The sequence below is a fragment of the Pantoea sp. GD03673 genome, assembly GCF_029844725.1.
Lineage (GTDB): Bacteria > Pseudomonadota > Gammaproteobacteria > Enterobacterales > Enterobacteriaceae > Pantoea.
This window is the reverse complement of record NZ_JAOCKJ010000003.1, coordinates 343,034-400,704: the sequence shown is the minus strand read 5'-3', so window position 1 is coordinate 400,704 and position 57,671 is coordinate 343,034. Positions and strand designations below refer to the sequence as shown.

Annotated in this window: 46 protein-coding genes and 1 pseudogene (2 of these 47 running past the window's edge); 25 read left to right on the top strand and 22 right to left on the bottom strand. The window is 55.4% G+C overall.

The features are described 5' to 3' along the window. The 4 genes from fabF to N5J69_RS07730 all read right to left on the bottom strand — a co-directional run. Window positions 1-850 carry the 5' portion of a beta-ketoacyl-ACP synthase II gene (gene fabF, locus N5J69_RS07745; protein ID WP_279769305.1) on the bottom strand. Its footprint begins 437 nt before the window's first position, so 850 of the gene's 1,287 nt are visible here — the first part of the coding sequence; it begins with the start codon at window positions 848-850; its stop codon lies off the left edge, out of view. Window positions 851-951: 101 nt separating this feature from the next. Further along, complete coding sequence (locus N5J69_RS07740; RefSeq protein ID WP_279769304.1) at window positions 952-4,023, bottom strand: efflux RND transporter permease subunit; 3,072 nt, start codon at window positions 4,021-4,023, stop codon at window positions 952-954. Then, a complete protein-coding gene (locus N5J69_RS07735) occupies window positions 4,016-5,131 on the bottom strand; it encodes an efflux RND transporter periplasmic adaptor subunit (protein ID WP_279769302.1) in 1,116 nt (371 codons plus the stop codon). The genes N5J69_RS07740 and N5J69_RS07735 overlap by 8 nt, the downstream gene beginning before the upstream one ends. A gap of 75 nt (window positions 5,132-5,206) precedes the next feature. Next, entirely contained in the window at window positions 5,207-5,821 is a 615-nt protein-coding gene (locus tag N5J69_RS07730; RefSeq protein WP_279769300.1) for a TetR/AcrR family transcriptional regulator, read from the bottom strand. A 90-nt stretch (window positions 5,822-5,911) separates the two neighbouring features. Between N5J69_RS07730 and N5J69_RS07725 the strand changes: the two genes are divergently transcribed. The 6 genes from N5J69_RS07725 (at window position 5,912) to N5J69_RS07700 (ending at window position 16,173) form a co-directional block, all read left to right on the top strand. Next, complete coding sequence (locus tag N5J69_RS07725; protein ID WP_279769299.1) at window positions 5,912-7,369, top strand: efflux transporter outer membrane subunit; 1,458 nt, start codon at window positions 5,912-5,914, stop codon at window positions 7,367-7,369. A gap of 90 nt (window positions 7,370-7,459) precedes the next feature. After that, window positions 7,460-7,963: an NADP oxidoreductase gene (locus N5J69_RS07720; protein ID WP_279769298.1), complete on the top strand. Its 504-nt coding sequence runs from the start codon at window positions 7,460-7,462 to the stop codon at window positions 7,961-7,963. A 104-nt stretch (window positions 7,964-8,067) separates the two neighbouring features. After that, window positions 8,068-8,853, top strand: coding sequence for an SDR family oxidoreductase (locus tag N5J69_RS07715; RefSeq protein WP_279769297.1), 786 nt, complete (start codon window positions 8,068-8,070; stop codon window positions 8,851-8,853). A 303-nt stretch (window positions 8,854-9,156) separates the two neighbouring features. After that, a complete protein-coding gene (locus tag N5J69_RS07710; RefSeq protein WP_279769296.1) occupies window positions 9,157-10,350 on the top strand; it encodes an MFS transporter in 1,194 nt (397 codons plus the stop codon). 105 nt (window positions 10,351-10,455) lie between these two features. Continuing rightward, window positions 10,456-14,979: an ATP-dependent helicase gene (locus tag N5J69_RS07705; protein ID WP_279769295.1), complete on the top strand. Its 4,524-nt coding sequence runs from the start codon at window positions 10,456-10,458 to the stop codon at window positions 14,977-14,979. Between the two features lie 339 nt (window positions 14,980-15,318). Continuing rightward, window positions 15,319-16,173, top strand: a complete 855-nt coding sequence (locus tag N5J69_RS07700) for an aldo/keto reductase family oxidoreductase (RefSeq protein WP_279769294.1) — start codon at window positions 15,319-15,321, stop codon at window positions 16,171-16,173. Between the two features lie 39 nt (window positions 16,174-16,212). Here N5J69_RS07700 and N5J69_RS07695 read toward each other — a convergent pair whose 3' ends face one another. From N5J69_RS07695 to N5J69_RS07680, 4 genes are all read right to left on the bottom strand, one after another. After that, a complete protein-coding gene (locus N5J69_RS07695) occupies window positions 16,213-17,712 on the bottom strand; it encodes an alpha/beta hydrolase (RefSeq protein ID WP_279769293.1) in 1,500 nt (499 codons plus the stop codon). An 18-nt stretch (window positions 17,713-17,730) separates the two neighbouring features. Then, window positions 17,731-18,291, bottom strand: a complete 561-nt coding sequence (gene pagP, locus N5J69_RS07690) for a lipid IV(A) palmitoyltransferase PagP (protein ID WP_279769291.1) — start codon at window positions 18,289-18,291, stop codon at window positions 17,731-17,733. Between the two features lie 302 nt (window positions 18,292-18,593). After that, window positions 18,594-20,045 (bottom strand): sugar porter family MFS transporter, encoded by a 1,452-nt coding sequence (locus N5J69_RS07685; protein WP_279769289.1) that lies wholly within the window; start codon window positions 20,043-20,045, stop codon window positions 18,594-18,596. A 199-nt stretch (window positions 20,046-20,244) separates the two neighbouring features. Beyond that, window positions 20,245-20,367, bottom strand: coding sequence for a hypothetical protein (locus N5J69_RS07680; protein ID WP_279769288.1), 123 nt, complete (start codon window positions 20,365-20,367; stop codon window positions 20,245-20,247). 206 nt (window positions 20,368-20,573) lie between these two features. Between N5J69_RS07680 and N5J69_RS07675 the strand changes: the two are divergent. Both N5J69_RS07675 and N5J69_RS07670 read left to right on the top strand, forming a co-directional pair. Further along, window positions 20,574-21,307 (top strand): annotated as a pseudogene (locus N5J69_RS07675) (SDR family oxidoreductase). Between the two features lie 149 nt (window positions 21,308-21,456). Continuing rightward, window positions 21,457-21,600 (top strand): hypothetical protein, encoded by a 144-nt coding sequence (locus N5J69_RS07670; RefSeq protein WP_279769287.1) that lies wholly within the window; start codon window positions 21,457-21,459, stop codon window positions 21,598-21,600. Between the two features lie 985 nt (window positions 21,601-22,585). On the opposite strand, the gene N5J69_RS07665 is transcribed toward N5J69_RS07670, so the two are convergent. From N5J69_RS07665 to N5J69_RS07655, 3 genes are all read right to left on the bottom strand, one after another. Further along, window positions 22,586-23,557, bottom strand: a complete 972-nt coding sequence (locus N5J69_RS07665) for a ParB family protein (RefSeq protein ID WP_279769286.1) — start codon at window positions 23,555-23,557, stop codon at window positions 22,586-22,588. Window positions 23,558-23,564: 7 nt separating this feature from the next. Then, the gene (locus N5J69_RS07660) at window positions 23,565-24,764 is read right to left on the bottom strand and encodes an AAA family ATPase (protein ID WP_279769284.1); all 1,200 of its coding nucleotides are present in this window, start codon (window positions 24,762-24,764) and stop codon (window positions 23,565-23,567) included. 1,549 nt (window positions 24,765-26,313) lie between these two features. Next, window positions 26,314-27,243: a RepB family plasmid replication initiator protein gene (locus tag N5J69_RS07655; protein ID WP_279769282.1), complete on the bottom strand. Its 930-nt coding sequence runs from the start codon at window positions 27,241-27,243 to the stop codon at window positions 26,314-26,316. A gap of 464 nt (window positions 27,244-27,707) precedes the next feature. Here N5J69_RS07655 and N5J69_RS07650 point away from each other — a divergent pair, with 464 nt between their 5' ends. Next, window positions 27,708-29,078: an aldehyde dehydrogenase family protein gene (locus N5J69_RS07650; RefSeq protein ID WP_279769280.1), complete on the top strand. Its 1,371-nt coding sequence runs from the start codon at window positions 27,708-27,710 to the stop codon at window positions 29,076-29,078. Window positions 29,079-29,081: 3 nt separating this feature from the next. Here the strand turns inward: N5J69_RS07650 and N5J69_RS07645 are convergent, their stop codons facing one another. Then, complete coding sequence (locus N5J69_RS07645; RefSeq protein WP_279769278.1) at window positions 29,082-30,260, bottom strand: FAD-binding oxidoreductase; 1,179 nt, start codon at window positions 30,258-30,260, stop codon at window positions 29,082-29,084. A 91-nt stretch (window positions 30,261-30,351) separates the two neighbouring features. Continuing rightward, window positions 30,352-31,581 (bottom strand): zinc metallochaperone GTPase ZigA, encoded by a 1,230-nt coding sequence (zigA, locus tag N5J69_RS07640; RefSeq protein ID WP_279769276.1) that lies wholly within the window; start codon window positions 31,579-31,581, stop codon window positions 30,352-30,354. A 120-nt stretch (window positions 31,582-31,701) separates the two neighbouring features. Here zigA and N5J69_RS07635 point away from each other — a divergent pair, with 120 nt between their 5' ends. After that, window positions 31,702-32,040 (top strand): ASCH domain-containing protein, encoded by a 339-nt coding sequence (locus N5J69_RS07635; RefSeq protein WP_279769274.1) that lies wholly within the window; start codon window positions 31,702-31,704, stop codon window positions 32,038-32,040. On the opposite strand, the gene N5J69_RS07630 is transcribed toward N5J69_RS07635, so the two are convergent. Further along, entirely contained in the window at window positions 32,041-32,589 is a 549-nt protein-coding gene (locus tag N5J69_RS07630) for an XRE family transcriptional regulator (RefSeq protein ID WP_279769272.1), read from the bottom strand. It lies immediately after the preceding gene. Window positions 32,590-32,699: 110 nt separating this feature from the next. Here N5J69_RS07630 and N5J69_RS07625 point away from each other — a divergent pair, with 110 nt between their 5' ends. From N5J69_RS07625 to N5J69_RS07615, 3 genes are all read left to right on the top strand, one after another. After that, on the top strand, window positions 32,700-33,368 hold the full coding sequence (locus N5J69_RS07625; protein ID WP_279769271.1) for an AzlC family ABC transporter permease: 669 nt from the start codon (window positions 32,700-32,702) through the stop codon (window positions 33,366-33,368). Then, window positions 33,365-33,688, top strand: coding sequence for an AzlD domain-containing protein (locus N5J69_RS07620; protein WP_279769442.1), 324 nt, complete (start codon window positions 33,365-33,367; stop codon window positions 33,686-33,688). The genes N5J69_RS07625 and N5J69_RS07620 overlap by 4 nt, the downstream gene beginning before the upstream one ends. 140 nt (window positions 33,689-33,828) lie before the next feature. Then, window positions 33,829-34,557 carry a DJ-1/PfpI family protein gene (locus tag N5J69_RS07615; protein WP_279769270.1) on the top strand — a complete coding sequence of 243 codons (729 nt, stop codon included), beginning with the start codon at window positions 33,829-33,831 and terminating at the stop codon, window positions 34,555-34,557. On the opposite strand, the gene N5J69_RS07610 is transcribed toward N5J69_RS07615, so the two are convergent. The 3 genes from N5J69_RS07610 to N5J69_RS07600 are packed head-to-tail and all read right to left on the bottom strand — an operon-like array spanning window position 34,507 to window position 39,615. Beyond that, complete coding sequence (locus tag N5J69_RS07610) at window positions 34,507-35,472, bottom strand: acyltransferase family protein (protein ID WP_279769269.1); 966 nt, start codon at window positions 35,470-35,472, stop codon at window positions 34,507-34,509. The two genes, N5J69_RS07615 and N5J69_RS07610, sit on opposite strands and share 51 nt — an antisense overlap. After that, a complete protein-coding gene (locus N5J69_RS07605; RefSeq protein ID WP_279769268.1) occupies window positions 35,465-38,527 on the bottom strand; it encodes an efflux RND transporter permease subunit in 3,063 nt (1,020 codons plus the stop codon). Before N5J69_RS07605 ends, N5J69_RS07610 begins: the two co-directional genes overlap by 8 nt. Further along, window positions 38,527-39,615 (bottom strand): efflux RND transporter periplasmic adaptor subunit, encoded by a 1,089-nt coding sequence (locus N5J69_RS07600; RefSeq protein ID WP_279769266.1) that lies wholly within the window; start codon window positions 39,613-39,615, stop codon window positions 38,527-38,529. Before N5J69_RS07600 ends, N5J69_RS07605 begins: the two co-directional genes overlap by 1 nt. Before the next feature lie 511 nt (window positions 39,616-40,126). Between N5J69_RS07600 and N5J69_RS07595 the strand changes: the two genes are divergently transcribed. Next, window positions 40,127-42,856 (top strand): cation-transporting P-type ATPase, encoded by a 2,730-nt coding sequence (locus tag N5J69_RS07595; protein ID WP_279769264.1) that lies wholly within the window; start codon window positions 40,127-40,129, stop codon window positions 42,854-42,856. Here the strand turns inward: N5J69_RS07595 and N5J69_RS07590 are convergent. After that, entirely contained in the window at window positions 42,845-43,876 is a 1,032-nt protein-coding gene (locus N5J69_RS07590; RefSeq protein WP_279769263.1) for an AI-2E family transporter, read from the bottom strand. The genes N5J69_RS07595 and N5J69_RS07590 overlap by 12 nt on opposite strands. A gap of 189 nt (window positions 43,877-44,065) precedes the next feature. Between N5J69_RS07590 and N5J69_RS07585 the strand changes: the two genes are divergently transcribed. The 10 genes from N5J69_RS07585 to N5J69_RS07540 all read left to right on the top strand — a co-directional run bounded on the left by N5J69_RS07585 (window position 44,066) and on the right by N5J69_RS07540 (window position 52,333). After that, window positions 44,066-44,680 carry a TetR/AcrR family transcriptional regulator gene (locus N5J69_RS07585; RefSeq protein ID WP_279769262.1) on the top strand — a complete coding sequence of 205 codons (615 nt, stop codon included), beginning with the start codon at window positions 44,066-44,068 and terminating at the stop codon, window positions 44,678-44,680. Between the two features lie 50 nt (window positions 44,681-44,730). Beyond that, window positions 44,731-45,597 (top strand): alpha/beta hydrolase, encoded by an 867-nt coding sequence (locus N5J69_RS07580; protein ID WP_279769260.1) that lies wholly within the window; start codon window positions 44,731-44,733, stop codon window positions 45,595-45,597. Between the two features lie 273 nt (window positions 45,598-45,870). Beyond that, a complete protein-coding gene (locus tag N5J69_RS07575; protein ID WP_279769259.1) occupies window positions 45,871-47,058 on the top strand; it encodes a M20 family metallopeptidase in 1,188 nt (395 codons plus the stop codon). A 21-nt stretch (window positions 47,059-47,079) separates the two neighbouring features. Continuing rightward, window positions 47,080-47,928: a transporter substrate-binding domain-containing protein gene (locus N5J69_RS07570; protein ID WP_279769257.1), complete on the top strand. Its 849-nt coding sequence runs from the start codon at window positions 47,080-47,082 to the stop codon at window positions 47,926-47,928. A gap of 6 nt (window positions 47,929-47,934) precedes the next feature. Continuing rightward, window positions 47,935-48,660 carry an ABC transporter permease subunit gene (locus N5J69_RS07565; RefSeq protein ID WP_279769255.1) on the top strand — a complete coding sequence of 242 codons (726 nt, stop codon included), beginning with the start codon at window positions 47,935-47,937 and terminating at the stop codon, window positions 48,658-48,660. Window positions 48,661-48,669: 9 nt separating this feature from the next. Beyond that, window positions 48,670-49,356 carry an ABC transporter permease subunit gene (locus N5J69_RS07560; protein ID WP_279769254.1) on the top strand — a complete coding sequence of 229 codons (687 nt, stop codon included), beginning with the start codon at window positions 48,670-48,672 and terminating at the stop codon, window positions 49,354-49,356. Continuing rightward, a complete protein-coding gene (locus tag N5J69_RS07555) occupies window positions 49,353-50,132 on the top strand; it encodes an ATP-binding cassette domain-containing protein (protein WP_279769252.1) in 780 nt (259 codons plus the stop codon). The genes N5J69_RS07560 and N5J69_RS07555 overlap by 4 nt, the downstream gene beginning before the upstream one ends. Window positions 50,133-50,488: 356 nt before the next feature. Beyond that, window positions 50,489-51,049, top strand: coding sequence for a fasciclin domain-containing protein (locus N5J69_RS07550; RefSeq protein ID WP_279769251.1), 561 nt, complete (start codon window positions 50,489-50,491; stop codon window positions 51,047-51,049). 61 nt (window positions 51,050-51,110) lie between these two features. Further along, on the top strand, window positions 51,111-51,659 hold the full coding sequence (locus tag N5J69_RS07545) for a sigma-70 family RNA polymerase sigma factor (protein ID WP_279769250.1): 549 nt from the start codon (window positions 51,111-51,113) through the stop codon (window positions 51,657-51,659). Then, window positions 51,656-52,333 carry an anti-sigma factor gene (locus N5J69_RS07540; RefSeq protein ID WP_279769249.1) on the top strand — a complete coding sequence of 226 codons (678 nt, stop codon included), beginning with the start codon at window positions 51,656-51,658 and terminating at the stop codon, window positions 52,331-52,333. The genes N5J69_RS07545 and N5J69_RS07540 overlap by 4 nt, the downstream gene beginning before the upstream one ends. Window positions 52,334-52,376: 43 nt before the next feature. Here the strand turns inward: N5J69_RS07540 and N5J69_RS07535 are convergent, their stop codons facing one another. The 3 genes from N5J69_RS07535 to N5J69_RS07525 are packed head-to-tail and all read right to left on the bottom strand — an operon-like array spanning window position 52,377 to window position 56,049. Next, a complete protein-coding gene (locus N5J69_RS07535; RefSeq protein ID WP_279769248.1) occupies window positions 52,377-53,633 on the bottom strand; it encodes a glycerate kinase in 1,257 nt (418 codons plus the stop codon). Between the two features lie 2 nt (window positions 53,634-53,635). Next, window positions 53,636-54,724, bottom strand: coding sequence for a tartrate dehydrogenase (locus tag N5J69_RS07530; protein ID WP_279769247.1), 1,089 nt, complete (start codon window positions 54,722-54,724; stop codon window positions 53,636-53,638). A gap of 14 nt (window positions 54,725-54,738) precedes the next feature. Beyond that, window positions 54,739-56,049, bottom strand: coding sequence for an MFS transporter (locus tag N5J69_RS07525; RefSeq protein ID WP_279769246.1), 1,311 nt, complete (start codon window positions 56,047-56,049; stop codon window positions 54,739-54,741). A 128-nt stretch (window positions 56,050-56,177) separates the two neighbouring features. On the opposite strand from N5J69_RS07525, the gene N5J69_RS07520 reads away from it, so the two are divergent. After that, on the top strand, window positions 56,178-57,086 hold the full coding sequence (locus N5J69_RS07520; protein WP_279769244.1) for a LysR family transcriptional regulator: 909 nt from the start codon (window positions 56,178-56,180) through the stop codon (window positions 57,084-57,086). 168 nt (window positions 57,087-57,254) lie between these two features. Here N5J69_RS07520 and N5J69_RS07515 read toward each other — a convergent pair whose 3' ends face one another. Continuing rightward, a protein-coding gene (locus N5J69_RS07515) for an FAD-binding oxidoreductase (RefSeq protein WP_279769242.1) crosses the window boundary here: on the bottom strand, window positions 57,255-57,671 show its end. It continues 897 nt past the right edge of the window; only the last 417 of its 1,314 coding nucleotides appear in the window; its start codon lies off the right edge, out of view; its stop codon occupies window positions 57,255-57,257.

Genomic DNA, 57,671 nt, shown 5'->3' with positions numbered 1-57,671 from the left:
TGAGATGCCATGCATCAGCGCTGGTGCCATATCCCACCAGTTCAGCCAGAGGCGTTGCGCCCCGGTTCAGAGCATGCTCTAAAGACTCGATGACCAGTATGCCGGCACCTTCTGCCATTACAAACCCGTCCCGATCGATGTCAAAGGGTTTTGAGGCTTCGCCTGGCTTATCTCCGTTATTTGTGGACAGCGCGCGTGCCGCTGCAAAACACCCAAGCGTAACGCGATCTATTGCGGCTTCTGTGCCCCCGCAAACCGCAATATCGGCTTCGCCGGTTTTAATTAACCTCGCCGCATCCCCGATAGCCTGAACACCTGCAGCGCATGCCGTTATTGGTGCGCCGACAGGCCCTCGGAAGCCGTGCTGAATAGAGACATGCCCCGCAGCCATGTTGGCAAGAAAAGAGGGCGCAGTGAAAGGTGACAACCGGCGTGGCCCGCGTGTATCGGTCGTTCTAACGGCGTCCGCAATGGCACCGAATCCCCCTACACCTGAGGCAATAATGGTTGCAGTCCGTTCACGCGCGCGTTCGTTATTTGGCTGCCAGCCCGCCTGAGTCAGGGCTTCCTGAGCCGCAACAAGGGCAAACTCAATGAAGCGATCCATTTTTTTGCGCTCTTTAGGGTTTATATACCGCTCCGGCTCGTAACCTGCGTCAGGGTCCTCTGCAAGTGATGGCACCCGTCCGGCAACGGAAACGCCGGTGCCTTCGCTGACTTCAGGGGGAAGTACCGTTATTCCCGAACGGCCCTCAATAAGCCGGCGCCAGACCGTCTCCGTACCGCATCCCAAAGGGCTGACAATACCGCAGCCGGTGATGACAATGCGTCCAGAATTATTTTTATTCATGATAAAAACCTCATGCTCTTGTTTGCATAGCGTAACGAGATAAGCCGCCGTTAAGGGGGATTGTATCCCCCGCGATTAATGCTTAGTCGGCAGCTTTGATCTCAGCGTACTTTTTTATTTTCAGGGCGTATTCTGAACCAGATGGCATACATTGCAGGCAGGAAAACCAGGGTAACGATGGTGCCGGCAAATGTTCCGCCTATCAGCGTATAAGCCAGTGTTCCCCAGAAAACAGAATGCGTAAGCGGTATAAAGGCCAGAATGGCGGCCATTGCTGTCAGTAATACGGGGCGGGCACGCTGAATTGTTGCTTCAACGACGGACTCAAAGGGTGTCAGCCCTTCATGCTCATTGTGATGGATCTGCCCTATCAGGATTAATGTGTTGCGCATCAGAATCCCAGACAGTGCGATGAGTCCGACAAGCGCATTTATCCCGAACGGCTGATTGAACAGCAGCAGCGTCGGTACAACGCCAATCAGCCCCAGTGGCGCAGTCAGAAACACCATCACCATCGCTGACATTGACCGAACCTGCAGAATGATGATCAGAAGCGTGATGGCAATCATGATCGGGAACAGCGGAACCATTGCTTTAGTGGCTTTACCCGACTCCTCAATCGGCCCCCCCTGCTCAATGCGGTATCCGGCCGGAAGCTTAGCGATAACAGGCTGTAACTGTTTCAGGATTGCCGTGGAAACATCGGGCGGCTGCATGGTGTCTGAAATATCGCCACGTACGGTAATCGTCGGGGTACGGTCGCGGCGTCGCAGCACGGGATCTTCCATTCTGACTTCAACATCGCCAATCTGTGACAGTGGAATGCGCTGGCCTGACGACCCCACCAGTGTAAATCCGGCTATTCTTGCAGGATCGAGTCTGATATCGCCTGCTGCACGACCCATTACCTGTACGGAGCGGATGTCTTCACGAACGGACGTAATAGGTACGCCAGAGAGCAGGAACTGGAGTTGCTGCGCAACGGCATTAGAAGTCAGACCTACTGCCTGAAGACGATCCTGATTCAGCGAGAAGTGCAGCGTAGGCACGCGCTGTCCCCAGTCCGTGTTCACGGTCCTCATGTCTGGACTGGCCAGCATGACCGCCTCAACTTCGCCTGCAATCTCACGTAGTTTATCCGGATCAGGTCCCATTACCCGGTAAGCCACCGGATAAGGAGAATAAGGACCGAAGACCAGTTGCGTTGCGCGGACACGTGCTTCAGGAGCGAGTCCGCTGGCTGTGGCTTCACGTAGCCGTTCCTTGAGAATATCGCGGGCATCCTGGCTGTCGGTCAGAACCACAATCTTCGCAAATGACGGGTCGGGAAGCTCCGGTGCCATCGCCAGATAGAAGCGGGGTGAGCCCTGTCCGATGTAAGAAGTGACAATTTTTGCCTCTTTCTGCTTTTTCAGCCAGTCTTCGATTTTCGCTGTGGTCGCGCTGGTCTGCTCAATTGAGGTGCCGTAAGGCAACTGAACCTCAATTAACACTTCCGGACGATCTGATGTCGGGAAGAACTGTTTCTTAACCAGCCCCATGCCGAGAATGGCCACCGTAAAGACGATGATAACCGTCCCGGCGACTATCCATTTTCGTGCGATAACGCGGGCCAGTAACCGGCGAAAACGGTTGTAGCGCGGGGTATCGTAGATTGCGGCGTGTCCGCCGGGCACCGTTTTGATCTCCGGCAGCATTTTCACCCCCAGATAGGGTGTGAACACCACTGCTACAACCCATGAGGCTATCAGGGCTATACCCACAATCCAGAACATGTTACTGGTGTATTCACCTGCGGTAGACTGCGCAAAGCCATTAGGCATAAAGCCTACTGCGGTCACCAGTGTACCTGCCAGCATCGGGGCAGCAGTATGGCTCCACGCATAGGCTGAGGCTTTAATACGGTCGTAGCCCTCCTCCATTTTTACAACCATCATCTCAATTGCAATGATGGCATCATCCACAAGAAGTCCCAGTGCGAGAATCAGTGACCCCAGGGTTATGCGATCGAAATTTTTACCTGATGCCTCCATGATGATGAAAACGACCGCCAGCGTCAGAGGCACGGCAGCGGCCACCACCACGCCCACACGCCAGCCCATACTGACAAAGCAGACCACCATGACCACAAGCAGCGCAACGAAGAATTTGATCATAAATTCATCGACAGCAGAGCTTATGTTGACGGACTGATCGGTGACTTTCGTCAGTGTCATGCCGAGCGGCATGGATGCGTTGATACTGGCCGCTTCCGCATCCAGTGATTTGCCCAGTTCAAGGCCATTCCACCCCTCCCGCATGATAATGCCCAGCAGAAGAGCCGGTTCGCCCTGATTGCGTATCAGAAACGTGGCAGGATCCTCATATCCGCGTTCAACAGTGGCAATGTCCGACAACAGCAGCGTTCTGCCATTAACAACGACGGGCGTTTTACGTATCTGCTCCAGTTTGTTAAAAGCACCGTCAAGACGAATAAATACCTGGGGTCCCTGGGTATCAATTGAGCCCGCGGGCGTGAGGACATTCTGGCTATTCAGAGCTGAAAATATGTCCTGAGGCGAAACCCCCAGCGTGGCCAGCCTGTCATGGGAAAAAGAGACAAAGATGCGTTCAGTCTGCTCACCGATAATGTTGACCTTTTTTACGCCCGGCACATGAAGAAGCCTCTGGCGCAGTGATTCTGCATCGCGTACCAGTAAACGCTGAGGCTCTCCTTTGGCCTTCAGAGCAAAGAGGGAAAATGTGACATCCGAAAACTCGTCATTCACCATCGGTCCGATGACGCCTGCAGGCAGATTTTTTGCCTCATCTCCCAGCTTTTTACGGGCCTGATAGAACTCTTCCTGTACCTGTGAAGGTGGCGTACTGTCCAGCAGAGACAGCATGGTGAACGCCATCCCGGGGCGGGTATACGTTTCACTACGGTCGTACCATTTAAGCTCCTGCATACGCTTTTCAAATGGTTCAGCAACCTGATCCTGCATTTCCTGTGCCGTCGCACCGGGCCATGCAGTGATGATTGTCATCTGTTTGACGGTAAACGGCGGATCTTCTGCCCGGCCCAGCTCAAAAAAAGACAGGATGCCTGCAACCGTTATCAGAATGATCAGGAATAAAGTAATGGAGCGTTCACGAACCGCGAGCGCAGAGAGATTGAATCGGGAGTTACTCATGTGGCTGGCCCCCGGCAATGCTGCCATCACCCTGACGGGCAACGCGTATAGTTTCGCCGTCATGCAGCAGGTGAGCGCCAAGCGCAACCACTTCTTCACCGCCACTGATCCCACTTGAGACTTTTGCCATATCGTCACTCAGGCCCTCTACACGCACCGCCCGCCAGGAAACCCGGGTTGGCTGACCGGTAATAACCCAGACTCCCGGACCTTTTCCCTGGTCAGAGAGTGCGGCTATGGGTATCTGCATTACCTTACGTGAGGCCTTTCCATCCGCAATATGCAGAGTGACTGTGGCGCCCAGCGGTGCGTTAGCCAGCGCTCCCTCAAGCACATATCGGGCTTCAAAAGTGCGAGTCAGAGGATCGGCTGCATCGGAAAGCACGCGAAGTCGCGCACTGACGGACTGTTTTTTATCGCCGTACAACGTCGCTTCAGCCTGGCTTTCAGGTGCCGGCCTGAGCGTTTCAGGAAGCTGGACCATGGCTTCACGCTGGCCGGCCCTGGCTAACCTGATCACCGGCTGACCTGCGCTGACCACCTGACCCGGTTCAGCAAGCGTATCCATAACGACGCCATCAGCATCAGCCAGCAATACGGCATAACTTTTTGAATTCAGTGCAACGTCAGCCTGCGCCTGCGCAGCGATGAGGTCGGCTTTTGCCGTGTCTGCAGCGGCCTTTATCTGATCATAGGCTGATGCTGAAACGGCGCCTGCTGCAACAAGGCCGCGGTAACGCGCTTCATCCTGAGAAGCTTGTCTGGCGCGTGCGCGTGCGGCCATAACTGCCTGCTGCTGCGCCTGTGCCTGAAGGCTGAGATCAACAGGATCAAGTCGCATCAGCGGCTGTCCACGTTTAACCGTCTGACCCGCATCAACGAGGCGTTCAAGAATTTTACCCTGCACCCTGAAGCCAAGGTCGCTCTGTGTGCGGGCGACAACAACGCCGGTAAATGAACGGGAAACAGCGTTTGCCGTCCCCACGCTAAAAACTCTTACGAGGGGAGGCTGAGTACGTGGATCATCGGTGGCAGAATTGTCACCGCAGGCCACCAGGGCCAACGGTAAAAGGCATACAGCCAGGGCGGCAGGTTTGATCCTGAACATGGGTTACCTGAATAAAGTAAAAGGAAAGTAACCGCATTCTTATGCTAGTGACTAAAGATGTCAATAGTCACAAATTCAGGGAGCCAGGCTTCGTAAGATGAGTGAGGAAAGAAGGGCAGCAGCAGATGCAGCCGTATCAAGGTTGTACTGCAGCTGAACGGGGCTGATGTAGGGTCTCATAACGAGAAAAATAGCCTGTGTTGCTTCGTCAAGAGGCGTTTTTCGCTCAAACTCTCCCGAGCTTCGCCCTTCAATAATAATATTTTCAATGAGTTGTTGAATACGCTTTTCATGTGTCTCTGCTGATGGCCACTTATCGCGAGCAGCAACGGCTGCTATGTCATAGAGCTTGCGGTCGTGAAAGAAAAGATCACTTCCGGACTCCGTCAGCGCTTTCAGTAACTGTCTCATCTTCTCAGATGCCGTCGGCGAATCGGCAATCGCGGAGTTGACAATCTCCATGATCATATCCAGACGGTTAGAGCAGATTTGCTCTCCAATAGCCTGTTTAGAATCGAAAAATTTATAGATGTATGCCTTCGAAAATCCTATGGCTTTTGCCAAATCGGATACGGTGGTTTTTTCATAACCGAAATGCCCGAAGTGTTCTGTCGCAGCTGCAACCACCTGGTCACGGATAGTATGTTCTGAAGGCCCCCTGGAGGGGTGAGCAGTTGTATGTTTATTCATTTTTCCAGCTTAACGTAACAAACGTTGATTGACAACGAGTGACCTTTTGGTAATTTAGTCACAACGTAAATATATCTCAAGGAATATTCCTTGTTTCTCATACGCCCTTTTGCACTGATATTGAGCGCCACTTTACTGGCTGGTTGCGCCGTCGGACCGGATTATCATCGCCCTGATGCACCGCTTGCGAAAATTTACATGAATGAGTCTGCGCTCCTGAACAGAAGTGCATCCTGGCCCGCCAGTTTTGCCGTCTGGTGGGAGGGATTCAATGATCCTCTCCTGAGTAAGCTCGTAACTGACGCCCTGGCGCAGAATCTCGATCTCGCCCAGGCGACCGCCCGGATGACGCAGTCACAAGCCGAACTGGGCGCGGCCACAGCAGCACTTTTGCCATCAGGAAACGTCAGCAGTCAGGCGGCACGCGCATATCAGTCAGCTGAAACACCACTGGGCCAGGTTCTCAGTTCAAGACCGGATTACAATCGTTACGGTAACAGCTATGAAGCCGATCTCAACGCAGGCTGGGAGATTGATCTTTTTGGTGGTCTGCGTCGCGGTCGCGAGGCTGCTCTGGCTGACTATCAGGCCTCAGAAGCGGGAGTAATCGCCACCCGCCTTGCTGTAGCCGCTCAGACGGCTGATATATATATCACCCTGCGTGGATTACAGGCCAGACTGCAAATCGCTGAAAAACAGGTCCGGACGCAGCAGGAACTTCTGGAAAAGGTGAAACTGCTTCAGACTGAAGGGCTGGCTCCCGGGTATCAGGTTCGACAGGCTGAAGGGGCTCTGGCACAGGTTCAGGCAACCGTGCCGGTTCTCCAGACAGCACTCGATGCCGCAATGAATGCGCTGGACGTAATGCTTGGAACGCCTCCGGGATCTCACCGCGGGCAGTTAGCGCTGCCGGCAGCCATTCCGCAAGCTCCACAAATAACCTCTACAGGAACGCCTGCCGACCTGCTACGCCGCCGACCTGACATTATCGTATCAGAGCGTAATCTGGCGGCATCAAATGCGCGTATAGGCGTTGCCGTGGGCGAGTATTATCCAAAGTTTACCCTGAGTGCCTTACTCGGCAGCGCAACGTCCGTGTCGAGCGGTAATCTTTTCTCGGGCGGGGCCAGCCAGGCTGCCGGCGTGCTGGGGCTGCGCTGGCGGCTTTTCGATTTCGGACGTATTAATGCGCAGATAGACCAGGCGAAAGGACGGGAGGCGGAAGCGCTTTCCGCTTATCGCCTGACGGTATTGCGTGCCAGCGAGGAGGTTGAAAATGCTTTCTCGTCTCTGATCAACAGTGAAATGCAAACCACCACACTATCCAGAGGGGTAACCGTACTGTCCGATGCCCACCAGTCGTCTTTCACAGCATGGAAACAGGGTACCGCAAGCCTGATAGACGTTTTACATGATGAAGAAAGTCTTCTTAAGGCTTCGGATGCAAAAGCACAGGCTCAGACCGAAAGCGCGCGTGCAGCGGTAGCAGCTTTTCGGGCACTTGGCGGAGGGTGGCAGCCACCTGAGATGAGTGATAACGCATCCTGATATTAGAAAGGATATTAATTCAGCTCTGCCTCCATTACAGGCAGAACTTTTACCAATAAAAATCGGTGTGGGCTGTGGTCCGGGTGATATATGCGCAGGATAGGATTTATCGGTCTCAATGCATTATCTGAAAGCATTGTCATGGCAATCTTTCGTGCCATGCCTGAAACGCAGGTGTTTCTTTATCCCTCCGACTGCAGTCGCGTTCAGAAACTGGCAACCGCATATCCCTGCTGGACCCTGGACGACAGCCAGTCTGTTTCAGACGAAGCAGAGATAATTATTCTTAGTCCCTGTCGCTATGATTTAAGTCTGATATCGCAGAGCCTGTACCTGCGTTCTGTTCATACTCTTGTTTCGCTAATCCCGGAAATTTCCGTCCAGCAGTTACGTATTTTATTCCGCCATCCAGACTGTGTCAGGATGGCGATGCTGATTCAGGCAGAAAACATCAACCCTGTTGTAGTACTGACTGACCATGCTCACCACCTGGAACATTTGCTCTGGCAGACTGGATTACTGACTGTCACAACCAGCGAAAGTCAGTTTGATTTCATGCTGCGATTGACAGAGCTCTCCCCCCTTAAACTATGAATCAGTCAGGTCATTTAACAAAAATTCAATCAGAAACGCAGTTATCTTGTTTTTAATTCGCAGGTAACTGCTTTAACAATACAATCACTTCCGGAGTTATTGATATGAAAAATATAAGCACAGAATGGGTGCTGATCACCGGGGCTTCCGGAGGGTTCGGCGAAGAATTTGCCCATCAGTTCGCCGCTCAGGGCAGAGCGGCCATTCTGGTAGCACGGAGACTCGATAAACTTCAATCCTTAGCGCAGGAAATCCGTGAGCGTTATGATACTGATGTCATTGTTGAGCAGGTTGACCTTTCTGACATGAACGCAGTCAGGGAGCTTCATCAGCGTTTGAAGACACAGAATATCCGGGTTGAAACGCTGGTAAATAATGCGGGCTTCGGGCTACAGGGGCAGTTTCTCGATCATTCTCTTGATGAGTCACTTAACATGATCAACCTTGACATTGCCAGCCTGGTCGCGGTTACCCGACTATTTGCAGCAGACATGAAACTTGCTGGAAAAGGCCGTGTTCTGATGGTTGCCAGCCTGCTTTCCTATCAGGGCGTGAAGAACTTTGCCGTCTATTCAGCAGCAAAAGCATTTGTTCTGAAGTTTTCGGATGCCCTGCACCGTGAGCTGAAGCAAGACGGTATTACTGTTACAGCACTGTGTCCTGGTATGTCTGACACCGGGTTTGCCGAAGCTGCTCAGCAAAAGCTAACCCCAATGCTTAAACGCGCCATGATGAAGCCAGCTCCCGTTGTCAAAGCCGGTATTCGTGCTCTTAATGCAGGGAAAATGAGCGTTGTACCTGGAATGGGTAATAAAGCTATTACCTTTTTTACCTGGGCTACCCCACGACGACTTCATCAAGCGGTCATGTCACATGTCATGGGCGTATAGCATAAATTAATACTAATCTTTTCATTTTAATGATTTACCGATTCTGCCGGAACTAACGCAAATTCAGCAATAGGTCACATGTGATATGTGAATGTCCGCTCCTCGCTCTTAGCGGACGTTCATCACCTGCAACCACTACACGTCTTTGACCCCCCCTCCTGGTTAACATCAAACACAACAGCTCACCCGCTTTCAGCTCACCCTTCTCCCTGCCGCAGGAAACGTTAAAGCAAAGATATTGCATTAAGGCGTTAATCACCGTATACCTTATTAAAAGCTAATCCTTTGCATTAAGGTGATTTCATGAATCCTGCACTGACGCCTCAGGCTGCTGCCCGCACCACCCTTTTCAGCTTCACCGGTGCGGCACTCATCTCAGCCACCAGCAGCGCACCGACGCCGCTCTATCCGCTTTATCGCAGCCTGTTTCATCTGACGCCAACCCTGCTGACGTTAATCTTTGGTGCTTATGCTTTCGCGTTGCTGGCCGCACTGCTGACGGTGGGTAAAATATCAGATTACACCGGCAGGCGTCCGCTGATGCTGCTGGCACTGGCGATTAACGCGGTCGCGCTGGTGATCTTTATGGAAGCCAGTTCCGCTTCGACCTTAATCGCCGCCCGACTGGTGCAGGGCTTTGCTACCGGTATCGCACTGCCGACCTTTGGTGCCAGCCTGATTGATGCCAGTAAAACCCGTGGCCCCCTGCTGAATTCGTTTACCGCGTTTCTCGGAATGACGCTCGGCACGCTGACAGGCGGCATTCTGGTAAGCTATGCGCCTTTTCCTACGGTCACGATTTACGCGCTGCTGATGGCGCTGATGGCAGGCGCAATTGCGCTTCTACCCTTAGTACCGGAAACAATTACGCCTCAGCCGGGTGTATTAGCCGCGCTGCGCCCGCAGGTCAGCATCCCGCGACGTGCGCTGGGTCCCTTGCTGAAGGTAACGCCCGTGAACATCGCCACCTGGATGCTGGGCGGATTTTATCTTTCACTGATGCCGACGATGGTGGCAAACGCAACTGGCCTGACGTCGCCGTTTATCGGCGGCTCGATTGTCGCCACGCTGATGCTAAGCGCAACGGCAGCCGTATTACTCTTTCGTCTGTTACCTCCGGCGCGGGCATTGGTTATCGGTACGCTGATGCTGATGGCGGGCGTCAGCGTCACCCTGACCGGCCTTTCCCTGCACAGCGTGGCCCTGCTCTATCTGGGCACCGCCATTGCGGGTCAGGGGTTTGGATCGATTTTCTCCAGCGTGCTGAAGATCATCATGCCGCTAGCGGAAAGTCACGAACGCGCCGGGTTGTTCTCCGCCTTTTTGATCAAAAGCTACCTTGCTTTTGCCCTGCCAGCGATTGCAGCCGGTGTTGCGGCACCGCATATCGGCCTGAACCAGACCGCCTGGTTCTATGGCCTGACCATTATCGTGCTGGCGCTGGTGTCACTCCTCGCGGTCAGGGGTCGCGCTCTGGCCGGTGAAGCCCGTTCATAAATGCCCTGACGCGGCCAGATACCGGTCGCGTCATCCACAAACGGCGATTTTCACTTACACTCAACGGATGAATTCCAGACGCAGACACTGCGCGATGCCGTGAGTATGATGTCGAAATCCCAATCCGATACGGTTTTAGCCCTTTTTTCAACCGCCACTCGACGCTGGTTTTCTGCCACCTTTGCTGCCCCGACACCGGTACAGCAGGCAGCATGGCAGGCGATTGCCAGCGGTGAGCATGCGCTGGTGATCGCGCCTACCGGCTCCGGGAAAACGCTGGCGGCCTTTCTTACCGCTATCGACACGCTGTTTCAGGTCAGAACCCGCCAGCCCGCGCCGACACGCGAAACCACCACCCGTATTCTTTATATTTCACCGGTCAAAGCGCTGGCCGCTGACGTGCAGCGCAACCTGAATCTGCCGCTGGCTGGCGTGTACGCCGAACGGGAGCGGCTGGATGAACCCGGGATCACGCTGAATATCGGTATGCGATCCGGCGATACCCCCAGCGCAGAGCGTGCCCGGCTGTTGCGCCGCCCACCCGACATCCTGATTACCACGCCCGAATCGCTGTTTCTGATGCTGACCTCAAAAGCGCGCACCACGTTGCAGGGCGTCACGACGGTTATCGTCGATGAGGTGCATGCGGTAGCGGGATCAAAACGTGGTTCCCAGCTGGCGCTGAGTCTGGAGCGGCTGGATGCACTGCTGCCACAGCCCGCCCAGCGCATCGGGCTTTCTGCAACGGTGCGGCCGGTTGAGCGCGTGGCGGCTTTTCTCGGAGGCTGTCAGCCGGTTCAGGTGGTTAATCCTGCCGCCAGCCGCACGCTGCACCTGACAGTCGAGGTGCCGGTTGAAGATATGACCGACATTGCCAGCGTCGATGAAGTGACCGGTGAAGCGACCTCTGCCAGCGGATCGATCTGGCCGCACATTGAAGCGCGCATTCTGCAGCAGGTCATGGCCCACCGTGCCACGCTGGTGTTTGTGAATTCGCGTGGCCTGGCAGAAAAGCTGACTGCGCGGCTCAATGCGCGTTATCAGGCGCAGCAGCAAGCCGATGACGATCAGCAAACGGCGTGCGCCGGAAACGATGAACTGATAGCCCGTTCACACCACGGTTCCGTCTCAAAAGAGCAGCGAAGCGAGATCGAATCAGCCCTGAAGCAGGGCAGGCTGCGCTGCGTGATAGCAACCTCCAGCCTTGAGCTTGGCATTGATATGGGGCCGGTGGATCTGGTGATTCAGGTAGGCGCACCGCTGTCAGTGGCCAGCGCACTGCAGCGGATCGGGCGTGCCGGACATCAGGTTGGCGGCGTATCAACCGGCATTCTGTTTCCCCGTACCCGACGCGATCTGCTTGACTCGGCCGTGATGCTGCAGTCAATGCGGGCCGGGCAGCTCGATGCGCTGGCTCCGCCCCGAAACCCCCTCGATATTCTGGCGCAGCAGACGCTGGCGGCCGTGGCGATGGACCCCTTGCAGGCCGATGAGTGGTATGCACAGGTCTGCCGCTCCGATCCGTTTCGTACCCTCTCGCGTCGGCTGTTTGATGCCACGCTTGATATGCTGGCGGGTAAATTCCCCTCAGACGCTTTTGCTCAGTTGCGGCCTCAGCTGGTGTGGGATCGCCAGAGCGGTCTGCTGACAGCGCGACCAGGCGCGCAGCATCTGGCCGTCACCAGCGGCGGCACCATTCCCGATCGCGGCATGTTCAGCGTCATCCTGCCGGAAGGCGAAGAACAGGCGGGTTCTCGTCGGGTCGGCGAACTGGATGAAGAGATGGTGTATGAGTCGCGGGTCAATGACATCATTACGCTGGGTGCGACGTCGTGGCGGATTCAGCAAATCACGCACGATCAGGTGCTGGTGATGCCCGCGCCAGGTCGCCCGGCCCGCCTGCCCTTCTGGCGCGGTGAGGGCGTTGGCCGTTCAGCCGATTCAGGTGCCCGCCTCGGAAAATTTCTGCGCCAGCTGAGCTCTCTGCCACCGGCTGAGGCGCAGGCGCAGCTGCACGCGCTGGGACTGGATGCCCGTGCAATTAACAATCTTCTGGCGTTGCTGGCTGAACAGCGTGACGCAACCGGCGTGCTGCCGGACGATCGTACGGTGCTGATTGAACGCTGCCGGGATGAAATCGGCGACTGGCGGGTGATCCTGCACTCGCCGTGGGGAAAGCGGGTCAATTCGCCCTGGGCGCTGGCAATCGCTGCCCGTATCCGGCATCGCATGGGCATTGATGCTTCGGTTGCAGCCAGCGATGACGGCATCGTTGCCCGCTTCCCCGCCCGTGAAGGACATCTGCCCGGTGCTGAGCTGTTTCTGTTCGACGCCGACCAGCTTACTCAGGCAGTCACCGGGAGTGTCGGGCAATCAGCGCTGTTTGCCGCCCGCTTCCGGGAGTGTGCCTCACGCGCACTGCTGCTGCCGGGGCGCAGTCCGGGAAAGCGCTCGCCACTCTGGCAGCAGCGGTTACGCGCGGGTCAGTTGCTGGCGGTCGCCCGAGAGTATGACGATTTCCCCATCCTGATCGAAACGGCGCGCGAATGCCTGCAGGATGTCTACGATCTGCCTGCCCTGCACCAGCTGATGGAACAGCTGGCTCAGGGCAGCGTAAAACTGGTTGAGGTGACGACCGAACAGCCCTCCCCTTTCGCTGCCCCACTTTTGTTCGGTTATGTCGCCGAGTTTATCTATGCCAGTGATGCCCCGCAGGCAGAACGGCGCGCCTCACTGCTGGCGCTCGACAGTCATCTGCTGGGTGAACTGCTCGGCCAGACCGGCAAACGAGATTTGCTGGCACCTGACGTGGTTGAGCAGGTCGAAAAAGAGCTGCAGCGCGTTGACGCCCGCTATCAGGCACAGCACGCGGAAGCCATTATCGATCTGCTGCGCGAGCTCGGTCCGCTCTCCATTGCCGGTATCTCGGCGCGTTTCAGCGGTAGCCGCACGCAAATCACAGAAGCACTCACGCAATTTGCTGCCGCCCGGCGCGTGATTCCGGTAACTCTCGCAGGCGAAGATCGCTGGGCAGTGATCGAAGACGCGTCTCGTCTGCGCGATGCGCTGGCTACTCAGCTGCCTGACAATCTGCCCGAAACCTTTCTGGTGCCACAGGCCGATCCCTTACGCGACCTGATTAACCGCTATGCCCGCACCCATACGCTGTTCACCGCCCGACAGCTGGCGAGCCATTTTGATCTGGGCGTGGCCGTGGTGAAGGAGGTGCTGCTTTCACTGTATCAACAGGGCAGTTTGCTGGATGCAGGTGTCGCACCGGGCACCCCGGAAACGGAGTGGGTCAGCTCAGCCATCTTCAAACGCTTGCGCTTACGTTCACTGCAATCAGCACGCGAGGCCACCCGACCTGTCCCACAGGCAGCCTGGGTCAGCCTGTTGCTGGAGCGTCACGGCCTGCTTGACCATGAGCAACAGGGTGTCAGCGGGCTGTTGCGGGTGATAGAGCAACTTGCGGGCGTACCGTTACCCGCCTCGCTGTGGGAATCACAAATTCTGCGTGCCAGGATAGCCGACTATCAGCCCGCCATGCTCGACGAGCTGTTAGCCGGTGGCGAGGTGATTTGGTGCGGACATAAAGCGCTGGGCCAGAATGATGGTCTGATCTCCCTGCACCTCACAGAATTTGCCGCAGAGACGCTGCCGGAGGCTGACTCTGTGCCGCCGCTGACCCCGATCCAGCAGGCGACGCTCGACGCCCTCAGCCGCGGTGGCGCGTGGTTTGTTCATGAGATTATGGCGCAGATGGATGCGTCAGAGACACACCCCACCGACATTCATGACGCCTTATGGCAACTGGTGTGGCGTGGCTATGTCACTGCGGATAGCTGGATTGCAGTACGTGGGCTGCTGACTACGCCAGGCGTGACACGTTCACGTCCGGCGCGGACCCTGCGCACCCGCTTTGGACAGCGCTTTACGCCAGGCGCACTTCCCGCACGCCGGCCAGCAGTTAACACGCTGGCTGGCCGCTGGTCGCAGATAAACCGGCAGGCGATGCCCCCTGCCCGACTGGCGCTTTCGCTGGCCGAAAATCTGCTCGACCGCTATGGGGTGATCACGCGAGGCTGCGCGATTTCAGAACAGATACCCGGCGGCTTTCCGGCGTTACAGCCGGTGCTTCGCAGCATGGAAGATGCAGGTCGGCTGCTGCGCGGACAGTTTATCGCCGGGTCAGGCGGTGCGCAGTTTGCTGACCACCCGACCATTGAACGGCTGCGGGCGCTGGCCGACGCCACAACCGGGGCCACTGACGCGGTGGCGCTGGCCGCACTTGATCCCGCGAACCCGTTTGGCGCAATGCTGAGCTGGCCGGTTCATGCCAGCGGCCTGCGCCCGACCCGTCGTCAGGGGGCACGGGTCGTGCTCGCAGGCGGTGCGCTGATCCTCTTTATGACGCCAGGCGGCAAAGAATTGATGGCGTTCAGCGATGACCTCGCGCAGCTTGAAGCCGCGGTCGCGGCGCTGGGCGTGGCGCTGAAACGGGAAAAGGCCGGGAGTTTCACGCTGGAGACAGTGGATGGGAAACCGGTATCGCAGTCACCGCTGCTAAACGCGTTACGACACGCCGGATTTTCACGGGTCCCCCAGGGATTCAGCTGGTATAGCTGATGTTTTCGCACAGGGATTCTGCGAACATCGTCCGAAAACCTGAAGCGGGGCCGGAACCCGACGGCGTTGTTTGTAGTAACGCCACGGTGCGGAAAAGGTCAGCCACCCGGGTTGCCGCGGCTGACGGCAGGCCTGAGCCTCTTATCAGACAGAGAAATACCCCGCTTCCGGCAAGGGTGAGCGCGACGGTCCAATCCCCTGCACCGCCAGCGCCCTGGCATTTACTTGTGCGCATCATCGCGTACAGTCCGCCTGATTTTGCCGGATACCGGATGTGACCGGATAGTTGCAAAGCTAAATCACCGTTACACTTAATCTACACTCACGCAGGAGGTTTCCATGTCAGACATCACCATGACTTATCCGTTAGGCGATCGTGACGTTAACCGTCTCGGCTACGGCGCAATGCAGCTGGCCGGTCCAGGCGTATTCGGCCCGGTCAAAGATGAAGCGCGGGCAATGCAGGTGTTACGCGAGGCCCTCGCGGCTGGCGTCAATCATATCGACACCAGCGACTTCTATGGCCCGCATGACACCAACCAGTTAATTAAAAAGACGCTCCATCCCTATCCGCAGGATCTGACGATTGTGACCAAAGTCGGTGCCCGCCGCGATGCTAAAGGCGGCTGGCTGGCGGCGATGGAACCGGAGGCGCTGACACAGGCGGTGGAGGATAACCTGCGCAATCTGGGGCTGGATGTGATTGAGGTGGTGAACCTGCGCAGTATGTTGCATCCGGCTAAGCCCAAAGAGGGCTCTCTGGCACCGCAGCTGGAGGCGCTGCTGGCGTTAAAGTCGCGTGGGCTGATTCGGCATATTGGCCTGAGTAATGTCACCGCCACGCAGATTGCCGAAGCTCAGGCGATGACGCCGATTGTCTGCGTACAGAATATGTATAACCTGGCGCATCGGCAGGATGATGAGCTGATAGATCAGCTGGCGCAGCAGGGCATCGCCTATGTGCCCTTTTTCCCGCTTGGCGGCTTCTCGCCGTTACAGTCTGATCGGCTCAATGACGTTGCGGCCTCCCTGAACGCGACACCGATGCAGGTCGCTCTGGCCTGGCTGCTGCGGCGGTCGCCCAATATTCTGCTGATCCCCGGCACCGCCTCGCCGGAGCACCTTAAAGAGAATCTGGCCAGTAGCCGCCTGCACCTGTCGGATGAGATAATGGAAACGCTGAATGCGATATAACATCAGGCACGCATGATGCAGGCCTGATGCGATGTGGATTCAGAAACTGCTGAGGCAGGCCGCCAGGTGCGGCTTGTCACTGCAACCGATGTGGTGATCGATTCGGCTAATCATGTAAGGGTAAAACGGGTTGGAGGTGGCACGCATAATCGAGTCCAGCCCGACTATCAGTACGGCACTCTCGCCGCGCAGTGACAGCGTACCAAAACTGATCCCAAACTCATTTTTCCGGGCAGGCGCACTGCCGTATAAACCATCTTCAGCCGGGAACGGAATCGCAACGTGCGACAGTGAGTAGAGTCCTGCCGGATAGTCGATTGCCAGAGGGTGAATCCGCTCCTGAATTTCTCCGGCAGGCACGCTTTTTGTCACCATTTCCAGCGACGTGGCGGCAGCATTGGTGATAACCGTAGAGGAATAATGCCGACGGGCAGCGGGCAACAGCTGGCTAACTGCGGTGTAAGAAGAGTGACGGAATAACGGACTGACGCTGACAGCCTGATTAATGTCGAACAGCACCAGCTCACTGCCATTTTCTGGCAGATAATGATAAAGCGAGCGAATAACCGACGGCGTGCTGACGGTGGAGTCCATGACCGACTGAAAGGTCAGTACTGGGGGGAAACCGGACAACTGCTGATGACGTGCGTAGTACTGGATCTCTTTCTGCAGCGCCTGCGTCAGCAGATAGGTCTGTCGGGCGGCGTGCACCGGAAAAGAGTTATATTTAAACGGATTAAACTCCGGCACGATATTCAGCCAGGCTGTTTTCGATAAGGCCGGGAACACAGAGGGCAGCCCGGCAATCCCGGCAAACCGCGCAAAGCGGGTGACGCCGATCATCGGCGATAACAGAATCAGCTGCTGCGGACGACGCAGCGTGGCGTCCCCCAGACTGTCGAGCGCATATTTTACCGCCAGCGCTCCCCCGTTAGAGAATCCCACCAGATGCAGCGGTGTCTGGTTTCCTGCCAGACGGGTGGCTTCGCGCACCGCTAAGCGTGTAGCAGCCATCCAGTCCTTCCAGTCGACATCCGTCAGTCCCGCAGGCACCGTGCCGTGACCCGGTAACCTGATCGCTACGGCCACATAGCCCTGCTGTCGATAGGTTTCGGCTATGTGACGCAGACTGTAAGGACTGTCGGTCAGACCATGTAACAGGACAACCGCCCCACGCGGCGTGCCCACCGGACGCAGGATATAGGAACGGTTCCAGTCCTGGGCAAAATGGCCCGGATAGATCAGGCTGCCCGCGAAGTATCGGTTGAGCGGCGTTTTATCTTCCGCATCGAGTTTGTCAGTGACCTGCTGCTTCATCTCCTCAAACAGATGATTTTCAGCGCTGAGGTAATCGGCGAAACGGGCACTGTCTATCTGTTCAACTGTCAGCTCATGCGGGATCCAGGTGTGCCAGCGATGTAATTCCGGGCCGCGCTCCGCCTCATAAATGCGGATAATCAATAGCAGCAGTAACAGCAAACCGATGACAAGCGTTAAACGCCAGAATCTGCGAGTGGCCGTTTTCAACATCCGGGTCATTGATCTTTTCCTGAAAAATTAAAAGGCATAACGAAACCACGCGAACAGCACGTTGCCATTATTATACGTGCCGGGGATATAGGTGAACTGCACATTCAGCGACTGATAACCCGCAGAGAACAGCGGCAAAATGATGGGCAGCGGAATATAATTGCCAAAGTCTTCACGCGCCGTGATACCCGCTGTTAATCCGGCACCGAGCCGGAAGTTCTGACCCGCGCCCGGATACCAGCCCTTCTCCCAGCCATAACCGATAATGGGCTGCCACTCATTGTGTGAATCTATAAAGGCCATCGCATAGAGCGCACTCCAGTTGCCGCTGTCGCTGTAGCGGGAAACCCCCAGCCCGCCGCCCCAGGGCGTCTCGTTGTAGTTATCGGTTTTTTCTTTGTCATACATAAAGCGGGCGTGCCAGCTGATAAACGGCAGATAGAGGTCGGTGTGCTGAGGCGCATTCCAGGTTTGTGCCACATCGTCAGTGACGTTATTCCACCAGGACGAAACCGGTGCATTTTCAGCCTGCGATGGCGCAGCCATTAGCAGAGCAGCAACAACTGCCACAGAGATTGATATGTTCATGGTGCATCCCGGTCAGCGTGCAGAGCAGATGAAAACTGAGTATAGCGCAGCGCCGGATCCAATCTTTGTTAGCGGTCATGGTTCGCTTAAACGGCTGTTTCTTCCGACAATGGCATCCGATTAGTCAGGCAGCTTTTGGCGATTTCAGCCTGAAATCGCCAAAAAAAAGCGAAATGAGTTTGCAGGATCGTGCTGATTACAGTGAATGACGCCTGCTTTACTGCAGGAAAGAAATGCCGCGCGAGGGAGAGCAGATAAGGGAGAAACCGGATTCAGCCAGTGGGCCGAATCCGGTGGAGGCGTTAGCAGGCTTCAGCCTGCTTCGACTTTTCACCAAACTTCTCTTTCATGTGTGACTCAATCTCTTCCAGACTTTTGCCCCGCGTCTCAGGCACCATCGCCATCACGAAGATCAGCGACCCGACGTTAATCGCGGCAAAGATAAAGAAGGTCGTGCTACCGGCATATTCCATAATCGGTGGGAAGCCGAACGCGACCACCGCGTTAAAAATCCACTGTAGTGAGACAGCGCCACCGGTTAAAACGCCGCGCAACTGCATGGGGAACAGCTCGGACATCATCAGCCAGTAGACCGGCGAGATGCACATCTGCATACAGAACAGGAACAGCAGAATACAGCCCAGGGCGAGATAACTCTGCATCAGGCTTGAGCTCATAAAGGTCATCACGCTGCCCAGCAGAATCTGTGCGGTAATCACCAGACATAAACCGGTAATGAGCATGGTACGGCGCGGGAAGCGGCTAATCGCCCAGATACCGACAAAGGTCGCCAGAACAGAAACCACACCGTTACCGATCGTTGCGGCGATAGAGGCGCTGGTGCCCAGACCGGTCGACTTCAGGATGATTGGCGTGTAATACATAAAGCCGTTAACGCCGGTGAACTGCGCGACGAAGCCGAGCCCGACACCAATAATCATCAGGCGGATAACCCACTTCTCACGAATCAGGGCTTTTGCATCCGGCCCGCGTTCTGCGGCTTTTGCCTGCTTCTTCATCTGGGCCATCTCATGACGCACCTCACGCGGCGTTTCACGCAGATACTTCAGAATCTTTTTCGCCTCTTTCAGACGCCCTTCTGCCACCAGCCAGTGTGGTGAGGCCGGAACGAAGAACGTGCCGACAAACAGTAGGAAACCTGGCACCATCGCAATGGCCAGCATGTAGCGCCACAGGTGCTCATCATGTAGCAGATAGCTCAGCAGCGTACTGGCGACATAAGCAATGAGCTGACCGGTGACAATCATCAGTTCATTACGGCTCACCAGCGGCGCACGCAGACGCGGCCCGGCAATCTCGGCAATAAATACCGGCACGGTAGAAGAACCCCCGCCGACAGCAATGCCCAGCAGGAAGCGCATTGCCACCATCACATTGACGGAAGGCGCAAGTGCCGTACCGAGTGAACCCAGCACAAAAATGACCGCCAAAGTGCGAAGGGTAATACGACGGCCAAAACGGTCGGAGAAGAAACCACTGAGGAAAGAGCCGATGGCGGCACCGAACACCAGCGAAGAGGCAACCAGCCCTTCAGTGAATGCGTTCAGCCCGAGGCCACCCTGATCGGGCGGTGACGTCATGTAAGGTAACGCACCTGAGATAATCCCGGTGTCATAACCGAAAGCCAGCGCGCCCATCGTGGCAACCAGCACCACTAAAAAAATGCGCTGGCGTACCGTATCCGCAGGCGCGTGACCGCCCGCTTCACCAGAGTCTGGTGTATTCGTACTCATAATATTCCTGCCATTAATAAGTTAAACATCCGTTTGATTAAGTTTCATACGGAATAGAAATGGAACATATTTACCGATTGGGTAAGCAAGTGTAGACGGTATTTAAAAGTTAGCGCTGGCAATGCAGCGTTCAGGACGGGAATAATGAACAGAAGAAATAAACCGGCGTCATAGTGACGGAACGGACGTTATTTTAATATCAGAATGACGTGTTAAGCGCCTCCTGAATCCAGCTCAGGAAGTGAGCAACGCGGGTTTGTACGAAGCCTCGCGGAAACACCAGCCGGGCGCTGGCGGGCAGGCTCTCCTGTTCCGACAACACTCTGACCCGTTTCCCGCTTCGCAGATAATCCTGCGCCAGCCTTTCACTTTCGAAAATCAGGCCGTATTAACTGCATCAAACGAACACATTCATTCAGCATCAAAAGAATCTTTCTGCATTCCCAATAATCAGTGCTTTATCAATTCTGATCGAGACCCTGCCGGTATTGATACCGGACCGCGAATGATTATTTTCTGGAGTGGAACATGTTGCCTGAAAACACGGTTGCGATTATTACGGGTGCCGTTTCCCGGCACAGCACTGGACGAGTCACTACCGCCTGCTTTGCTCAGCATGGCGCACGTGTGGTGAGACCTGATTTGGATTTGCTGGCTGTTGGGAAGCGACGGGCATCCCGGCCTGGCAACCGACGTGACCGCCCCCTCTCAGTTAACCTTGCCATCGACAAGGCAATTGATCATTACGGCCGTATTGATCTGCTGGTTAGTAATGCGGGTATCATGCAGCCAGTTAAGCCCCTGTAGATTGGCATTAAAGATGACAATCGCATTCTGGATGTCATCCTGCGCGGCACGCTGCTGATGTCTCAAGGCGGTGAGCCCGACGATGCAGCAGCAATAAAGGCGACAGCATTGTCTGTCTTTCATCAGTATCGGATCAGCGTGGCGGCATCATCTTCGAAGGTCCGCACTTCAGAGCAGCAAAAGCAGTCGTACCGGGCCTGACTAAAGCGATGGCACGGGCGTTCGGCCCGGACCAGAAACGCATTAATGCGCTGCCCCTGGGTCTGATTCAGACTGATATTACCGGTGGCCTGATACAGGACGAACGCCGCCACGCCATTCTCGACGGCATTCCACCTGGCCGCGCCGGAACCGCCAGCGACGTCACTCACGCGACGCTGTTTCTCGCCAGCGATCTCTCAGGTTATCTCATCGGTATCACGCTGGATGCAAACAGCGGCATGCTGATCCCTTAACCCGCGCCAGTCCCTGCCCGCACGTCTGGCGGGTTAACGTCGGGAGTGAACACCCTGATCACACTTAAGTTGTCACGGCAGAGAATCATTCAATCTCAGGCGGGTCAGGTGAGGCTATTGCGACTTCACATGACTTCAGGCAGATTGCCTTGCCGGGCGCATTCCTGGCAGCAGGCGCTTTACCGGTGCTGCATGACCATGGCGTCTCTGCCGATGCGATGGTTACGCAGATCACCGCTGTGAAAAACGGTCTTGCTGTCGCTGCATTCCATTGTCTTGCACAGGTCGCGTAACCTTGCCGTGGTGAAGGCCGACAGCACATCAGCAGAATCTGTGAAGTCCGGCTACCGTTTATTTAAGCCGCTCCTCTGTGTCGTTTATCAGTGAGGATCCCCGATTCACTGTAAACAGTCACAGGCGCAGTTTTGCTCCTTTCAGACCTGACCCGGTATGCGTTTTCCAGTTTTCAGCACACGCTTTTATCCATCTTACTCAATACAGTGAATCTGATTTGAGTCAGCTGACTTCAGGTTTACGGTGCGTTCTTAACCCTGTCGTTCTCATGTTGATCGCGTGAGGAGGAAAATAATTTTAGCCTGATTAAAAAGTTATCCACTTTTTCTGTGGATAAGTGAGGGATATTTTCTGAGTATCTTTTTCCTCTCCGTGATGATGCCTTTACTGTCAGCGGGTTGCGATTCAATTATGATCTCAAAAGTTCATTTCTGAACGGTAAACAGGCGGGCTATCATTAAAATTTATGGCGATTTCAGGCTGAAATTCATTGCCATTCTTCTTTATAAACAGACTGTTAAGCATTAAATTTCACTGGCGGTGTACTTCATTATGTGAGGGCACGCGGAGAATGCTGCATATTGCATCAGACTGATACACAGCAACGCAGGACTGGTGAACATTAATTGGTCACTAATGAACCAGCAGCAGAAAATCTTTACTTGCAATTTGCGACCGCTACCAGGGCCACAGAGTTTGCATCAGGAGAGGAATACGCTTTTTTCATGTCACAGCGCTCCAGGATAAGAGAGCAACCATAATCTCTGGCGGGTGTTTTGTAAGAATGGCGATTTCAGGCAGTTCCGGGAGGCGATCCAATCCTGAAATACATTAAAATTCAATAGCTTAAATAGAAAAAGATTACTGGCGGGCTGGCGATTTCAGGCTGAAATCCGGGCTCCGGTCCCTTTTCCGAGCCAGTTTCAGCTTTACAAGGCAAAAAAAAGCCAGCGTCTGACGCTGGCTGAAGTAAAGGCGGTGAGGTTAACGGTTGAGATATTTTTTCAGGGTCTCAGCAATGACTTTATCCAGCTCTTCCTGCAACTCTTTCGACTGCCGGTTAAATTCATAGCTAAACATCCGGCCGCGTACTTTCTTGCGTGCGAAGCGATCTTTATCAGCAAAAGACCAAAGCGCCGTCGCCTGCGTTTTATCTTTCTCCGGCTCTTTCATCAGGGTCTGGCTGCCCTGTCGAATCAGACGCAGAATGTGATTTTTCAGCTCATCCTCAGCAAGCCCTTCGCGGGCGCAAACCACATCAATTTCTCTTGAGATGGCATTAATCAGTGCTTCGACGCTTTGCCCGGACTCACTTAATTTGTCAGCGGCCTGCAACAGCGCCTTATAATCCGGATAGGTGAGCTCAGCGTGATTAGGGAAAAGTGCGATTAAATCGGCGGGCACGCTGGCTGCCTGCAGAGCACGCGTGACTTTCGCCTGCGATAAGCCCTGATTTTCAGCAATCTCCTTTTGCGATAAGCCGCCATCTTTTAACGCCAGCAGACGCATTCCCACTTCCCGCAGATTATGTTCACGAGCCGTCTGGATATCCTGCGCCAGCCTGCGTGCCTCATCCGGTGTGATAGCGGCATCCGTGATCAGCACATCCAGACCTGTTTTGCAGTAGAGGGCAGCAGCACGCCGACGTGAACCGTCGAGGATCTCAATGCGGTCGTCACGCATCACACCAATGGCCGGGAAAAACTGCTGAAGTTTAATGGTGCGGATAATGTCACGCAGTGAATCTGGTGTCAGCCCCGCCTGATCGCGGCCATTGGTTTCCATTGTCACAAAGGTCTTGCTTTCAACATCGCTGGCGGCAATGCGTTCAAAACGGAACAGGGCGCGTTTGCCTGTAGCCAGAACGAATGTCTGATTGTGCTGGCTGTCCGGTGTCTCATTTTCCAGTGGTGTCTGGCTGAAGGTTCTGCCAATCGTAATTCTTTTTGCGCTCATACAAACCTCAGTTCAGGCGAATAAATTCGATACGGTCAAAGACGGCTTTTGCAAAGTCCTCTGCGGCCGATCTCGCATTCTTCAATGCTTCGCTGCTGCCGACGTAGGTCGAGGGATTCGCGGAGATAACCGTATCAAAGGATTCGCCGCAACGTTCAAAACCATCAAGACGGGGCAGGGCAGCATCAAGCATGTCGCCCCCAAAAATCTCTTTTGCCAGGCTATGACAAAGTTTGTGGTCAGCTTTATTGGAGAGCTTGGACATAAAGCCGATGTTGCCCTGAAGACGACAGGTCGCGCCCGAGTCTTCGATAATCGCGATTAATTCCGGCAGACGCGTCAGATATTTAAGCGTCGAGTGGAAATCAACCTGAGCGGGTGGCACCGGGGTCATCAGCAGGTCAGAGGCCGCAATCGCATTCTTGAGGAAAGCATCTAAATGCGGGCCGCTGTCGATAAAAATGAAGTCATAATCTTTCTTCAGTTTGGCAATGACATTGTCGTACAACACGGCATGAACATTCTGTTGCGGCAGATGCTCGGCACAAAGCTGATCCCAGCTTGAGGCGATAAACGCATCATCAATCGAGGCAGGCAGCACATCCACACCCGGAATAATCGACGGCACAATAAATTCGTTCACCAGCTCATCGCGGCTGACATTCTGCAGCATTGCCTGCGCTGCTGTCGCTTCCACCAGCCCCACAGAACGTTCATGGTTTAAAAACATGGTTGCTGAGGACTGTGGATCGAGGTCGATCACCAGAATTCGTAAATCTTCAAACAGCAGGTGGGGATGGGCACGCAGGGCATGAGCCAGCGAAACGGTAGAAACCGTTTTAGAGACGCCACCCTTCAGATTGCCCACGAAAATCGTGTAAGCGTCACTGTGGCGATCGCGGTATTTCGGTACACCACGATGATGATAAATATCGATGATGTTCTGAATCGACATCGCATATTTAACGGAAGAACCTGCTGCGCGTTTATCAAACTGATAACCGCTCTCTTCCATCTCATTGACCGCGTAATCGACGCTGGCTCGGGTCAGTTTGGGCAACTTTGCTAACGCCGCTTTGGCATAGACCTGGTAATAGGTATTCTCCTGCAATTCCTGCTTTTGCGCCTGAATCTGGTCGGTGAGGCTTAGCAGCATGCGTTCAGAACGCTGCGCAACCTTCATCACCTGCTTGTCATCGTTAGCCATAGTCGCTCCAAACATGTAGGATTTATGACTTTATACATAAATGCTGCACGTAAGGCAATAAATTATCCTTTCAACATAATCTGCGTTTTTATGTAACAGCACCGGTTTTGGTGAGGTTCATCACACTATTACTTTCAAACAGATCGGTTTTACAGGCTGTTTGAAGACAGTGTTCACTGTAATCAGCAGAACATTCACTGTAATCAGCAAACAGCATTTAAAATCGCATTCAGGAAGAGAGCTAGGAAGATGAACCAGGCGAATGGCGCGGATGAGCACGAACATTCACTGTAATCAGTAAAGTGATTCCTGAATCAGGTGATGAGCAGAAGCAGGGAAAGGTGCGGACGCGACTTGTCGCACCCGGACATCCGCCGCATAAAAGAGGCAGAAGCTGGTCGCTGCACGCGCTGAACATTCACTGTAATCAGCAACCTCATTCCGGGTGCCGGGCAAAAGTAACGTTCACTGTAATCAGTAAACTCACTGATCAGATGTCACCGCAGGGGGTGGAATGGCAAAAACGTTCACTGTAATCAGCAGGCATGAGCCAGGAAATTCTGCCTGGTTCGTAAAAGCATCAGAACCTGGTGAGAGAACAGGCATCTTCGGTTCAAGAACCTGGTCGGGTCGGCAGAGCGGCAGATGTTCGTTCACTGTAATCAGTCAGGCATGACACGAACGAACATTCACTGTAGTCAGTAATAGCAGAACCACCCTGTGAACATTCACTGTAATCAGCAAGACGCCTCAGTTCCGTTAAAACGCGTTTGGATCCGCACAGGCTGGCAGCTGTCCCGGCGGACGTTAAGCTGGCTACGCTCATGCCGCCAGACATCAGACAGTACGTCGTTGATACAGATATTCACTGTAAACAGTAGAAGCGGTAAGGCGATGCGTCAAATGCAGGCAAACATTCACTGTATTCAGCAGAACGTTCACTGTAATCAGTAGGCCGCAGCAATGCTGCCACCGCTGACCTGAATCAGGCTCGGGTTACTAACGTTCACTGTAATCAGTAACGGACGGGGCAAGCCGCAGCAGAAAGGGGTATGCCGGGATGGTAACGACGTCATCCGGCAAACATTCACTGTAATCAGTAACAGTGTCACGCTGGCATAACGCGCAGGGCAAAGCGTCTCAGTCCCTACAGCAGGCCAGCGGAGATGGACGGGAATACCGTGCAGCAAGCAGACATTCACTGTAATCAGTAAAGGGCGCTCTCGGAATCAGCACAAAGCCGCGTATCCTGCCTCAGTCAGGACGTTCACTGTAATCAGCAGAAGGGTAATAAGCAGGTGCTGATTTATAAGTGTGTGAGCACATACTTACCATATAAGCCTTCTGATTCAACACATCAGAAAAAAAGGGGAGGTGATGACAATGAATTCACGTGTGCTCTTCACTGATTACAGTGAACGTTCCTGACTACAGTGAACACAGGTGGAGTACTGATTACAGTGAATGGGAAAGGGATAGCGCAATGTCACCCTTGCCGGAGAAAGTGACACTGCCACGCCGTAATACTGATTACAGTGAACGTCAGGCGTTAATCCTCAAACTCAATGTCATCCAGCGAATCGATGCTCTCCAGATTACCGATGCCATCAAGCTTGGGCGTGCGACTGTGAATAATAAAAAAGACTGAGCGACCGCGCTTCACTTCAGAGTAATCCAGATAACCAATCTCTTTCAGTTGCTCCATCGCGCGCCGAACCACATGGTTCTGCGTGGTGGTCTTGGAGCCGAGATTGAGGCGCATCCGCAGGCGTGCCAGCGATATCGGTGCCGGATTGGTAGGCAGACTCTCCAGGAAGGTATAGAGCGCCTGCGCGGACTCTTTACGCTTAAGGCGGGAGATTGCACGAAGCTGAAGCAGCACTTTGTGGTCGAAGTTGTAGAGTTCGAACAGCTTAGGATCGGCCTGAATCCGCACGATATCTTTTTCGCGGTCGTAATAAGCTGACTGCACAAGGTGGGTATGATACGCCTTGCCGTTACCTTCAAAAGAGAGCGTGTTGGTGGCAATGCGGCGTAAAGAGGCATCAAGGCGCTTACGCAGCGCGGCTGACGAGTTGGCAGAGGGGATGCCGCACATCTTCACAAAATCGATAAACGGCAGCGTAACCGTATCGCCTTTGGTCGGATAGCGAGAAAAAGACTGAATAATGCCTGCCCAGGTTTTGAAATCGTTATCCATATCCAGCCGTGCGCCGGTAATGGTAATCTTTTCGTAGCCTTCCGCCTTCACCAGAGTCAGGTTCTTCAGCTCTTTAGTCGCATCCGTTGAAGCCATAGCACCGGATTTTCCGCGTGCGGTGGATTTCAGGGTCGGCACGAACAGTCCAAGACGCATTAACGCCACCGGCTGAACGGTATTATTCTTGTTGGGATGAAGCTGAATAACTTCACCACTGTTTTTGGTCACTGACAGAAAAGGTTCAAGTAACGCTTTGTTTTCGTTGTCTTTATCTGCCATGGCGTAAGATCTTCATTCTGTGGATGAAAGGGATCGTTTTCTGACTACAGTGAACATTAGCACTGTTTACAGTGAACATTCTACCTGGTACAGTGAATAAAGTACTGATTACAGTGAACACTTTACTGATTATAGTGAACGCGATCACCCTTTAAGCCCTTGCGGGGTGCGGCCTGCGACGATCGGGGATCTCTTAGGATCTCTCTATGATCTATTAAGGATCGTTTTTTAGGATCGTGTCACTGTATAAGTGGATAACTGCCACAGAAGCATCATTTCAGGCTCATTTACGATCTGCGTAATGGCATGACTCTCTGCCAGAACATCCCGCGCTTCATTCATACGACCCCAGTAATCCAGCCATTCTTAATTGATAAACAACTTCCTCACTATTATTCATTTTTCATCATCAACTACAGGGCGTATCGTCTATCAATTACTGAACGAATGAGGAAGACAGCACCATGACTGAACATGCCCTATCACGTAACCCCGCAACAGGTGAAATTCTGGCACGCTATCCTCTGCAGAACAGCACCGAACTGGAACAGACGCTGGCAGAAAGCGCCTCTGCTTTTGCAGACTGGAAAAACAGCAGCATGACTGACCGGGTACGCGTACTGCGTCAGCTCGGCGAGCAAATCCGTCTGAGAGAACAGGAGCTTTCGCGCATGATTACGCTGGAGATGGGTAAACCCATCGCCCAGGCCCGCGCTGAAGTCCTGAAATGCGCAAATTTATGTGACTGGTATGCTGAACATGGCCCGGCGATGCTGGCCGATCAGCCCACCCAGATTGCCGATGCGTGGCAGCGATTCCGTCCCATTGGAGTGATCCTGGCGGTCATGCCGTGGAATTTCCCTCTGTGGCAGGTTCTGCGGGGCGCAGTCAGCATGTTACTGTCAGGCAACACCTATCTGCTGAAACACGCGCCTAACGTCATGGGGAGCGCCACACTGATGGCTGAGCTGTGCAGGGCAACCGATCTGCCAGCCGGAGCCTTTAACCTGCTCAACGTGGATAATGACGGTGTCTCGGTAGCCATCAAAGATGACCGGATTGCCGCCGTCGCTGTTACCGGCAGCGTGCGGGCCGGTGCGGCCATCGCGGCGCAGGCGGGTGCCGCACTGAAGAAAACGGTGCTGGAACTGGGCGGATCCGATCCCTTTATCGTGCTGGCGGATGCCGATCTTGATGAAGCGGTGAAATCAGCCGTCATCGGACGTTTTCAGAATACCGGGCAGGTGTGCATGGCGGCCAAACGCTTTATCGTGGAAGCCCCCATCGCCGAAGCGTTTGAAAAGCGCTTCACGGCAGCAGTACAGGCACTGAAAATGGGCGATCCGCTGGACGAAAACACCTTCCTCGGCCCGATGGCACGTGCCGATCTGCGTGACGAGCTGGATGATCAGGTAAAAGCGACGCTGCGTGAAGGGGCGCGTCTGGTGCTGGGAGGCGAAAAAGTGGCAGGTCAGGGTAACTATTATGCGCCAACCATCCTTGCCGACGTTACCAGCAACATGACAGCATTTACGCAGGAGCTGTTTGGTCCGGTCGCGGCCATTGCCGTAGCGCGGGATCCACAACATGCGCTGGCAATCGCCAACGACAGCGAATTTGGCCTCAGTGCTACCGTCTGGAGCGGTAACGAAGAGATTGCCGATCGACTGGCGCTGCAGCTGGAAGTGGGGGCCGTATTTATCAATGGAAACGGCGCGTCAGATCCGCGCGTGACCATTGGTGGGGTGAAGAAAAGCGGCTATGGCCGTGAGCTGTCACACTTTGGTGTTCACGAATTCTGTAACGTGCAGACCGTGTGGAAGAATCGCCGCTGATGTTTACTGCGCAGCCGGAAGATAGGCGGGCGCAGTTTTAGCCACCGCACTGAGCGGACGCAGCAACCGATGGGGTGTAAACCCACTCAGCATCGGTGAGGCTGTGCCGCTCAGCATCTCCTCCGCCACCAGTCGGCCCAGCAACGGGGCAAGGGTCATGCCGCTATGACTGACCATCAGATAAATGCGTGCTGACGCGCTGGTGTAGCCCAGTGCAGGCAAGCCATCTGCCGGGCGCGACCGCTGTCCCGTTTCAATCCGCTCAATTCTTGCGCCGTCAGCGTGGTGAAACAGCCGACGCAACCGACGCAGCATCTCTTTGCCAATCAGCCCATCCGGAGACGCCGGGCGCGACGGATCGGCATGCTGATCGAGATCCAGTGCCTGCAGCATCAGGCGTCCTCCGCCATCCGGCCGGACATTCAGTTCCGGGGTGATAAGATTGCAGTTAAGCGAGACGGGCAGCGGCTGTGTCTGTGCCAGAAAACTGCAGGCAACCGGATCGGCGCGGTTCGAATCGGTCATCGCCAGTTCAAGCCCGCACTGGCTCATCAGCTCAGGCGACCAGCGGCCGGTCGCCAGCACCAGCTGGTCTCCGCGCCACTCATCGCCGCTGGCAAGCGTCAGATGCACATCCCGACCTGATTCCTTAAGCGTCGTCACCTCGTTATTGCAGACCAGCTGACCGCCGCTGGCACGCAGGTCAGCCAGCAGAGAAGCGATATACAGGCTGGGATAAAGCAGACACTCCGAAGGAAAAAACCACGCCTCCTGAACGCGGGGATCGAGCCGCAATGCTGGCAGGGCTCTCAGCAGGGCGGTGCGGTCGTGTTTCTCGCAGGGATAATTCAGCGTGGCAAGTTTCGCTGCACGCTGCGCCAGCTGACGAAACGTTGCTTCGTCGGCCGCCCACTCAAGCGTGCCGGTTTCCAGCAGCCACTGAGGCGAAGCAGGGTGGCTCGTCTGCCAGCGCTTATGCTCCTCTATCGAACGGACGTTGAGTTCATGATAAATATCGGGTTCTTTGCCGTTGGCATTGACCCAGGCGTAGCTGATCTGGCTGGTGCCGCTGCCGGGAAAGCCTTTGTCGAAGACAGTAACCTGTGCGCCCCGGCGGGACAGAGACTGCGCGACGGCTAAACCCAGCACGCCTGCACCGATTACGGCAATACGTTGTGGCATCCGGCTTCTCCTGAACAGAAATCAGCGGGTGACGTCCACCCGCCGGGTCGTTTCACTATTGCGGAGCCGCAGTGTGCCGTCAACCGTTGTGTCAGGCGGTAATCTCATCAAACCAGGCGGGCACCGGATCGGCCAGCGTCATCCAGTGCTCAGGCCCTACCGCCATCTCCTGCGGTGTCAGCAGCGCGTGATCCAGCGCGGCAATAATGCGCTGCTCATCCATATCAATGCCGATTAACACCAGCTCCTGACGCGCATCGCCGGTGCCTTCCTGCCACTGTTCAGCGATGAAGTTCAGTGAATCCGCATCCTGCGGCCAGTCGTTGCGCGGCACGCTGACCCACCAGCGCCCGGCATAACCCTGACGAGCCACCGCGCCTGCCTGCGACCAGATGCCCGCAAATTCTGGCCGGGTGGCCAGCCAGAAGTAACCCTTAGAGCGGATCACGCCGTCAAGCTGGTGGTTCACGACCTGCCAGAAACGCTGAGGATGGAACGGACGGCGGGCGCGATAGACAACGTTGCGAATGCCATACTCCTCCGATTCCGGCTGATGCTCGCCGCGCAGCGTCTGCAGCCAGCCAGGTGCCTGTGCAGCCCGGTCAAAATCAAACCGGCCGGTATCCAGCAGAGACGTCAGAGGAACCTGCCCGAAGGTACTGTTCACCATAAGAGCGTGCGGATTGAGCGCACGCAGCATACCCTGCAGCTGATGCAGTTCCGCCGGGCTGAGCAGATCTGTTTTGTTCAGCACCAGCAAATCACAGAACTCAATCTGATCGACCAGCAGATCAACGACCGATCGCTCATCCTGTGCGCCCAGTGACTCACCGCGAGACTGAAGATCGTCAACAGAACGGTAATCGCGCAGAAAGTTAAAGCCATCGACCACGGTAATCATGCTATCCAGCCGGGCAAAGGCTGACAGGCTTTCACCCGCTTCATCTTCAAACGTAAAGGTTTCAGCAACCGGCAGCGGTTCAGAAATGCCGGTTGATTCGATGACCAGGTGATCGAAGCGACCGGCCTGAGCCAGACGTTTTACCTCCAGCAGCAGATCTTCACGCAGCGTGCAGCAGATGCAGCCGTTACTCATTTCAACCAGCTTCTCGTCGGTGCGCGACAGCTCTGCACCGCCGTTGCGCACCAGGGCCGCATCAATATTGATTTCTGACATATCATTCACGATGACAGCGATCCGCCGTCCTTCACGATTATTCAGAATATGGTTGAGCAGCGTGGTTTTCCCGGCACCAAGAAAACCGGAGAGAACCGCAACCGGCAGACGGGGATCCTGGGATGTCAGCGTTGGGAGTGTCATACTGTTACCTATAAATGATATTAAAAGATATGTTATAACATAACATTAATACCGTTATTTTCAATCCGGATTTGTGGTGTCGGGTCCGCTCTCAAACAGGCTTTAAAAAAAGGAGAGGAAATGCAGCAACTTACACTTGTCCCTCGTCTGATGCCCGTTGTCAGGCGCGGCAAGAAAACCTCGACGGTACGCTGGCAGGAGGGTGAGATCGTCACGGGGCCGCTGACACTGGTGAACCAGCAGGATGAAGCCGACACGGTCATTGTCTGGGTAACGCAGATCGAGACACTGCGCTTAAACGAGGTTGCAGCAAGGCTGGGGAAAGCGGCCGAATGGCCGGATGCGAAACTGCTGCAGGGAATGCGCGAGCACTATCCGGCGATCAGACTGGACAGTGAGGTGCAGCTCATCACGCACCTCACACCCGCAGAGACCCGGCTGAAACGGACTGAGCGGTAACTAGCTGTGCTCAATCACCAGCAGCGCCAGCGTATCGGCTTCCAGCGCCCGAAAGATATGCAGCTCATCGCCCGGATAGGTAATGTAATCACCCACGCCCAGCTCGACCGCGCTGTCCACCGGTCCCACCAGCGCCCGGCCTTTTGCAATAATAATATGCTCAATGGTATTGGGAATATGGGGCTGCGAGATGCGTTCACTGCCAGGCTGAACTTCCAGCAGATAGATATCACGCCGGACGCCGGGCGGGCAGGATGCCAGCAGAACCGCCTGATAGTCTGCCAGATCGGCGGTAACCGTCAGCCCCTCTCCACGGCGGATTACCTGCAGACGACGCGCATCCGGCTCCAGCAGACGCGAAAACGGAATATTCAGCGTCACGCACAGTGACCACAGCGTCTCAATGCCCGGATTACCATTACCCGCCTCCAGCTGTGACAGCGTTGATTTAGCGATCCCTGCGCGGCGCGCCACTTCAGCCAGTGACAGACCGGCTCGCTGACGTTCACGCACTAAAGCATTGGCAATGATGCTGATAGGGGTATTCAAACGCACTCCTGAAAACAAAATGTTTTTTATATCGAACGTAACGTTCGCCTTGAAAAACGCCGCAGCGCTGTTCATTATATCGGATTATACGTTCATTATGAGACAGAGTGATGCTTTTTCCGCAAATGCAGTTGCTGGACAAAGGGGTGATCAAAGCCATTTTTCTGATCTGCCTGGCTGATGGAATTGTCGGTTTATCGTATGGCTCGCTGGCGGTCGCCGACGGGTTTCCGCTCTGGGTGCCACTGGCGCTGTCAACGCTGGTACTGGCCGGGGCGTCTGAATTTCTGTTTATCGGCATCGTGGCTGGTGGCGGCAGTCCGTTTACCGCCGCCGCTGCCGGCCTGCTGGTGAATGCGCGTCATCTGCCGTTTGGCATTGCGGTCCGGGATCTGGTCGGACAGGGCCCGAAGGGCTGGTTTGGCTGTCATATCATGAATGATGAAAGCGTGGTGTTCGGTATCTCCCAGCCGCAGCTTGCCCAGCGTCGCAGCGCGTACTGGCTGTGCGGCATCGGTATCGGCTTTATCTGGCCGGTGAGCGTCATGACCGGGGCGGCGATTGGGCAGTTTATTCCGGATGTCTCGGTGATCGGCCTGGATGCGGTATTCCCGGCCATCCTGATCGCCCTGATCTTTCCGGCATTGCGCCAGCGACGCGCCCGGATCCCTGCGACCGTCGGCGCGCTGCTCTCATTGCTGGCGACGCCACTGGTTCCGGCAGGCATGCCGGTGTTGTTCTCGCTGCTGGGGCTGCTGACATGGAGATCGCGCAAATGACGCATCAGGGAATGATTATCGCCGGAATCGCCGTGCTGGCCGCCGGAACCTATCTGATGCGCTTTGCAGGGGTCAGGCTGGGAAACCGGCTGCCGATCAGCGAGCGCACCCAACAGATGCTTTCCGATGCTGCCACGGTGCTGCTGCTTGCCGTCGCAGCGACGACAACGCTGTTTGAAGGCCCGCATTTTGCCGGTGTGGCACGGGTGGCGGGGGTGAGTTTTGCCCTGTTGCTCGCCTGGCGTCGGGCACCGCTGATTGTCATTATTCTGGGAGCGGCAATGATGACCGCGCTATTGCGTTTTCTCGGCGTGCCCTGAGCCTCCTGACGTTTCAATACCTGGTCCGGGAAACCCGCTTTCACTTCCTGAAGATGCCAGGAGCGTAACAGCGCCCGTGATTGCTATCCAATATGGCATCACGGCATGATGAAGATTCAACATTATTCCGGAGTTCACACATGAATCGCCCCCTGCAGATTGGTCTGTTACTGTTCCCTGATGTTACCCAGCTTGATTTAACCGGCCCGTGGGAGGTGTTTGTGCGCACGCCCGGCGTCGTGTGCCATCTGATCTGGAAAGATCGTCAGCCGGTCCGTTCCGATCGTGGCCTGTCGATATTGCCCACCACCACCTTTGAGGACTGCCCGCCACTGGATGTGATCTGTGTGCCGGGCGGGCCAGGGCAGATCGCCCTGATGTCGGATGAGGAAACGCTGGATTTTCTGCGACGACAGGCTGATCAGGCGCAATGGGTCACCTCGGTCTGTAGCGGTTCACTGGTACTGGGTGCTGCCGGATTGCTAAAGGGGTATCGTGCCACTTCCCACTGGAGTTCCGTTGACCAACTGGCTTTGCTGGGTGCGGAGCCGGTGAGTCAGCGGGTCGTACGCGACCGTAATCGTATCAGCGGCGCGGGCGTCACCTCCGGCATCGATTTTGCGCTGACACTGGTGGCGGAAATCGCCGGGGACGCGATTGCCAGAGCGGTTCAGCTGCAGATGGAATACGATCCCGAACCGCCGTTTACCTGCGGCTCTCCGCTGACCGCGCCGCCAGAGGACGTGGAGCAGGCGCGGGCGAAAATGGCTGAGTTCATTGCCATGCGCCGTGCCGCAACTGAGCGTGCCGCGTCGCGATTACAGGCTGATCAGCTTACTGACGCCGGGGATGCGCAACAGCAGCAGTGACAGCGCCATGGAGAAGATCAGCGTCAGGGCGATAACCAGCAGCTTATCGCCCAGGGTCTGAATGTGGATAACGGCCGCCAGCACACCAAAAATCAGGTAATGCAGGATATAAACGCCGGTCATGGTCTTACCAAGAGTGGTCAGAAATGAGGTCAGCCACTGAGCTTTATCAGGCAGCCGGATGGCGTTGATGCTGATGACGATCAGCACCACCAGCACATAAACCTGTGAGCCCGTCAGCACCACCTCGTTGTGGGTCGCCAGAAAACGCGCAATAAAGTAATAACGCTCATACAGCCAGGTAAAGAGATACACCGCGGGCAGCAGCAGCAGGCTGATCTTTATGACGCCGGGTGATGTCAGCAACTGCATCACACGTGGCGCAGCCATCAGCCGGCCGGTAAGGTAATAAAGCACCCAGGTCCAGATTCGGTACTGCGGCAGAAGCGAAAAGGCCCGCTGGCCTGGGTAGAGGCTGGCGAGCAGGTCATAAGCAAAGGCCAGCACCAGCAGCAGCACAATCCCTGCTGCCATGACGCCAGGCCGCTGAATCAGCCGGTCGATCAGCGGATGCGAGACGTAAATGACAATCAGCGCAATCACGAACCACGGCTGAATCAGGTAGCCTTTGTGATGCATCCCGGCAAACCAGAAAAAGCTGAACCAGAAGATGAAAATCAGCATGATGCGGCGAATTTTGCCGAGCTGCCACGCGGGTGTGTGCAGTTCGCCTGCATCAAGATAGCCACTGAGCAGGAAATAGAGCGGCGTGGCGATCGTCGAAATAAAACTCAGCACATTCAGCGTCAGATTAACATCGTAATGGTAGCTGTCGTAACTCTGATACAGCGTGAAAAACGACACGGCGGTGATACAGGCCAGCGTCTTCAGCATTGCCAGTCCGGTCTTATTCACCGTGCGCCTCCCGTCCGTGGAAGCAGCGATAGATCACCGGCAGTACCAGCAGGGTCAGTACCGTCGCGAATCCCAGACCAAAAATAATCACCACCGCCATGCTCTGGAAAAAGACATCGCGCAGCAGCGGCAGCAGGCCCAGCACGGTGGTAAAGGCGGTCAGCAGGATAGGACGCAGACGTGAAGTCGCCGCATCAACAATCGCCTGCTGCATCGTTTTTTCCTGACGGAACAGCCTGATCTCCTCAATGAGCACGATCCCGTTGCGGATCAGCATGCCTGACAGACTGAGCAGCCCTATCAGTGCCATAAAACCAAACGGAATACCGGTAATCAAAAAGCCACAGGTGACACCAATCATCGCCAGCGGCACGGTGATCCAGATTGCGACGGCATCACGCAGCGAGTTGAACATCAGCACGGTAATGATGAACATCGCCAAAAAGCCCACCGGCAGCGAACCCAGCAGGCCACGTTGTGCTTCACGCGAGCTCTCCAGTTCGCCACCCCATTCAAGCCGGTAGCCCGCCGGAAGTCGGAGCTTCTCGATCTGCGGCTGAACCCGCGCCACCACCTGCGCGGAGGTTAATCCTGAGGCGGGATCGGGGTCGGTCTGCACCGTCAGCACACGCGTGCGGTCACGCCGCATAATCAGCGGATTTTCCCACTCCAGCCGGAAGTCAGAAATCACATTGCTCAGCGGCACAAAGTGCTGAAGTGCAGCGCTCCAGAGCTGAATATTGTCGATGTGATCAACACTCTGCCGCGCTTCATCAGCCGGATAGAGCATGACCGGCATCAGCCGTGATCCGTCACGGAAAATGCCCACGGCATCGCCGCTGAAGTTCATTCTTAGCGCCTGATCGATATCGCGCTTGTCGATGCCCAGCTCCTGACCACGCAGTGCCGAATAGACGGGACGGATCACTTTGCTGCGCTCCTGCCAGTCGTTACGCACCGGGAACGTTGAGCCATCCGCCAGGAAAATCGCATCCAGCTGGCTGCCAATATGGCGCAGCACTTCCGGATCGGGACCGATTACCCGCAGGGCAATTGCACTGTCACTGGCGCTGCCAAACTGAATACGTTTGATACGCTGATTCACCTGCGGAAAATTCTGCTCGATATACTCCTCGGTTTTCAGCGCCAGCGCATCCAGCTGCCGGGCGTCTTTAACGCGCACCATAATCTGCGCGAAGTTGCTGTACTGGCGCGCCGCGTCATACGTCAGGGTAAAGCGCAGTGCGCCCTGGCCAACCGTCGTGACTGTCGCCGCCACATCCGCATCCTGATTAATAAAGCGGGCAATTTCTGCCGCCGTGTCTGCGGTGTAGTGGATGTCGGTGCCATAGGGCAGCCAGAGATCGGTGAAAAAGACCGGTGTACTGGATGACGGGAAAAAATTCTGCTTCACCAGGGTAAAGCCATAAAGCGACAGCGCCAGAAGCGCTATCATCACCGTCAGCGTAATAAAGCGAAAACGTAAAAGGCCGCCCAGCGCCTGACGGTAGAGGCGGAAAACGATGCCCTGATAAGGTTCGGACACGTCAGTTTTCCCGGACTGAGCTGCGTTACGGCGTTTCTCGCTCCAGTTAATCAATACCGGGGTCAGCGTCAGCGCCGTGACCCAGCTCAGCATCAGGGATATCAGCAGCACCTGGAACAGGGATTTGCAGTATTCGCCGGTTGAGTCCTGCGACAGGCCAATCGGTGCAAAGGCGAGAATCGCAATAACCGTCGCGCCCAGCAGGGGCAGGGCAGTGCGGCGCACCATGCGGGTTATTGCCTGCTGCAGAGGGTGCCCGCGCTGGTGGTCAATCTTCACCCCTTCCACCACGACGATGGCATTATCCACCAGCATGCTGAGCGAAATAATCAGCGCGCCCAGCGACACCCGCTGCAGTTCAAGTTTAAACAGGTACATGATCAGTAACGTGCCGAGCACGTTAAGTGCCAGTGATGCGGCAATAACCATGCCGCTGCGCAGACCCATAAACAGCAGCAGGGTGCCCACCACAATCGCCAGCGCCATCAGAAAGTTGAGGATAAAGCCATCAACGGACTGCTTCACCTCATGCGCCTGGTTGTAGAACACCTTCAGGCTGATCCCGGCGGGAGTATCCTGCTGATAGTGGGCCATCTTCGCAGTCAGCGCATCGCCAACATCAATCACATTCACGCCTGGCGCGAACGAAATGCCGATTGCCAGGGCCGCTTCACCATCGGCAAAATAAATATTGGCCGGATTATCGGTAACACCCCGCGTCAGGGTCGCGATATCGCGCAGATGCACGTTCTGCGGGCTGCCCGCAGGCAGAATGGGCAGATTCGCCAGGTCGTCCAGCGTCTGCAGCTCGCCAGTGGCGTGAAAACGGATCGATTCACTGTCAACACGCAGCGAACCGGCACTGGCAACGCTGTTGTTCCGGCTCAGCAGATCGGCGATGCGCTGCGGCGTCATGCCATAGGCGGTCATTTTGCTGGCCGAAAGGGCGATGCGGATCTCCTCCTGCTCAACGCCCGCTACCGCGACTTTCGCCACGCCCGGCACCAGCACCAGATCGCGCCGCAGCTGGTCGGCATAATTGCGCAGTTCGCCGTTCGTAAAGTCTTTGCCGTGGATGACGAAGAAGTAGCCATACACATCGCCGAAGTCGTCGTTCACCAGTGGAGCCTGCACGCCAGGCGGGAACTGCCGGGCCGCATCGCCAACGCGACGGCGCAGCTCATCCCAGATCTGCGGCAGCTGATCGGCCAGATAGCGGGTGTGAATATTAACGGTAATCTGCGACAGGCCATTGCCGGAGATCGACGTGACAGTGTCCAGGGACGGCAGGCGTTGCAGCGCATTTTCCAGCGGCAGCGTCACCTCTTCTTCAACCTGCTGGGCTGACGCGCCGGGATAGTGGGTGACAATGAGGGCCGATTTGATGGTGAACAGCGGATCTTCAAGGCGGCCAATGTTCAGCAGGGCATAGATGCCGCCCACGCCCAGCAGCAGAATCACCATCCAGATGCGAATGGGTTTATCAAGAAAATGCTCCTGAATACGCATTATAACCCCCGCTCACGCTGCCAGATGCGCACCGCTTCACCGTCACGCAATTCACCCACACCGGCGGCAACAATGCGATCGCCCGGCTTAAGCCCGCCAATGATTTCAATGCCCTGCGCGGTAAGACGACCCACCTCAACGGGCCGATCTTTAATGCGCAGCGCGTCGCCATCCTGCTCAACCAGCCAGACGTGCGGCTGATTAGTGGGGCTGCGATCGGGGTTAAATACGGCAGCAGCCGGCACAACCAGTCGTGGTGACGCAGGCGCATTCGGCAGGTCGTGCAGCTTCACGCGCACCGAGCCGCTGAGACCCGCAACGCCAGGGAGATCGGCCGGACGCGGCATGGTCAGCACCACCTGCCAGGTCAGCGTGGCAGCATCGGTCTGGCTGGTGTGCTCTTTGTATTGCGCAGTGAAAAAGCGGCCTGGCAGCGCGTTAAACTGCACTTCAGGCTGATAATTAACGTTTTGGATATCCAGGCTGGTGAAGAGGGTTTCAGGAAGCGTAAAAATGACGTCGAGCAAATCGGTTCGGGTCAGCAGCGCAATCGGCTGACCGGCGGCTATCACCTGATGATTACGCGCCTGCACTCTGGCAATCACCCCATCGAACGGTGCGCGCAGAGTCAGAAACTGCAACTCTTCCTGAGCGATTTTCAGTGCGGTTGCGGCGGCATCGCGGTTAGCGCGCTGCACATCCATTTCAGAGGCTGAAACGGCGCTGCGCTGGGCCAGAGTGTTAAAGCGCTGAAATTGTCGCTCAGCCAGTTGCAGTGCGGTCTGCCGATCGCGCACCCGCAGTCTGGCATCTGTATCGTTAAGCGTGGCAAGCACCTGTCCCGCTTTTACAGGTGTTCCGTCGCGCATATCGAGCTGAATCAGCTGGCCTGCCCGTTTAAATGCGAGATCGGTATTATCACCCGCCTGAATACGTGCAGGAAAAACCCGGATATTCTGCGCTACGTCCGGCTCAAGGGTGAAAACTTTTATTACGCGGGGCGGGGGTGCGTCCGGTTCTTTTTTCTCATCGCACGCTGTCATAAATAAGCAACAGAGAAAAACAGGGATAACCTTGCGTTTAATCATTTTATTCGCCTTAACATCAGCTATTACACTGCGGTTTAATAAGCGTTAAGGCGTCATTAGCCTGGTGCTTATCGCAACCGGGATAAAAATATTTTTAATATTCGTCATGTTCGTTTAACGAGACGGCAGGGCCGCGTCGTCTGAATCGGGCTACGCGGCCATCTGAGAGACCACCAGCCAGGTCAGTAAGCCCACTAATGTGGTTGCGGTGACCGCGAGAATAACGAAACCGCAAAGCATGATAATGCTCTGTTTTTTCATCAGAGTTTCCTTTTTCGAGCCAGAGTATAAGCCGAAGCACACTGCATCAGCATACTTAAACTTTAGCTAAACAAAAACAACGTTGTCTTTCTCATAATATAGGTTAGATTTAATTTAGCCATTTTATGTTATCCATCAGACGTTTCTTACCTAAATATGATATCGGTCATTACCGGCGGGGGCGGCTTCCCGCAAAATGCATGTCTTTTAATTGCGCCTTTAATTCATCGCTAAATGGCACGAGGTATATATGCTAAATAATGATAAGCAGGATAAAGCGTTAGCTTTATCTGAGCGCCCCGCGTATCAGCGTAGTGTGACAGAGATATTTTCTGACCTGCAAAGCTCACCGGCAGGATTATCGACTGCTGACGCACAGGAACGTCTGCAGAAACAGGGACCAAATGCGCTGCCGCAAAAAGCGGAAAAATCTGCGCTGCTCAAATTTATCGCCCATTTTAAAGATGTGCTGATTTATATTCTGCTGGCCGCGGCGGTGATAACGGCGCTGATGGGCCACTGGGTTGATACCTTTGTCATTATCGGCGTGGCCGTTATCAATGCCCTGATCGGCTTTATTCAGGAAAACAATGCCGAGAAATCACTGAAAAGCATTCAGAACATGCTTGCCAGTGAAGCGATGCTGGTGCGGGATGGCAAACAGGTGACTGTTGCCACGCACGACATCGTCGTCGGCGATGTTGTGATGTTACGTCCCGGCGACAAAATCCCGGCTGACCTGCGACTGTTTGAAGTCAATAACCTGCGGGTGGAAGAGGCGATTCTCACCGGCGAATCAACGGTGGTGTCGAAGAACATTGACACGCTGAGCGGTGAAAAATCGCTGGGTGACCGTCTGAATCTGGCTTTCTCCGGCACCACCGTCAGTTCCGGCACCGCCTCTGGCGTGGTCATTGCCAGCGGCGGTGATACTGAACTGGGTCACATCAATGAAATGATCAGCGGCATTAAAGAGGCCAAAACCCCGCTGCTGGTGCAGATCGACAAACTCGGTAAAGCGATCTTTTTCATCATCCTGCTGATGATGGTCGCCCTGTTTATCTTCGGCTACCTGCTGCGTGACATCCCCCTCGGTGAGCTTTCACTTTCCGTCATCAGCCTGGCGGTTGCTGCCGTGCCGGAAGGTCTGCCTGCCATTATCTCCATTATTCTGTCGCTGGGCGTACAGTCGATGGCGCGCACTAACGCGATTATCCGCAAGCTGCCGACCGTGGAAACCCTGGGCGCCATGTCCGTGATCTGCTCCGATAAAACCGGCACGCTCACCATGAATGAGATGACGGTGAAAGCGGTGGTACTGGCGAAGAGCCGCTGGCGCGTCAGTGGAAACAGCTACGAACCCAAAGGGGAAATTGTGGCGGAGCAGGGTGAAACCACGGGCACGGGCGCGGCACAGGATCCGCTGTTTCAGCAGTTCCTGCACGCGGTAGACACCTGTAATGAGAGCCAGCTGCGTCAGGAAAGTCAGGGGCACTGGACGATTGTTGGCGGCCCGACGGAAGGCGCGCTGAAAGTGCTGGCGGCCAAGGGAATGACGGCCCCACAGCCCGTCGAGGTGGTGAGCAAACTGCCGTTTGATTCCCTGTATAAATATATGTCGGTCAGCTGTGTGGCTGACGGGGAATCTTATGTTCTGCTGACCGGTGCGCCAGACGTGCTGCTGACGCTGTGTCAGCAGCAGCAGACCCCGGACGGTGCCGAACCGATTGACCGTGCTTACTGGGATGCCGCTATCACCACCTACGCCAGCGAAGGGCTGCGCACCGTCGCCGCCGCCTGGAAACGAACGTCTGCCCCTGTTACCGCGCTGGATCATGCCGATCTGAAAAGTGACATGGTGCTGCTGGGTCTGGCCTGCATGATGGATCCACCTCGTCCGGAAGCCATTGCCGCCATTGACGAGTGCCAGAAAGCGGGCATTCGCGTCAAAATGATCACCGGTGACCATCAGGAAACCGCAATGGCGATTGGTCAGATGCTGGGCATCGGCAACAGTCAGGCCGCCATCACCGGTTACCAGCTTGAACACATGAGCGATGCCGAACTGGCCGACGCCGCCAGAAATTATGACATTTTTGCCCGCACCAGCCCGGAACATAAACTGCGTCTGGTGAAAGCACTGGAGGCGAGCGGTGAGATCGTCGGCATGACCGGCGACGGCGTCAACGACGCACCGGCCCTGAAACAGGCCAACGTCGGCATTGCGATGGGCATCAAGGGGACGGAGGTGACAAAAGAGGCGGCCGATATGATTCTGGCCGACGATAACTTCGCCACCATCGCGGCTGCAGTCAAAGAGGGACGCCGGGTTTACGACAACCTCAGAAAAACCATTCTGTTTATCATGCCCACCAACCTTGCGCAGGGTTTGCTGATTATTATCGCGATTCTGATGGGCAATCTGCTGCCGTTAACCCCGGTACAGATTCTGTGGATGAACATGGCAACCTCTGCCACGCTGTCGTTTGGTCTGGCGTTTGAGCCTGCTGAATCCAATGTGATGCGTCGGCCACCGCGCAATGTTAAAGCACATGTGATGGATGCGTATGCTATCTGGCGCGTGGTGTTTGTTGGCCTGCTGATTTCAATCAGCGCCTTTGTGCTGGAAGCCTGGTTGCAACCGCGAGGCTACAGTCCCGAGTTTATCCGCACCGTGCTGCTGCAGATGCTGGTTACCGCACAGTGGGTTTACATGCTTAACTGCCGTAATTCTGACGGCTTCTCACTGGATCGCGGCCTGCTGAAAAACCGCGGGATCTGGCTGGTAACGCTGGTGCTCATTGTCCTTCAGGCGATCATTATCTATGTGCCATTAATGAACACCCTGTTCGGTACGCGCCCACTGCCGGTTAACTACTGGCTGATTTCGCTGATTGTCAGTGTCGCCATCTTCATCGTGGTGGAAATCGAGAAACGCCTCACCCGCGCATGGCGGGTGAAGACGCCATCACTGCGTTAATTCCGCCTCCGGGTCCTGCTGCGGATAGCTCGCCAGCAGGACCTTTTTAATCAGATAGGTCAATGGAATGGCCAGTATCCCGCCCGTAATCCCCAGTAACGCCTGCCAGAACAGAAACGCCAGCAGCTGCGTGGTCAGCGCCAGATTCAGCCGCTTTCCAATCAGCAGCGGTTCGATCACCGAACTCAGGCAAAGGTTCAGCACCACAAAGAATCCCGCTACTGCCAGCGCGACCTGCAAATCGAAAAGAATGTAGCTCTGGATCACCGGTGGAATGGCGGCCAGAAAGGAGCCCAGCACCGGCACGTAATTAAAGATAAACATCAGCACGCCCCAGAAAAAGGCAAACTTCAGCCCAATCAGATGCGCTCCCACGCCGACTATCAGCCCGCCCAGAATACTGGTCAGCGTTTTCACTCTGGCATAAACAATGACGCTCTGAATCCCCTCCTGCAGCGCCAGATAAAAAGCCTGATGTTTACCCTGTATCCGCTGTTGCAGCGCCGCTTTCAGCAGAGGCATCTCATAGAGCATAAACAGCAGCATCAGGAAGACCATGATCCACCAGGAGATCACGCCTGGAATCTGCGTCAGAAACGCTGTAACGATGCGCACTATCGCACCTGCATCCACAAAGGTCAGCAGCTGGTCGGGTGTCATACCAATGTCGAGCCGGGCAAACGCCAGCGTCAGCTGTTCCAGACGCGCGGCCAGCAGCAAGGGGGCCTGGCGGCTGAGCTGCATTAAATCCGGCGTGAGTGCGGTTAATTTGAGGGTGGTGACCACCATGATCATCAGCATCAGCATAATCACCAGCAGTGATGAAACAATTCGGGGTATCCGCTTTTTATCCAGCCGGGTAATCAGTGGATCAAGCATGATGGCCAGTAACATCGCCAGCAGTACCTGATTAATCAGCGGTGCCGCCAGATAGAGTCCGGTCAGAATAATAGTGAGACAGGTGAGAATGAACAGCACGCGTGCCAGTGGCGGCCAGAGAGTAAACCAGCTCAGTCCCATGATTGGGCTCCTTCAGCAAAGATAAGCTGCAGTATAGATGAGGCATTCGCTTCACTGTTTTGCGTCAGGTCAGAGGGTGGGGCATGGGACAGGAATATGAAGGATTAGCATTCCTGCTTAACGCCAGCATAAAAAATGCTTTTTTTGCCAGACAGAACCGTCTATTTTAATGGAAATGATCATTTCCTAATGGTGCCCTCCATGAATGACAGTCGTTATAAAGATCGGGGACGACCACGCGCATTTGACACCGATGCAGCGCTGGACAGTGCAATGCTGGTTTTCCGGCAAAAGGGTTATCACGCCGCGTCGATTGGCGATTTGAGCCAGGCAATGCAGCTGACCACCGGCAGCATCTATAAAGCCTTTAGCGATAAGCGCACACTGTTTGCTGCGGTCCTGGCGCGTTATCTTTCACTGCGTAACGGCGCTTTAGCTACACGGCTGGCCGGGTGTGAAAACGGTCGTGAGCAACTGGCCGCGCTGCTGACTTTTTACGTAGAGTCAGTGCGCGATGTTGAAGGGGAGCGCGGCTGTCTGGTCGCGGTCAGCGCCCTGGAGTTGCAGACGCTGGATGAGGAACTGGCCGAAGCGGTCAGCGCTGCGCTGATGCGCAATCAGCAGAACCTGCAGCAGATTATCAGGCTGGGTCAGCAGGATGGCTCGGTGAATACTGCTGTGGATTGCAGGGCCACCGCGTCCCTGATGCTCTGCATCGTGCTGGGGATGCGGGTAGCCGGTAAAGTGGCGGCTACCCGGCCCGACAGCAGCGTCATCCCGCTGGCGCTGAAGCTGCTCGACTAAATTTTTTGCTCATTAAGGAAATGATCATTTCCTTTATAACCGGAGGTTTTATGCATTCTCAGCCCGCTTATCAGCATCACTTTATCCATGTTGATTCACATCGCTTGCATTACCTTAGCGCAGGCAGTAAACAGGCAGACACGGTGGTGCTGCTCGCCGGTTTTCCGCAAAGCAGTTATGCCTGGCGAGAGGTCATTCCCCGCCTTGCCAGCCGCTTTCATGTGATCGCACCAGACCTGCCAGGGCAGGGGGATTCAGACTTCCCGGCGGACGGCTATGACACTGACAGCGTGGCAGCGTGCATAGTGGCGCTGCTGCATCAGCTGGGCATCGAACGCTTTCATCTGGCCGGTCATGACATTGGAGCATGGATCGCCTGGTCACTGGCGGCGGGCCATCCCGATAAGGTCAGCCGTCTTGCGCTGCTGGATGGCGGCATTCCCGGTATCACCCTGCCTGACCTGCTGCCGATGACCGGTGAAAGCGCCTGGAAAACCTGGCATTTCGGCTTTCACTGCGTGGATGATTTACCGGAGGCCCTCATCACCGGCAGAGAGGCGGTTTACCTCGACTGGTTTTTTAACCGCAAGGCCGCTAATCCCCATCACATTGATGCAGTCGCCCGTCATGAATACCTGCGCGTCTTTCAGCAACCCGGCGCGTTGCGTGCCGGTCTGGCTTTTTACCGCGCATTCACGCAGTCGGCAGAGCAGAATCGTCAGCGTGCGCTAAAGGGCAAACTGGCCGTACCGCTGCTGGCAGTGAGTGCCGACCAGGGATCAATACCTGATATGGCGACGCCGTTACGCGCCGTGGCGCTACAGGTAAGCAGTGAAAAGATTACCGACTGCGGCCATTTTATTCCCGATGAACAACCGGAAAAATTAGCGGAAATACTGACAGACTTTTTTATTTAATTTCAGAAATACGCGGAATTACACCGTTTAAAAAGTAGGGAAAGTTATGTTGCGCGGCGAATTATTAATAATATTGCTGATCCGCTGCTATCTCATACGGCTTTCCAATAATTAGGTATAAGCTACTGATTTATAATGATTGTTCTCAGGTTATAACGCGTTGCTTTCTGTGACGTGCTGTGAATAAATAAACGGTCACCACCATCCAACGTCAGGATGAGATTAAAAAGAGGGGCGGCACAGGGCTGCCGACCTCCTGTTACCGGGGCTGCGATGAATCAGGAAAAAGCACAACTGGCCGGGGAATTAAAAGCCAGAGTAAAAGAGATTGAATCGCAATTAGTGGCGATTCGGCGTGATATTCATGCGCATCCGGAATTAGGCTTCGATACGCTGCGCACTGCCAGTCTGGTCACCGATTACCTGCAGGCGCTGGGATTGCATCCCCGGACCGGCGTGGGCCGCAGTGGTGTCGTGGTGGATATTGACGGCGCAGAGCCGGGTAAGACACTGCTATTGCGTGCAGATATGGACGCGCTGCCGATTCACGAACAGACCGGCTTACCTTTTGCCAGCCGCTATGCCGGGAAAATGCACGCCTGTGGTCATGATATTCACACGGCGACGATGCTGGGTGTGGCGACAATCCTGCCACACTATCGTCAGCAGCTAAAAGGCCGCGTCCGGCTGATATTCCAGCCCGCCGAAGAGACGCCAGAAAGTGGCGCTGAAGCGATGATTGCTGACGGCGTGGCAGACGGCATTGACTGGGCCGTAACCCTTCATAACAAACCTGAACTGGCTGCTGGTGACGTCGCCCTGACGCGCGGAGCCAGTACGGCCTCCAGTGACGAATTTGACGTTACGGTTCATGGCGTGTCGACCCACGCGGCCCGACCGCATATGGGCACCGACCCGATTATTGCCACGGTGCATCTCATCAGCCAGCTACAGACCCTCATCTCGCGTGAGCGCGATCCTGCGCACTCCGCCGTATTAACCATCGGGCACATTCAGGGTGGCACCACCCACAACATCATTCCTGACAGCTGTCTGTTTCAGGGCACTATCCGCACCAAATCGCCCGAAGTGCGGGCGGCGATGGAAGCGTCATTCAAACGGATGTGCGAGGGTGTGGCGCTGGCGCAGAACGTTCGGGTAGAGGTGAATTTCCAGCGGGGTGTTCCCCCGTTAATGAACGATGATCGCCTCATCGATGACCTGGAGCAGATTCTGTCGCATCAGTTTGATAAGGCCATCATCGCGCAGCCCAGCGCCAGCTTTGGGGCTGAAGATTTTTCACTGTTTACGGAACGGGTGCCGGGTTGCCAGATTCATATTGGATCGGCGACGCCGGGCCGTGACGATCATCTGCATAACTCCGACTATCAGCCGGATGAACGCAGTATTGCCGCCGGGACGCAGGCGCTGACCCGCCTTGCTATTGATTTGCTCTCTTAATAATAAAGAAATGAGGTGTATATGATGATGCGTAACCGCCTGCTTAAGGCGTCTCTGACCGTGGCGCTGCTCGCCACGTCTGCGTTCAGCCAGGCGAAAGATTTCGGCACACTGAAGTTTGCCACCGAAGCAGCTTACCCTCCGTTTAACCAGACCACGCCGGGCGGCAAAATTGTCGGTTACGAGCCGGATATGGTGGCGGAGCTGGCTAAGCGTGCGGGCTTTAAATATGAAATCATCCCCCAGAAATGGTCAGGCATGATCCCGGGCCTGATCGACGGCAAATATGATGCGGTCATCGACGCGGTGACCGTGACGCCTAAGCGCGCTGAGGCGATCGATTTCACCCACCAGTACACCGTCAGCATCTCCAGCTTCGTGACCGCGAAAAAAAGCCCGCTGGCCACGCTGCCAGGCAGCGGCACGGTAGTTACGGCGGATGACGACGCCGGTATGAAAAAAGCCATCGACGATCTGAAAACCACGTTTAAAGGCAAAACCATTGCGGTGCAGGTCGCCACTATTCAGGCGGACTTCCTGCAGAAATACCTGGGCGATGTTGCCACTATCCGTACCTATCAGGCCGGTCCTGAAACCTTTGCTGACCTGATGAATGGCCGGGTTGATGCGGTCATGGCTTCACGTACTAACCTCAACGCGTTTGTGAAAAAACACAGCGAGGCGATCAGCAGCAGCGGCTATGGCTTCTCCGGCGGTGTGCTGGGTGCAGGCTCGGCGATTGGTCTGCGCAAAGGCAACAGTGAGCTGCAGCAGGTGCTGAATCAGGCGCTGGACTCAATGATCAAAGACGGAACGCTGAGCAAACTGTCGATCAAATGGTTTGGCGAAGATGTCGCACCGAAAGCGTAACCACGGATGTTAATGAATATTGACTGGCAGTTACTGGGATTCGGGGATGAGGGCTGGGGAGGCGTGCTGCTCAGCGCCGCCACCGTTACCGTCAGCGTGTCGCTCTGCGCCTGGCTGCTCGGTGCCCTCCTGGGCAGCGTGCTTTGCTGGATGCAGATTGCCGGTTCGCGCTGGCAGCAGCGGCTGGCGGCAGGCTACATCACACTGTTTCGCGGCGTGCCAGAGCTGCTGGTGATCTACCTGTTCTACTTCGGTGGACGCCAGGTGGTCTCCGCGGCGGGCACCGCGCTGGGCTTCGAGGGACCGTTCGATGTGAACGGTTTTGTGGCGGGCGCGATAGCCATCGGACTGATCTCGGGAGCCTATCAGAGTGGCGTGTTTCGCGGTGCGTTCTACGCCATTCCGGGGGGGACGCTGGAAGCCGCCACCGTGACCGGCATGGGGCGGCTGATGATGTTTCGTCGCATCATCGTGCCGCAGGCCTTACGCACCGCGCTGCCGGGCATGGGCAACCAGTGGCAATCGGTGATCAAAGAGTCGGCGCTGGTTTCGGTCACCGGGCTGGTGGAAACGATGAACCAGGTCTCGACCGCGGCCAACTCCACCCAGATGTCCTTTTTCTTCTACAGCGTGGGTGCGGTGATCTACCTGACCATCACCACCTGTTCCGATATGGTTTTCCGCTACGTGGAAAAGTTTGCGATGCGCGGTCAACCGCGCGTGAAGGGGTAGGGAGTCCACGTGGATATTATGTTTTTGCAGCAGACGCTGCTGGCACTGCTTAAAGGATTGCCGCTGACGATAAACCTTGCGCTGCTCTCGCTGCTGGGAGGCGGCGTGCTGGCGTTGCTGCTTAATCTGCTGCGCATGACGCGCGTCGGCAGCCTGTTCTGCCGTTTTTATGTCTGGCTGTTTCGCGGCACGCCGCTGCTGATCCAGATTTTTATGGTCTATTACGGCCTCGGCAGTTTACCGGCGGTGCGTGAAAGCCTGTTCTGGCCGCTGCTGCGCGAACCCTACTGGTGCGGTTTACTGGCGCTGATTCTTAATGATGCGGCTTACACCTCAGAGATCCTGCGCGGCGGGTTGCGTGCCGTCAGCCAGCAGTCGCTGGAGGCTGCCAGAGTCTCAGGCATGTCATCTTCTAAGATCTTTACCCGCATTACCTTACCGATTGCGATTCGTCAGGCGCTGCCCGCCTACAGCAATGAAATCATCTCGATGATTAAAGCGACGTCGCTGGTCAGCACCATCAGCCTGATGGAAATGACCGGCATTGCCGACTCCATTGTCTCGTCCACTTTCCGGGCGCTGGAGGTGTTCCTGAGCGCGGCGGTGATCTATCTGATACTGACCATGCTGGTCAGCAAAGGCGTATCGATGCTGGAACGACGCTTATCACCTTACTATTTTGGAGCACGATCATGACCGCACCTACCATCATGCTGCGTCATCTCAGAAAGAGTTATGCGGGACACGAGGTGCTGCACGACATCAGCCTGACCGCGCAGGATGGCGACGTGATTTCGCTGATTGGTGCCAGCGGCTCAGGCAAGAGTACGCTGTTACGCTGTATCCCGTTTCTTGAAGTGCCGCAGGCAGGTGAAATTGCGGTCGGCGAGGTGAACGTTACCCTCGATAACGCCGACGAGAAATTGAGTCGCGAGCAGCGCCGTCGCATCAAGCTGATGCGGATGCAGCTCGGCTTTGTGTTTCAGAGCTTCAACCTGTGGCCGCATAAAACGGTGTTGCAGAACATCATTGAAGCACCGGTACATGTGCAGAAGCGCAGCCATAAAGAGGCTGTTGAAGAAGCAGAGGCACTGCTGCATAAAGTGGGGCTTTACGCAAAACGCGACGCCTGGCCATCGCAACTTTCAGGAGGACAGCAGCAGCGGGTGGCGATTGCCCGTGCGCTGGCACAGCAGCCGAAAGCGATTCTGTTTGATGAACCCACCTCCGCGCTGGATCCGGAGCTGGTGGGCGAGGTGTTGCGGGTAATCCGCAGCCTGGCAGAAGAGGGGCGTACCATGATAATCGTCACCCATGAAATGGGTTTTGCGCGTGACGTGTCGAACAAAGCGGTATTCCTGCATCAGGGTATGATTGAAGAGTCTGGTTCGCCGAATCAGGTGTTCCTCGATCCGATCTCCCCACGCTGTCGCGCCTTTGTGAACAGCCACTTTGAGCGCAATGCAGGCTAGCGCAGCGGGAACAGTGTCGTTTGAAGGCGGCGCGGAACCTGGGCGTCCTGAGAGCAGAAATCCCGGAATCGCTTCCGGGATTTTTTTGCACCAGCCAGGCTTCGCGATTCAGACGAGCCTGTGAACGCAATATTAAGGATTTTGCACCGGTCGGCCCGCGTCAACGCTTGCCTGAACCGGCTGGTGGAATTTGTTCTTGAAATCAGAGAGATTGCACACATTCCGGCGTAACCACACTAAACCAGTCATGCCGCAGGAAAATAATTAAAATTTTTTGCATCCGTTTTCTTCACTCATTCGTATTAACAGATAAGGGCACATCGGCCCTGTCTGCAAACTCAATGAGGGAAGTGAAAATGAAACCATTCCTGCCAACTCTGCTTTTTACTGCATTAGTTTTCAGCGGTGCCAGCTATGCGGCATCCATGAACAGCGATACGGTCATGGTCGGTGGTGCTGCCATGTACCCGTCAAAAAATATTGTTGAGAATGCTGTTAACTCGAAAGATCACACCACGCTGGTCGCGGCTGTTAAGGCCGCTGGCCTGGTCCCGACGCTTGAAGGGAAAGGGCCATTCACCGTGTTTGCGCCGACCAATGCCGCGTTTGAGAAGTTGCCGCAGGGCACCGTCGACTCTCTGCTTAAGCCAGAGAACAAACAAAAACTTACCAGCGTCCTGACCTATCACGTGGTCGCAGGGAAACTGGACATGAAAGCGCTGGAGAAAAAAATTAAAGCGGGTGGAGGCAAAGCTGAGCTGAAAACGGTAAATGGCGCATCCCTGTGGGTGATGGCAAACGGCCCGCACAACATCCAGCTTAAAGATGCGCAGGGCAATGTTGCGAACATTACCACTTATGATGTGAATCAGAGTAACGGCGTTATTGACGTAATTGATACTGTGCTGATGCCGTAAAGCGTTACCTATACTGTGTGTAGCCACTGATCCTGTGGCTACACCTTTAACAGGGAAGACGATGACAAAACCTGTGCCTCATATTCAGGCTGACTTAATGAACCAGATTGCCTGCGGCGATAAAGCAGCCCTGGCGCAGCTTTATCACGTCCTTTCACCCCGGCTTTACGGCATTATTCTGCGTATGGTCAGACGCCGCGACTGGGCTGAAGAGATCCTTCACGACACCTTTATTCAGATCTGGCAGTCGGCAAACTATTACGATCATCAGCGCAGTGAACCGCTAATCTGGCTTAGCCACATCGCCAGAAACAGGGCGATCGATTTTCTGCGTAAACACGAAAACAGATGCTGTTCGATGGAGGAAATCAGCGAAGCTGAAGCGGGTTTTCAGGCATCGCCTTCATCCGATGAAAGTCCTGCTGAGGCGCGCCGCCTTCAGCACTGTATGGCGCACTTGCCGTCAGAACAGCGACAGAGTCTTACGCTCGCCTATTATCGTGGCCTGTCGCAAAGTGAGATCGCGCTGACCATGAGACAGCCTGAAGGCACGGTAAAAAGCTGGATCCGTCGCGCGTTAACCCATCTTCGGGAGTGCATTGGCTTATGACTGGTCAGGAAAAAGAGGATCTCACTGCCGCAGAATATGTGCTTGGTCTGACCGACGATGCCACCCGTCAATGGCTGGATAAACGCTTCAATGAGGATCCAGCATTTGCCGCAGAGGTGGTGCGCTGGCAGAAAGCGTTCAGTGGCATTGACCTGACAACTCAGGATGTCACACCGCCTTCTGCGCTCTGGCAGCAGATTGAGCAGGCTCTTAACCGCAAACCCGGCACCCACGGCAGGAAAATAAAACAGCAGCATCCCGGCTTCTGGATCGGCTGGGGTCTGGCTGCGGCAATGGCGGGTATTCTTGTTTTCAGCGGGGTGATGAAGCCTGATGCCACGTCCGCTTTGAAGCCGATTGCGGTACTCACCGGCACGCAACCCGATGCGCAGTTTGTGGTGAGTCTGGATAAAAAAGCGTCCTTCATTCAGGTCTCAGCACTCAACGTCACACTGCCTGAGAATAAAAACTTACAGCTGTGGCTGATAAAAGGCAGTGCTCCGCCGCAATCACTGGGACTGATCGACCATCGTGACAGTAACGCCTTTACGTTACCTTCCGGGAAACTGGATAATCAGACCATACTGGCAGTGAGTCTGGAGCCGGTAGGCGGCTCTAAGCTAAGCGGGCCGTCCGGGCCGGTGATTTTCCAGGGCAAAGTTTCGATACTGTAACCGCTTAAAATGTCGCTCCCCCACTGGCGGGAGAGCGACACGGTCAGGCAATCAGGATTGCCCGGATATCGTTGACATTGGTCAGGGTAGGACCCGTTATCAGCAAATCATCAAGCGCCTGAAAATAGCGGTAACTGTCATGGGCATCAAGATAATCACGTGCATTCAGGCCGTTCAGTTTGCCGCGAGTGAGTGTGTCCGGATAGACCATCGCACCTGCCGCGTCTTCTGTGCCATCAATACCGTCACTGTCGCCAGCGATGGCCCAGATATACTCTTCACCCTGCAATGAACAGGCAAGGCTGAGCAGAAACTCCGTGTTACGCCCCCCTTTGCCAGCCTGACCCTGCCTGACCGTCACGGTGGTTTCACCCCCCGACAGCAGCACAGCAGGCGCGCGAACCGGGTGCCCCTGCTTTACCGACCTGGCGATACCGGCCATCACCACGGCCACTTCACGGCTTTCACCCTCAATTGCGTCCCCCAGAATCAGCGGCGTCAGCCCGTGCCTCCGTGCAGCCTGCGCCGCCGCCTCCAGTGCCAGCGCAGGTGCCGCGATCAGCCTGACTTCACTGTTCACTGCGTTTTCCACCGGACTGGCGGGCTGGCTCAGCACCCGGCGAACCGGTTCCGGGACCGCAATACCGTAGCGTTCAAGCATCCTGAGCGCATCGGGTGGCGTACTGTGATCGGCAACGGTCGGGCCTGACGCCACGTCCGTCGGGTCATCACCCGGCACATCGCTGATGATCAATGACACGATACGCGCGGGTTGCGCCAGAAGGGCCAGCTTGCCGCCTTTTACCGCGGAAAGATGACGACGAACCAGATTCATCTCCCTGATGCTGGCGCCGCTGTGCAGCAGTGCGCGGGTAATTTTCTGCTTATCGGCCAGCGTCAGTCCCGGTGCGGGCAGCGCCATCAGCGCTGATCCTCCCCCTGAAATCAGCGCCAGCACCAGATCATCCGGCGTTAATCCGCGCAGCGCCTCCACAATCAGCATCGCCGCCGTTTCGCTCATGGCATCTGACACCGGGTGGGCCGCCTCGATAATACGGATGCGTCCGGCGGGCACCGCGTGCCCGTAACGCGTCACTACCACACCTGACACATCTACATCCGGCCAGGCCGCATCGACCGCTGCCGCCATGGCCGCTGAGGCTTTACCGGCACCCATCACCACACAGCGGCCACGCGGTTTTTCCGGCAGGTTCGGCGGGATAACCGGCCCGGCCCGGGCACTGTCAACAGCATGCTGAAAAATATCGCGAAGAATGGCTGCGGCCTGTTCATTTTCCATAATTATGCCGTCCCGCTAACGACGGCACGGGCTTCGATAAACTGCACGACGGCGCGGGTGACATCAGCGGTCGTGGCAGAGCCACCCACATCCGGTGTCAGAATGCCTTTCTCGCAGACATATTCGATGCTTTCCATAATCCGCGCTGCGGCGTCACGTTCGCCCAGATGCTCCAGCATCTGCACGGCGGTCCAGAACGTGGCAATCGGATTAGCGATGCCTTTGCCGGTAATGTCGAATGCTGAGCCGTGAATCGGTTCAAACATGGACGGGAAACGGCGTTCGGGATCGATATTGGCGGTTGGTGCTACGCCCAGACTCCCGGCCAGCGCACCGGCAAGGTCTGAAAGAATATCGGCGTGCAGGTTAGTGGCAACGATGGTATCCAGTGTCTGAGGGTGCAGCGTCATGCGATGTGTCATGGCATCGACCAGCATTTTGTCCCACTGTACATCCGGGAACTCCAGCGCCACTTCGGCGGCGATTTCATCCCACATCACCATCCCGTGGCGCTGGGCGTTAGATTTGGTCACTACGGTCAGCAATTTGCGCGGACGGGACTGCGCCAGTCTGAAGGCATAGCGCATAATGCGCGTGACGCCAACGCGGGTAAAGATGGCCACCTCAGTGCCCACTTCCTCCGGCAGACCACGATGTGCGCGACCGCCATTACCGGAATATTCACCTTCGGAGTTTTCACGCACAATGACCCAGTCCAGGTCGCCGGGCCCGCGATTTCGCAGCGGAGAGGTTACGCCCGGCAGGATTTTGGTGGGTCTGACATTGGCGTACTGATCGAACCCCTGGCAAATGGGCAGACGCAGACCCCACAGGGTTATGTGATCTGGCACATCCGGTGCACCGACTGCGCCAAAGTAAATCGCATCAAATGTCTTCAGCGTGTTCAGCCCGGTTTCCGGCATCATCACGCCATGCTGTTTGTAATAATCTGACCCCCAGTCAAACGTCTCAATCTCAAATTTCAGCTGGGGATCGTGGCGTGTCAGCGCCTGCAGGACTTCAATTCCGGCAGAAATGACTTCCGGACCAATACCGTCGGCAGGGATGGCAGCAATTTTGTAGTGGCGCATAGTAACTTCTCCAGTTAATGAGTGTGAGGATGAGGAATGTCGGCCGTTTGCGGCTTGTTCGTTCTGGCAGAGAGAATCAGCACAACCAGAGCAGAGAGCCCCAGCAATCCGGCGACAAAGTAGAGGCCACAGGTATAGCTACCCGTTTGCTGACGGATGACGCCAATCATCATCGGGCCGACAAATCCGCCGAGGTTGCCAATGGAGTTGATGGTGGCGATACCCGCAGCGGCAGCAGGCCCGCTGAGGAAAAGCGTCGGCATACTCCACAGTGGGGGCTTGGAGGCACTGATGCCTGCGGTAACAAGGGTCAGGGCGATAATGACGGCGAAAAGCGTGCTGACGTTACCGGCATAAATCAATCCGGCGGCAGCCAGCAGGCACGCACCAATCACGTGCCAGCTGCGCTCCCCGGTGCGGTCGGAATGCCGCGCCCAGAGGATCATAGCGATAACACCGATCACAGCCGGAAAGGCGTTCAGGAAGCCAATCTCCATGGATGATGCGCCGAAGCTGCGAATGATCTGCGGCGACCAGATGCCAAGCGTGTACAACCCGGCCGACGTACCGAAGTAGACCAGCGCCAGCGCCAGTACGCGTTTATCCGCCAGTCCCTGCCATGCGCGGCTGTGGCTTTTTGTCGCCGCCCGTGCCTGCTCCTCGGTGTGCAGAGTATTTTCCAGCCACGTCCGCTCCTCGTCCGTCAGCCATTTCGCTTTGGCCGGGCGATCGGTCAGAAAGAACAGGACAACGACGCCGAGCAGTAAGGCCGGGATCGCTTCGATGACAAACATCCACTGCCAGCCCGCATAGCCCAGAAAGCCATGCATCTCCAGCAGCGCGGCTGAGATGGGCGACCCCAGTGCCGTAGAAAGTGGGGCAGCAGCCATAAAAATCGCCGTGACCTGTGCCCGTTTTGCCGCCGGGAACCAGTAGCTGAGATAGAGGATGATGCCGGGGAAAAAACCGGCCTCTGCTACACCGAGAAGAAACCGCAGAACATAAAAGCTGGTTGTGCCCTGCACAAAGGCCATACAGCCAGAAACCAGCCCCCAGGTGATCATCACGCGGGCAATCCAGATGCGTGCACCGACTTTATGCAGAATTAAATTTGACGGGACCTCAAACAGAAAATAGCCGAGAAAGAAAATGCCCGCGCCCAGTCCGAAGACGGTGGGCGAAAAACCCAGATCCTGGTTCATAGTCAGGGCCGCAAAACCGATGTTCACCCGGTCAAGGAATGCAATGAAATACAGCAGCATGATAAAAGGAATGATGCGAAGGGTAACCTTGCGCATAACCCTTTTTTCGAGGTCATTATTCATTTCGCGATGCTCCACAGTCAGGTAGGGTTGTTATTTTTTTGTAATGATCCCAGTATGAAGTTTTGAGCAGCTTTATCATCGGCACTGCTTTATACAAATAATTTGCATAATCAGGTTCTGGTAGAAAAATGGATATTAATCAATTACGTTGCTTTACCGTGCTGGGTGATGAGCTTCACTTTGGACGGGCTGCCCGTAAGCTTGAAATGATGCCTGCGTCACTTAGCCGCTTCATCAGATTGCTTGAGGAGGATTTGGGAATAAGGCTGCTGAACCGTTCAACACGGAATGTCTCACTGACGCCTGAAGGGGCGGCTTTTCTCCATGAAGCCAAAACCGTTATCGCGGATTTCGATGCACTGCGGTTGCGATTCCAAAAAAACAGATTAACGCAGAAAAGAACGCTGCGAATTGGCGCTATTGATAGCGCTGCAAGAGGGTTGCTGCCGAAATTAATTAATCTCTTTGTCAGGCAATTTCCTGACGCGGATATTCATATTACGGAAGATAAATCTCACACTCTTATTCCGCGGCTTTTATCCGGGTGGCTGGATGTGGTTCTGATACGACCTCCTGAGCAGGTTGATGCCCTGCTGACGACGCGTTTTATCGCGAATGAAACCTGTGTGCTCGCTGTGCCAGCCCATCACCGGCTTGTTGATTATCCTGATGTCACCATCCGTGATTTTTGTCATGAGCCGGTGATCATGCCAGAAAGGCGTACCCGGCCTCACAGTCATGACCTCACGATGAATGTGTTCAAAGCGGGTGGCTGCACACCAGTCATTGCACAGTATGCTGAAGAGAAACAGACTATCCTGAGCTTTGTTGCTGCCGGTCTGGGGATTGCGCTGGTGCCCTCATCCTATAAAAATATGAATGCTGACGGAGTGAAATACCTGACTCTTTCGCCAGCCCTGAATATTGAGGGGCTTCCGCTCAGTGCAATGTGGCATCAGGGAAACAATAATCATTATGTCAGCGCCCTGCTGGATATGCTCGCGGATAACCTCGACGCGCTGACACGTGACCTGTAAACATTGCCTCAGATTATGTCCAGAAATAAATGACTGAAGCTGATAATTTATTTTGCCGGCGCGCGATCCTGTTGCAGGAAGCAATGAGCGTCGCACCCGCGTACCTGTCATAAATAACATCTTCAGTCATTAATGCCGGAACGGCTTTCCTCACACGACTGAAAATAACTACACTTCTTTACGGCCCAGATATCGCTCTTTCATCAGCGACAGTGCAATGCCGATATCCAGTGCTGGCGAAGGTGGCATGAGATTGGCTTTGCCCAGCGACAGCATATCTGCAATGTGCGGGTTGTCCTGTTTCAGCATGAAATCGGCCAGCAGCGTCCCTGCCACGGTCTGCTTTGAAATGCCTGCACCGTTACAGCCGCCCGCCGTACAGAGAAATTTGTTCAGTCTGCCCCATTCCGGCGCGCCGTTACGGGTGACGCTGATGGTGCCGGACCAGGTGTGGGTTATTTTCACACTCTCCAGCGTCGGATAAACTTTTTTAAATAAATGCTGATGCAGTTGGGTCGCCTGATACGTGCGGGCGGCATTCACCTGTCCCCTGAGCGCGGGTATGACATGCTGGCGAATCAGGAA

Bases quoted from the DNA above. Each gene is read 5' to 3' on its own strand.
- N5J69_RS07695 (WP_279769293.1), bottom strand. From the start codon at position 17,712: ATGACCCGGATGTTGAAAACGGCCACTCGCAGATTCTGGCGTTTAACG.
- N5J69_RS07595 (WP_279769264.1), top strand. From the start codon at position 40,127: ATGCTAAATAATGATAAGCAGGATAAAGCGTTAGCTTTATCTGAGCGC.
- N5J69_RS07705 (WP_279769295.1), top strand. From the start codon at position 10,456: ATGATGTCGAAATCCCAATCCGATACGGTTTTAGCCCTTTTTTCAACC.
- N5J69_RS07625 (WP_279769271.1), top strand. From the start codon at position 32,700: ATGCTTTTTCCGCAAATGCAGTTGCTGGACAAAGGGGTGATCAAAGCC.
- N5J69_RS07535 (WP_279769248.1), bottom strand. From the start codon at position 53,633: ATGGAAAATGAACAGGCCGCAGCCATTCTTCGCGATATTTTTCAGCAT.
- N5J69_RS07635 (WP_279769274.1), top strand. From the start codon at position 31,702: ATGCAGCAACTTACACTTGTCCCTCGTCTGATGCCCGTTGTCAGGCGC.
- N5J69_RS07715 (WP_279769297.1), top strand. From the start codon at position 8,068: ATGAAAAATATAAGCACAGAATGGGTGCTGATCACCGGGGCTTCCGGA.
- N5J69_RS07545 (WP_279769250.1), top strand. From the start codon at position 51,111: ATGACAAAACCTGTGCCTCATATTCAGGCTGACTTAATGAACCAGATT.
- zigA (WP_279769276.1), bottom strand. From the start codon at position 31,581: ATGACACTCCCAACGCTGACATCCCAGGATCCCCGTCTGCCGGTTGCG.
- N5J69_RS07650 (WP_279769280.1), top strand. From the start codon at position 27,708: ATGACTGAACATGCCCTATCACGTAACCCCGCAACAGGTGAAATTCTG.
- N5J69_RS07615 (WP_279769270.1), top strand. From the start codon at position 33,829: ATGAATCGCCCCCTGCAGATTGGTCTGTTACTGTTCCCTGATGTTACC.
- N5J69_RS07685 (WP_279769289.1), bottom strand. From the start codon at position 20,045: ATGAGTACGAATACACCAGACTCTGGTGAAGCGGGCGGTCACGCGCCT.
- N5J69_RS07555 (WP_279769252.1), top strand. From the start codon at position 49,353: ATGACCGCACCTACCATCATGCTGCGTCATCTCAGAAAGAGTTATGCG.
- N5J69_RS07655 (WP_279769282.1), bottom strand. From the start codon at position 27,243: ATGGCAGATAAAGACAACGAAAACAAAGCGTTACTTGAACCTTTTCTG.
- N5J69_RS07605 (WP_279769268.1), bottom strand. From the start codon at position 38,527: ATGCGTATTCAGGAGCATTTTCTTGATAAACCCATTCGCATCTGGATG.
- N5J69_RS07570 (WP_279769257.1), top strand. From the start codon at position 47,080: ATGATGATGCGTAACCGCCTGCTTAAGGCGTCTCTGACCGTGGCGCTG.
- N5J69_RS07580 (WP_279769260.1), top strand. From the start codon at position 44,731: ATGCATTCTCAGCCCGCTTATCAGCATCACTTTATCCATGTTGATTCA.
- N5J69_RS07525 (WP_279769246.1), bottom strand. From the start codon at position 56,049: ATGAATAATGACCTCGAAAAAAGGGTTATGCGCAAGGTTACCCTTCGC.
- N5J69_RS07720 (WP_279769298.1), top strand. From the start codon at position 7,460: ATGCGCAGGATAGGATTTATCGGTCTCAATGCATTATCTGAAAGCATT.
- N5J69_RS07530 (WP_279769247.1), bottom strand. From the start codon at position 54,724: ATGCGCCACTACAAAATTGCTGCCATCCCTGCCGACGGTATTGGTCCG.
- N5J69_RS07710 (WP_279769296.1), top strand. From the start codon at position 9,157: ATGAATCCTGCACTGACGCCTCAGGCTGCTGCCCGCACCACCCTTTTC.
- N5J69_RS07730 (WP_279769300.1), bottom strand. From the start codon at position 5,821: ATGAATAAACATACAACTGCTCACCCCTCCAGGGGGCCTTCAGAACAT.
- N5J69_RS07550 (WP_279769251.1), top strand. From the start codon at position 50,489: ATGAAACCATTCCTGCCAACTCTGCTTTTTACTGCATTAGTTTTCAGC.
- N5J69_RS07700 (WP_279769294.1), top strand. From the start codon at position 15,319: ATGTCAGACATCACCATGACTTATCCGTTAGGCGATCGTGACGTTAAC.
- N5J69_RS07520 (WP_279769244.1), top strand. From the start codon at position 56,178: ATGGATATTAATCAATTACGTTGCTTTACCGTGCTGGGTGATGAGCTT.
- pagP (WP_279769291.1), bottom strand. From the start codon at position 18,291: ATGAACATATCAATCTCTGTGGCAGTTGTTGCTGCTCTGCTAATGGCT.
- N5J69_RS07600 (WP_279769266.1), bottom strand. From the start codon at position 39,615: ATGATTAAACGCAAGGTTATCCCTGTTTTTCTCTGTTGCTTATTTATG.
- N5J69_RS07735 (WP_279769302.1), bottom strand. From the start codon at position 5,131: ATGTTCAGGATCAAACCTGCCGCCCTGGCTGTATGCCTTTTACCGTTG.
- N5J69_RS07660 (WP_279769284.1), bottom strand. From the start codon at position 24,764: ATGGCTAACGATGACAAGCAGGTGATGAAGGTTGCGCAGCGTTCTGAA.
- N5J69_RS07590 (WP_279769263.1), bottom strand. From the start codon at position 43,876: ATGGGACTGAGCTGGTTTACTCTCTGGCCGCCACTGGCACGCGTGCTG.
- N5J69_RS07565 (WP_279769255.1), top strand. From the start codon at position 47,935: ATGTTAATGAATATTGACTGGCAGTTACTGGGATTCGGGGATGAGGGC.
- N5J69_RS07645 (WP_279769278.1), bottom strand. From the start codon at position 30,260: ATGCCACAACGTATTGCCGTAATCGGTGCAGGCGTGCTGGGTTTAGCC.
- N5J69_RS07575 (WP_279769259.1), top strand. From the start codon at position 45,871: ATGAATCAGGAAAAAGCACAACTGGCCGGGGAATTAAAAGCCAGAGTA.
- N5J69_RS07740 (WP_279769304.1), bottom strand. From the start codon at position 4,023: ATGAGTAACTCCCGATTCAATCTCTCTGCGCTCGCGGTTCGTGAACGC.
- N5J69_RS07665 (WP_279769286.1), bottom strand. From the start codon at position 23,557: ATGAGCGCAAAAAGAATTACGATTGGCAGAACCTTCAGCCAGACACCA.
- N5J69_RS07540 (WP_279769249.1), top strand. From the start codon at position 51,656: ATGACTGGTCAGGAAAAAGAGGATCTCACTGCCGCAGAATATGTGCTT.
- N5J69_RS07620 (WP_279769442.1), top strand. From the start codon at position 33,365: ATGACGCATCAGGGAATGATTATCGCCGGAATCGCCGTGCTGGCCGCC.
- N5J69_RS07585 (WP_279769262.1), top strand. From the start codon at position 44,066: ATGGTGCCCTCCATGAATGACAGTCGTTATAAAGATCGGGGACGACCA.